The following is a 57,671-nucleotide window of genomic DNA, read 5'->3' on the forward strand; positions in this document are numbered from 1 at the left end:
TGCCGGGGATCACCGTCGACACGCATTTCGGGCGACTGGCCCGGCGGTTCGGGTGGACCACCGACGAGGACCCGGTCAAGGTCGAGAAGGACGTCGCGGCGCTGTTCCCGCGCAAGGATCTGACCCTGCTGTCGCACCGGGTGATCTTCCACGGCCGCCGGGTCTGCCACGCCCGCCGCCCGGCCTGCGGGGCCTGCGCGATCGCGCCGCTGTGTCCCGCGTACGGCGAGGGCGAGACGGACCCGATCAAGGCCGGGAAGCTGCTCAAGTACGAGATGGCGGGACAACCGGGTCAGCGGCTGAACCCGCCGGCCAAGCCGGTGTTGGCCGTGCCGCGGGACGGGGCACACGAGGCGCCGAAGAACCCGGCACACGAGGCGCCGAAGAACGCGGCGCACGACGCCCCGAAGAACACAGCGAACGACGAGGGAGACGCCGGGTGACCCAGACCGGAACCGGGATCCAGACCTGGGCCGAAGCGGATCTGCCGGAATGGCTGCGCCCGGTGGCGCGCGCGGCCGAGTCGATCAGCCCGGAGCAGCTGAGCCGCTTCCTGCCGCCGGCGGAGGGCGGTCGGCGGTCGGCCGTGCTGATGCTGTTCGGCGAGGGCCCCGACGGCCCGGATCTGCTGCTGCTCCAGCGCGCCGCGCGGATGCGCTCGCACGCGGGCCAGCCGGCGTTCCCCGGCGGCTCGGTGGACCCGGACGACGACGGCCCGGAGGGCACCGCGCTGCGCGAGGCGCAGGAGGAGGTCGGGCTCGACCCCTCGGGCGTGCGCGTGTTCGGCCGGCTGCCCGATCTGTACATCCCCGTGAGCGACTTCGTGGTCACGCCCGTGCTCGCGTGGTGGGAGCAGGAGAGCGAGGTCGCGCCCGGCGCGCCCGAGGAGGTCGCGCGCGTGCTGCGCGTGTCGATCGCCGATCTCACGGACCCGGCCAACCGCGCCCGGCTGCGGCACCCCGGCGGCCACCTCGGCCCCGCGTTCCTGGTGCACGATCTGGTGGTGTGGGGCTTCACCGCCGGGCTCATCGACCGCGTGCTGCACCACACGGGCTGGGAGCGGCCGTGGGACACCCGGCGCGAGGTGACGCTGTCCGAGACCGAGCAGCGGCTCGCCGCGCGCGGCTTCGACCGCTTCGAGGAGACCGCGTCCGAACCCCTGGTCGAGGACTGACCGCGCGGACCGAGTGGCCGCACCGACCCCGACGGCCGTCGGCGCGAGCCGCCGTCGGGGCCTGATGATGCGTCAACACCGCTTGTGTACAGGTCTGTCACCGGTATTCGACGAACCGGCACGGCAGCGGACAGCGCGGGTCCGCACGTGAGAACGTGAGCGCGTGAATGTCCTGGACCTGTTGCTGCTCGCCGCCGCGGTGGCCTTCGCCATCTCCGGATACCGGCAAGGCTTCATCGTGGGCGTGCTGTCGTTCCTGGGCTTCATCGGCGGCGGCGTGTTCGGCATGTGGCTCGTGCCGTCGCTGCTCAACCGGTTCGAGCCGGGCCTGGGCCCCTCGATCGCGGCGATCTGCGTCGTGCTCGTGCTCGCGACCGCGATGCAGGCGCTGACCACCGCCGCGGGCAACCGGCTGCGCCGGCAGCTCACGTGGCGGCCCGCGCGGCTCGTGGACGCCGCGGGCGGCTCGATCGTGAGCGTGTGCGCGCTGCTGATCGTGGTGTGGCTGATCGGTTCGTCCGTCGCGGGCTCGTCGGTGCCCACCGTCTCGCGCGAGGTGCGCTCCTCCCAGGTGCTCGGCGGCGTGCAGAAGGTGCTGCCGCAGGGCGCCGACACGTGGTTCTCCTCGTTCGGGAACGTGCTCGACCGCAACGGCTTCCCACAGGTCTTCAGCCCGTTCGTGCGCGAGGACATCCCGCAGGTCCCACCGCCGGACCCCAAGCTGCTGTCGATGCCCGCCGTCCAGGAGACCCGCGACAGCATCGTCAAGATCGTCGGGACGGCGAAGAGTTGCGGCAAGGTCATCGAGGGATCCGGCTTCGTCTACGCCCCGCAGCGCGTGATGACCAACGCCCACGTCGTGGGCGGCGTCAAGAAGCCCACCGTGCAGATCGGCGGCGAGGGCCGCGAATACCAGGCCGAGGTCGTGCTCTACGACTGGAAGCGCGACATCGCGGTACTCAAGGTGCCCGGCCTCAAGGCCACTCCGCTCCAGTTCCAGCCGAAGGTGGAGAGCGGCGCGGACGCGGTCGTGGTGGGCTTCCCGGAGAACGGCGGCTTCCACGTCGAGGCCGCCCGGGTACGGGCCCGGATCCAGGCGGGCGGTCCCGACATCTACAAGCGCGGCACGGTCAGCCGTGACGTCTACTCGCTGTACGCGAAGGTCCGCCAGGGCAACTCCGGCGGGCCGCTGATCTCGCCGGACGGCAGGGTCGCCGGCGTCATCTTCGCGAAGTCGCTCGACGACGACTCCACGGGCTACGCGCTCACCGTCGAGGAGATCCGGGCGGACGCCGAGGCCGGCGTGGTCGGCGACCGGGCCGTGGATACCCAGAGCTGCGCCATGTAGGCATGTTCACCCGATGCTCGGGCAGACGTTCGAGCATCGAACGTGGGCGGCAACGGCGGGGCGGGGTGGGGGAATGCTCGGGCATTCGCACGCGGTGAGTGGGGCGTTGGTCTTCGCGGCCGCGGGGCCGACGGTGCCGCAGCACCTGTGGCACAACCACCTGTCGCCGGCCGAGATCGTGATCGGCACGTTCCTGACGGCGGGGGCGGCGCTGTTGCCCGACCTCGACCACGCCAACGGCACGATCGCGAACTTCTTCGGGCCGGTGTCGCGGTTCGTCTGCAAGGCCGTCGCGAAGGCGTCCGGCGGCCACCGGCACGCGACCCACTCGATCGCCTTCGTGATCCTGGCCGGCCTGCTCACCTTCGTCGGCGTCGAGTTCCTGGGCAGGCCGTTCACCCTTTCGGTGGTTTTCCTGCTGCTCGCGCTCGCCCTGCGGGCGCTGCACATCTGCCCGCCGGGCAAGGGCCTCGCCTCGTGGATCACGATCGTCGCACTCGCGGGCGCCGGCACGGCCGTGGTCAACCACTGGATGCCCGCCGCTCCGGACTGGCTGCCGCTGGTGGTCATCCTGGGCTGCATCGCGCACCTGCTCGGCGACTTCCTCACCAAGCAGGGAGTGCCGCTGCTCTGGCCGATCGGGGCCCGCTTCCAGGTCGCCGTCGTCAGCCGCACCGGCAATCGCATGGAGACGCTCGTCCTGGTGCCCGCGATGATGCTCGGCACGATCGGCCTTTTGTGGTTCACGACATTCGCGTGAAAACGAAAGGAACGATCGACCCGGGACGCGATGGGGCCATGGGGCCATGAGGCGATGAAGTGGGGCGACGACGCGACGCGGCCCGGTCTCGGACCGCGTCGTCGGGTCAGCGCGTGAAGCGCAGCCGCAGGCTCAGCCAACGTGCCCGTCGGCGCAGTATCCCCATCAGTCCGGGGAAATGCTCCCCCCGGTCGGCACCCGCGCCGACCGGCGCCCCTCGCCTGTGGTCGAACCCGTGAGTGCCAGTGGTGTCGATCTCAACCATGAGGGTCTCTGCCGTCTCCGACCGGGTGTCCCCGGCCCCCGCCGCCATGCTCGGAGCGTTGTACGTCCGGCTCATAGGGGGGCGCCTACCCGGGTCACCGACGGCGTAATCGCGCCGGTTCGCCGGGCCGAAAACCACCGCACGACTCACCTGAGGCGACTTGTGCGGAAGTGTCGGATATCCCCGTCAAGATCGCACAAGAAACGCCCGGAACGGCTGTCGGAACTTCAGCGGTCCGGTTCCGGGTCCTTCAGCCAACCCAGAAGTTCCTCGGTGAACATCGCGGGCTGTTCCTCCTGCGGGAAGTGTCCGACGCCCTCCAGGAGCCGCCAGCGGTAGGGCGCCTCCACGTAGCGGCCGGAGCCCGCCGCGGTGCGCGGCAGGATCACCGGGTCGAGGGCGCCGTGCAGGTGCAGGGTCGGCACCTCCACGGGCGCCTTCATCCGGGCCGAGTACTGGATGCCGTCCGGTCGCGGGATCGAGCGGATCAGCCAGCGGTAGTGCTCCGCCGCGCAGTGCGCCGTCCCGGGCACGAGCATCGCCTGGCGGTAGCGCGCGAGCGACTCCTCGTCCGGCCAGCCCGGTGCCGACCACGCGTGCAGCATGTCGCCCACCATGGCCGCGCTGTCGCGGATCAGCTGCCGCTCGGGCACCCACGGCCGCTGGAAGCCGAAGACGTGCGAGCTCGCGGCCATCTGATGACGATCCGTCAAGAGCGCGCCGCGCAACTGCCGGGGATGCGGCATCGACACCGCGACGAGCCGGCGCACCACCTTGGGTCGCAACACCGCGGCCGTCCAGCCCAGGTACGCGCCCAGGTCGTGCCCGACCACGATCGCGTCGGGCTCGCCGAGCGAGCGGATCACCCCGGTCACATCCAGCGCCAGGGTGATCGGGTCGTAGCCGCGCGGCGTGCGGTCGCTGCCGCCGTACCCCCGCAGGTCCATCGCGACCGCGCGATAGCCGGCCCGGGCCAGGGCCTCCATCTGGTGCCGCCAAGTCCACCAGAACTCCGGGAAACCGTGCAGCAACAGCACGACCGGCCCCTCGCCCAGCTCGGCGATGTGGAACCGCGCGCCGTTGGCGGCGATGTCGCGGTGCGTCCAGGGCCCGGCCACGTTGACCACGGTGCTCTCGGGAACCGTCATGTCGAGCAGGGTTGCACACTCCCGATCGCACTCTTGTTTCCGCGGCTGTTTCCCGCGGCCGGATTCCGGCGGTGCGGCGAGCCGCTTCGTCAGGCGATGTTCTTGAGCGTGGTGACGGTGTCCTTCGTCGTGGTGATCGTGCGCTCCGGCGGCCGGACCTTCTTGAAGGACTTGACGCCGTAGAACGCGAGCCCGCCCGTGAGCAGCAGATAGAAGCCGCCCACGATCAGGAAGCTCCAGGCCACGCCGAGACCGAGCGCGTGGATGCCGTACACGACGGCGAAGCTCAGGAAGACGAACGCGAACACGCCGATGAAGGCCGCCGCGCCGAACGCGCCGCCGCCCTTGGCGACATTGACCACGCTGACCTTGACCTCGCTCTTGGCGAGCGCGATCTCGCTGCGCACCAGCGTGGACATGTCGCGGCTGGCGGACGAGAACAGCTCGCCCAGGGATCGCTGCGCGTCGACGGGCACGTCCTGGGCCGGGGACCTGTCGGTGCCTGCCATGGTCACTCCTTGTACCGGTATGGATAATCCGACCCCGATCATGCCCTGAGGTGGTGATCCGTATCCACCGGGGCACGGTCGTACGGGTGTTTCGGATGGGAAAAGAAGCAATCAGGCGTGCCCGAGCTTCTCGTTCCGGAGCCGTTCCGCTTCGCTTTGATACACGTCGGGGATGCCGTCCCCGTCGTCGTCGCGGTTCTCCTCGGCGCACAGCCGGGCGTACGTGTTGTTCCTTATCCGCAGCACGATCGCCGCCGCGAAGGCCGAGACGAGCGAGCCCACCAGGACCGCGGCCTTGGCCCGTTCGGTGAGCGCGTGGTCGTCGGTGAAGGCCAGTTCGCTGATCAGCAACGACACCGTGAACCCGATGCCGGCCAGCATCGACATGCCGAAGACGTCCGACCAGGCGAGGTCGTCGCTGAGTTGGGCCCGGGTGAACCGGGCGACCAGGTACGTGCCGCCGAAGATGCCGACCACCTTGCCCGCGATCAGGCCGATCATGATGCCGAGGGACGGCCGCTGGGTGAAGACGTCGCCGAGCACCGACCCCGAGACCGCGACGCCCGCGGAGAACAGCGCGAAGATCGGCACCGCCAGGCCCGCGGAGACCGGTCGGACCAGGTGCTCGACGTGCTCGGCGGGTGAGGTCTTCTCGTCCTCGTCCGGGACCACCCGCATCAGCAGGCCCATCGCGACGCCCGCGACGGTCGCGTGGATGCCGCTCTCGTGCATCAGCGCCCAGATCACGAGCGCGAGCGGCACGTACCACCACCAGCCCCGTACCCGCAGGCGCTGGAGCAGGTAGAAGAGCGCGAGCAGCGCGAAGGCCGCGGCCATCGCGACGAAGTTCACCGTGTCGGTGAAGAAGATCGCGATGATCAGGATCGCGCCGAGGTCGTCGACGACGGCCAGGGTCAGCAGGAACGAGCGCAGGGCGGAGGGGAGGCTGGTGCCGATCACCGCGAGCACGGCTAGCGCGAACGCGATGTCGGTCGCGGTGGGGATCGCCCACCCGTCGGGCGAGCCGCCGCCCGAGTTGACCGCGAAGTAGAACAGCGCGGGCGTGATCATGCCGCACGCGGCGGCCACCACCGGCAGCGCGGCCTGGGCCGGGTTGCGCAGGTCGCCGACCACCAACTCGCGCTTGAGTTCGACGCCGGCGACGAAGAAGAAGATCGCGAGGAGGCCGTCGGCGGCCCACGTGCCGAGCGACAGGTTCAGATTCAGCGCCTCGGGGCCGAGCTCGAAGTCGCGGAGGTCGTTGTAAGCGTCGCTCCAGGGGGTGTTGGCCCACACGACCGCGATCACCGCCGCGATCAACAGCAGCGCGCCGCCGACGGTCTCGGTGCGCAGCGCCTCCGCGATGAAGTTCCGCTCGGCCAACGTGGACGGACGCCGAAAGAACTTGTTGCGCGGTGCTGACTCGGCACCCACGGGACCTCCAGGTCGGCTGCGGCTCGCAGACGTATACCGCCATGCGAAAACGACAAAACAGCGCCGACCAGACTTCCCGGCATGTCTTCCGCCGAAAGACCCGTGATCCGGGGTGGCGAAAAATGTTCCCCGGACGTGGTCATTGTAACGAGAAAACGCGACAGCCCCGTATCGACGGGGAATCCCGATACGGGGCTGTGCGCGAAATCGGCCGCCGGAGCGGGGCGTTCAGTCCTGCCGGCGCGGCAGCACGGCGTGCTCCTGGCCGGGCAGCGCGCGCCCCGCGGCGGGCGCGTTCGGCGCCTGTCCGGAGCCGCTGACGATCGTGCCCCAGTCGGCCACGTTCTGGCCGACGCCCAGGCCCTGCAACTTGGCGATCACCGCGGGGTCCTGGCCCTCCAGCCAGTCGGTCAGCTGACGGAACGTCACACAACGGACGTCGGACTTCGTGCAGACCGAGGTCACGGTGTCCCGGACGGCGTTCATGTAGATGCCGCCGTTCCAGTCCTCGAAGTGATTACCGATGAACAGCGGCGCGCGGTTCGTCGTGTAGGCGCGCTGGAATCCGTTCAGGTAGAAATCGCGGGCCTCTTTCTCCCACGCGTCCTTCTTGGACGGGTCGTACTTACCGTGGATCGCTTCCTGCTCGAACATGATGTTGTAGTCCATGGACAGCTGCGACTTGGTGCTGCCCGGCCACGGCAGGGACTGGAGCGGAAAGTCCCAGATTCCGGTCTCCTTGCCGCGCTTGGGCCACACCTGGAGTCCGCCCGGGGAGCTCGCGTCGTAGCGGAATCCCATTTCCTTGCCGGCCCGCATCAGGTTGCTCTGGCCTTCGAGGCAGGGCGCCCGGCCGCCGATGAGTTCCTTGCCCGGCGCGTAGTCGAACGGCAGCGGCGGGAGGTCGGCGAATCCGGTGTTGGTCTTCCAGTTCTGGACGAACTTGACGGCCTGCTCGGTCTCGTTCTTCCAGTCGGCCGGGCTCCAATTCTTGCCGCTGGTCGCGCTGTTGCAGAAGTGGCCGTTGAAGTGCGTGCCGACCTCGTTGCCCTTGAGCCAGACATCGCGCATCTGGATGATCGTGTTCCGCACGGTCTCGTCGGTCATGAAGTTGATGTCCGACGCGCCCGGCGCGTGCTTCGGGCCGGTGTACATGGCCTTCTTCGTCTTCGGGAGCACGTAGATGCCGCTCAGGAAGTACGTCATCTGAGCCTTGTTCGCCTCGGAGAGCTTCAGGAACTCCGAGACCAGTTTGTTGCCGTCCTCGGCCGCGCCATCCCACGAGAAAACGACGAACTGCGGCGGCTTCTCACCCGGCTTGAGCTTCTCCACCTTGGGCTGCTTCGGCTGCGGACCGGTGTCGGCTGTCGAGCCGTCGCCGATCAACTTCGCCGGACGGCTCGGCCCGTCCGATTCCTTGCCCGGAGCGCTCGGATTTCCGCCGGGGTTCTTTGCAGAGGAGTTGTCGGAGTTGTTCCCGTCCTTTGCGAAAACCACGAAACCGATAGCGGCCAGGACTGCGACAACGACGAGCACCGCAGCGCCGCGGACAGTTCGCACAGTTCACCTCTTCCCATGGGCATGCCGGACCGGCCCGTATTCCCTATCGATACATACGCACGCCGGCGTCACCCGGTTGCGTGCGTGTCCGGACCGCGTTCCCCGGCGAACCGCAGCCGGGACGCGGCGGATCGCCCGAGGCGCGTGGGCGCGGACACATCACCGTAAGGGGCCCGGGGGGCCCGAAGCGATCGGGCGCGACTCTCGGCGATCCGGCCGAACACCCCCTGCGTACCGGTGCGTACGGGCGCGTGTCAGGGGTCGGCCCGGAACTCCACCTGCCCGCTGTACATGCCCATCGCGCACGTCCACGCGAGCGTGCCGGCCCGGGGCGTGCCCAGGTCGATCCGGGTCTCGCCGGACACCGGCAGGACGCGCTGCACGTCGCGTGCGGGCAGCACGAAGCCGCGTGTGCAGCCGATGGTGTGGTCGGTGCGCAGGACCAGGATCGTGGGCACGCCGGCCCGGGCCAGCGCGCGGCCCGGGTGGTAGCCCTCGTCCTCGACCCGCACGGTCACCCGCTGCACGCCGTCGGGTCCGGTGACCGCCGCCGCGTGGTCGACGGTGCCGACCGCGGCCGGGGTCCACCACCCGCCCAGGCGCAGGCCCGACGCGACCGTCCACGCGGCGACCGCGAGCACGAGCACCCCCAGCGCCGCGGTCAGCCGGCCGCGCAGGATCCGCCCGGACGCGCCGACCAACCAGCCCAGGGCCGCGAACAGGGGGATCGTGCCGAGCACGAAGCCGGTCAGCACGGCGGCACCGCCGAACGCGTTCCCGGATGTCACGGCGACCAGTTCGACGCCCAGGGTCACGCCGCACGGAACGAGCACCGTGGCCGCGCCCAGCAGCAACGGCCCGCGGCCGGCCCCGTGCGCCGAACCGCGCGGCAGCAGTCGGCCGACCCCGGGTACGCCCAGCATCGCGAGCCCGAAGAGCGCCATCAGCGCGCCGGCGCACAGCAGCAGGGCCGCGCGCGTGCTCGGCGCGGGTTGGATCGCGGCGCCGAGCAGACCGAGCAGCGCGCCCAGACCCGCGTGCGCGGCCAGCTTCGCGCCCAGGAACGCGGCGAGGGCGCGGGGGAGCAGGCCGCGCGCGGGCGCCGTGCCGCAATCCGGAGCCTCGTCGCCGCACGGACGAACCGCCCCCACGAGCAGGCCGCCCTGGACCGCCGCACAGGACGCCCCGCCCGCGACGAACCCCGCGCCGAGCCCGGTCGCGAACAGCGTGAGCACCTGCACGGCACCACCCCCACTCCGGGGAGATTACGTGCCATCACACACAGTGCGGAAGGTTCTTGGTGCGAAACACCTGTTTCACCCATGTGGGCGCATATTTTACGTTCCGAAAAGGATAGCCTTACTGTGACGATGTAAACACTTAGAGTTAACTTGGCCTATCCGGTCATTGACTCTCCAACGACCCCGCGCGCCGCCACCCTCGCGGCAGCCATGCCCGCCATGACATGACTGACATGACTGACCCGGAGGACACGGACATGCCCGTTGCCCCTGCCACCACGCCCGGGACGGCGTCCCGCGCCGCCTCGATCCGCGCCGACCTCGGCGCCTCGCTCGTCGTCTTCCTGGTCGCGGTGCCGCTGTCGCTGGGCATCTCGCTCGCGGCCGGCGCCCCGCTCAGCGCGGGCATCATCTCGGCCGTCGTCGGCGGCATCGTGGTCGGCCTGCTCGGTGGTGCGCCGCTCCAGGTGAGCGGCCCCACGGCGGGCCTGACCGTGATCGTCGCCGGCCTCGTGCAGACCTACGGCTGGCGCGTCACGTGCTTCGTCACGGTCGGCGCCGGCCTGCTCCAGATCCTGCTCGGCCTGGCCCGGGTCGCCCGGGCCACGCTCGCGCTGTCGCCGGCCATCGTGCACGGCGTGGTCGCGGGCATCGGCGTGGTGATCGCGCTGGCCCAGCTGCACGTGGTCCTGGGCGGCGCGCCGCAGCGCTCGGCCTGGGAGAACCTGCGCGAACTGCCCACCCAGGTCGACAACCTGCGGGCCCCCGCGGTCGCGGTCGGGGTGATCACCGTGGTGCTGCTGCTCGGTTGGCCCGTGGTCGGCCGACTGCCCGGTCGGTGCGCGGCGCTGCGCAAGGTGCCCGCGCCGCTGATCGCGGTGTCCCTCGCCACCCTCGTCGCGGGCGCGCTGAACCTGGACGTGGCGCGGGTGGACCTGTCCTCGATGGCGTTCGTGACGCCGGTGGTGCCGCCGGGGAGCGTGTGGACCGCCATTGCGGTCGGCATGGTGAGCGTGGCGCTGGTCTCCGGGATGGAGTCGCTGCTCTCGGCCGCCGCCGCCGACCGGTTGCACAACGGGCCGCGGGCCAACCTCGATCGCGAACTGATCGGGCAGGGCGTGGGCAACGTGGTCTCCGGCGCGATCGGCGGCTACCCCGTCACCGGCGTCGCGATCCGTTCGGTCACCAACGTGCGGGCGGGCGCGGTCGGTCGGGCCTCGGCGGTCCTGCACGGCGTGTGGGTGATGCTGTTCGTGGGCCTGCTCGGCACCTGCGTCGAACGCATCCCGCTCGCGGTGCTCGCCGCGCTCGTCATGGTGGTCGGCGTCCAGATGGTCAGCCTCGCGCACATCCGACACGTGCACCGCCACCGCGAGTTCCCCGCGTACGCCGCGACCGTCACCGGGGTGATCCTGGCCGGCGTGCTCCAGGGCGTCCTGCTCGGTGTCGTGGTCGCGGTGCTCACCGCGCTGTACCGGCTCAGCCGCAGCACCGTGCGGGTGTACGAGGGCGAGGGCGTGCTTCACGTCGAGGTGCACGGGTCGCTGACGTTCCTGTCCGTTCCGCGACTGTCGCGCGTGCTCGGCAAGTTGCCGCCCGGCGCGCACGTCGTGGTCGACATGACCGTGGACTACCTCGACCAGGCCGCGTTCGAGGCCGTCCACTCGTGGCGGACCGGCTACATCGCGCGCGGCGGGCAGGTGGACATCGAGGAGATCCACGACGGGTGCTACGAACGGGCCGCCGGCGGCACGCCCGGGCCCCGGCGGTCCCGACTGACCCCGTCGCCGCGTTGGTTCGCCCCGTGGTGGCACTGGCAGCGCGAGTGCCCGCGCGAGGACGGCACCGCGTCGCAGGCCCTGGTGGCCGGCGCGCGCGAGTTCCAGCAGCGCACCGCGCCGCTCGTCCAGCCGTTCCTGGAGCGGCTCGCGCTGGAGGGGCAAAAGCCCGCGCAACTGTTCATCACCTGCGCCGACTCGCGCATCGTGCCGAACCTGATCACCGCGAGCGGTCCCGGCGACCTGTTCACCGTCCGCAACGTCGGCAACCTCGTGCCGCGCGGCGAGGCCGAGGAGGCCGACCCGATCACGGCCGACGCGTCGGTGGGCGCCGCGATCGAGTACGCGGTGGCCGTGCTCGGCGTCCGCAGCATCACGGTCTGCGGGCATTCCGGCTGCGGCGCGATGAGCGCGCTGCTCGACAAGGCGGGCAAGGCGGGAAACGCGGGCCGCGCGGACCAGGCGCCCGACGCCGCGTCGGGGCCCGGGACGACCCCGCACCTGGACCGCTGGCTGCGCAACGGCGACGCGTCGCTCGCGCGCTTCATGGCCGCGCCCGCACCGACCCTGACGGGACATCAGGTCCCGCCGGCCGAGCAGCTGTGCCTGACCAACGTGGTCCAGCAGCTGGACAACCTGCGCGACCACGCGGTGGTGGCGCAGGCCGTCGCCGAGGGCCGACTGCGGTTGTTCGGCCTCTACTTCGACCTCGCGTCGGCGCAGATGTACCTCTACGACGCGGTGCGCGGCGACTTCGGTCCGGTGGACGCCGAGCGGGCCGAATCCGGTGTCGTGGCGACGACGGGCGCCGAAGATCACACTTTTCCGGCACTCAACGCGGGGTAGCCGGGCCGTACGATCGCGCGGTCGGCCACGATGCGACCTGTTCGCACAAGTGGTCTAAACCAATCCCGGTCTTCCTCTTGCCGGCTCGGGCCGGTCCCTGATGAGCTACGGCAAAGGAACCGAAACCGCAGCGGCAGCACGGAGGAGTACGCGTGAGCAACGCAGACCGGATTACGGGGGGCAAGCCCGGCGAGGCCCTGTCGAACCTGCTGCGCGAGGAGCGACGCTTCGCACCCCCGCCGGCGCTCGAGGCCGACGCCAACGTCAAGGCCGACGCGTACGAGCGCGCGTCGGCGGACCGGCTCGGCTTCTGGGCCGAGCAGGCCCGGCGCCTGGACTGGGCACAGGAGCCGCAGGAGACGCTCGACTGGTCGACCCCTCCGTTCGCCAAGTGGTTCGCCGACGGCAAGCTCAACGTTGCGTACAACTGCGTCGACCGGCACATCGAGGCGGGCAACGGCGACCGGGTCGCGATCCACTTCGAGGGCGAGCCGGGCGACACCCGCACCCTGACCTACGCCGACCTGGGGCGCGAGGTGTCCAAGGCGGCCAACGCGCTGACCTCGCTGGGCGTCGAGGCCGGCGACCGGGTCGCGATCTACCTGCCGATGATCCCCGAGGCGGTGATCTCGATGCTCGCGTGCGCGCGCATCGGCGCCCCGCACTCGGTCGTCTTCGGCGGCTTCTCGGCCGACGCGGTGTCCTCGCGGATCAAGGACAACGACGCGAGGATCGTGATCACCGCCGACGGCGGCTACCGGCGCGGCAAGCCGTCCGCGCTCAAGCCCGCGATCGACGAGGCGCTGGAGTCCTGCCCGGACGTGCGCAACGTGCTGGTCGTGCGCCGCACCGGCGGCGACGTCGCGTGGACCGAGGGCCGTGACATCTGGTGGCACGACCTCGTCGACGCGCAGTCGGAGCGGCACGAGCCGCAGGCGTTCGACGCCGAGCACCCGCTGTTCATCCTGTACACGTCGGGCACCACGGGTAAGCCCAAGGGCATCCTGCACACGTCCGGCGGCTACCTGACCCAGGCGAGCTACACCCACAACGCGGTGTTCGACCTCAAGCCCGAGACCGACGTGTACTGGTGCACGGCCGACATCGGCTGGGTCACCGGGCACTCGTACATCGTCTACGGCCCGCTCGCCAACGGCGCCACGCAGGTCATGTACGAGGGCACGCCGGACTCGCCGCACCAGGGCCGCTGGTGGGAGATCGTGCAGAAGTACGGGGTCACCATCCTGTACACCGCGCCGACCGCGATCCGGACCTGCATGAAGTGGGGCGACGACATCCCCGCCCGCTTCGACCTGTCCTCGCTGCGGATCCTGGGCAGCGTCGGCGAGCCGATCAACCCCGAGGCGTGGATCTGGTACCGCGAGCACATCGGCGCGGGGAAGACCCCGATCGTCGACACGTGGTGGCAGACCGAGACCGGCGCGATCATGATCAGCCCGCTGCCGGGCGTCACCGCGACCAAACCGGGTTCCGCGCAGCGCGCGCTGCCGGGCATCTCGGCGAAGGTCGTCGACGACACCGCGACCGAGGTCGGCGACGGCGGGGGCGGCTATCTCGTGCTGGACGAGCCGTGGCCGTCGATGCTGCGCACGATCTGGGGCGACGACCAGCGGTTCGAGGACACCTACTGGTCGCGCTTCGAGGGCCTGTACTTCGCCGGCGACGGTGCGAAGAAGGACGAGGACGGCGACATCTGGCTGCTCGGCCGGGTCGACGACGTGATGCTCGTGTCCGGCCACAACATCTCGACCACCGAGGTCGAGTCGGCCCTGGTGTCGCACCCCAAGGTCGCCGAGTCGGCCGTGGTCGGCGCGACCGACCCGACCACCGGTCAGGCGATCGTCGCGTTCGTGATCCTGCGCGGCACGGCGTCGGTGTCCGACGACCTGGTGGCCGAACTGCGCGAGCACGTCGGCAAGGTGCTCGGTCCGATCGCCAAGCCCAAGCGGATCCTGCCGGTGGCCGAGCTGCCGAAGACCCGCTCCGGCAAGATCATGCGCCGGCTGCTGCGCGACATCGCGGAGGGGCGCGCGCTCGGCGACGTCACGACGCTGACCGACTCGTCGGTGATGGACCTGATCACCTCGCAGCTGCCGTCGGCGGCGGCGGAGGACTGAGCCGCCCCGGTTCGGAAGGGCGGTCCGTCCTCGGGGGGCGGGCCGCCCTTCGGCGTGTGCGGGCCGCGGTTCAGGCCGCGGCGGAGATCGCGTGCGGGCCGAGCACGAAGGCCGAGTCGACCTGCTCGGTGAGGTCGACGCCGATCTTGGCGTTGGCCCAGCCGTGCGCGTTCTTGAGGTGGAACTCGACCATCTGGGCTGTGTATCGCTCCCAGTCGCGGTGCTCGTACGTCGCGTCGGCGGCGCGCACGAGCTCTTCGAGCGCCGCCCGGTTGGCCGGCTCCAGGGTCTCGAAACCGGGGGAGCGGCCCTTCTCGCAGGCGCGCACGAAGTCGGACTGCACGGTCCACGTCAGCAGGTCGGCGCCGACGTGCTCGCGCAGGAACTCGATGTCGTCGCCCCCCTGCACCTTGTTGCCGACGACGGCGAGCGAGACGCCCCAGTCGCGTGCGTAGTCGCGGTATTGCCGGTAGACGCCGACGCCCTTGCGGGTCGGCTCGGCGACCAGGAAGGTCATGTCGAAGCGGGTGAAGAGCCCGGACGCGAACGAGTCGGAGCCCGCGGTCATGTCCACGACCAGGTATTCGCCGGCGCCGTCGACGAGGTGGTTCAGGTACATCTCCACCGCGCCGACCTTCGAGTGGTAGCACGCGACTCCCAGGTCGGACTCCTCGAACGGCCCCGTCGCCATCAGCCTCAGGCCGGGCAGGCCGGGCACCTCGCGCGCGCACGCCGCGTGGATCGGGTTCTCGTCGGTGAGCCCGATCAGGCGCGAACCACGCCCGGGCGGTGTGGTCTTGACCATCTCGGCCGCCGACCCGATCCGCGGGTTGTCGCCGCGCAGCCAGTCCTTGATCGCGGGCAGCTGCGCGCCCATCGCCGGCAGCGCCGCGGCCGCCCGGTCGTCGAGGCCGAGGGCGGTGCCGAGGTGCTGGTTGATGTCCGCGTCCACGGCGACGACGGGGCGGCCGGTCTGCGCGAGGTGCCGGATGAACAGGGAGGACAGGGTGGTCTTGCCGCTGCCGCCCTTGCCGACGAAGGCGATCTTCACGTGCGGGGCCCTTCGATAGCGGGTTTGACAATCGTTTTCGAATAGGATCATCCGTCGCTCACCGTGTCCACGTCAAGTCGGACAGTAATCACGGGGTGGGCCTCGAACCGGTGCGGCCGGTCGGGCCGGGGCGGTGTCGCGCATCGTTTCCCGCGCGGCGTAGGGTCGCCCGCGTGAGCACCGCAACCGATCCCCTCGCCGCCCTCGCGGCCCTGCCCGGCGTGCCGGAGTCCGTCGAGGACACCCGCAAGGCCGTCGACCGGCTGCTCGGCCACCGCACGATGCGCCGTCGCAGCATGGACATCAGCGCCGAGTCCGCGCTGCGCGGAGCGCGCGCGAGCGCCGCCCTCGAAGGCGCCGACTGGTCGCTGGAGGAGATCCGCCGCCGCACCGACTACTCGTCCTCGATCGAGGACGGCGGCGCGGTGGTCGCGGGCGCCCTGCGGCTGTCCGCCGAGATCGGCTCGCTGCTCGGCACCTGGGGGCACAGCCCGTTGCAGGTGCTCGCGCGCCTGCACGTGGTCGCCGCCGCCGACGCGGTGCCCGCGGAGGCGCTCGGTCGGCCGCGCCGGGACGGCGAGCTGCCCGGACCGCTGCCGTCGGCCGAGGAGGTCGCGGCCCGGCTCGACGGCCTGTCCCGACTGCTGCTGGCGCCCTCCGCGGCGCCCGCGATCGTGGTCGCGGCCGTCACGCACGCGGAGATTCTCAGCCTGCGGCCGTTCGTCTGGGGCAACGGCCTGATCGCGCGGGCCGCGCAGCGCATCGTGCTCGTCACCCGCGGCCTGGACCCCAAGGGCGCCGCCGTGCCGGAGGTCGGGCACCTGGAGTTGGGCCGCGAGGCGTACGACGAGGCGCTGCGCGGGTACGAGAGCGGCACGTCGGAGGGCGTGGCGACGTGGATCCGACACTGCGCGGAGGCGATGACGCTGGGCGCTCGCGAGAGCGTCGCGGTCTGCGAAGCGGTGATGCGCGGAATCTGACCGGACACATGACCCAGGTCGGTTCCGGGCCCGGACACACGAGACGGCGACGCCCCTGAGGGCGCCGCCGTTTTGTCACTCCCACCGGGGTACCAAGCGTGTACCTGTATGACGTATCGGCCCGAGGATGCGCATCCACGGGGGGACGAACATCCTGGTCATCCGATGCGTTCGGCCCCTACGAGGGTCGGTCGCACGTGGGTTCCCGGCAGTCGTGCTCGGTCCGCGCGAACCGTCCGCGTGAGCGGGGGCCGTACGGGCCGTTGGTCCCTTTTCTAGTGGCTTGCCGGGAGGAGGGGAACCCCTGGCCCAAGATCTTTACCTTTGGCCTTTGTCGGTTTTGCTCCGGGACGGGGTGCTCCGGGGCGGGGTCCTGTTCGAGGTTCGGCCTCAGCGGCGCTTCCTGGCGAGGTACCAGACGAAGCCCGCCGCGGTGACGCCCGCGCCGATCGCGGTGGCGGCGAGGACGGGGCGCGACGGCACCGAGAGCGTGGGTACACGCTGGCGCAACGCGACGGGGCGGCTGAAGACCAGCACGGGCCAGCCGCGACCGGTCGCCTCCCGGCGCAGGCCGCGGTCGGGGTTGACCGCGTACGGGTGGCCGACCTCCAAAAGCATGGGCAGGTCGGTGATCGAGTCGCTGTACGCGTAGCAGGACGTGAGGTCGTAGCCCTCGGTACGGGCCAGTTCCTTGACCGCGGCGGCCTTGTTGGGCCCATACGCGTAGAAGTCGATCTCGCCGGAGTAGCGGCCGTCCTCGACCACCATGCGGGTGGCCACGACCCGGTCCGCGCCGAGCATGTCCCCGATCGGCTCGACCACTTCGGCCCCCGAGGAGCTGACGATCACCACGTCGCGGCCCGCGGCGTGGTGCTCCTCGATGAGCGACGCGGCCTCGTCGTAGATGATCGGGTCGATCATGTCGTGCAGGGTCTCGGCGACGATCTCGCGCACCTGCTGGACGTCCCAGCCGCGGCACAGCGCCGAGAGGTATTCGCGCATGCGCTCCATCTGATCGTGATCCGCGCCGCCGACGAGGAACACGAACTGCGCGTAGGCACTCTTGAGGACGGAGCGGCGATTGATGAGACCGCCGTGGTAGAAGGATCTGCTGAACGCCAGCGCACTGGACCTGGCGATGATGGTCTTGTCGAGGTCGAAGAAGGCTGCTGTCCGCTTCGGCGCCTGGGTTTCCACAGTTCACGAGGATAAGGGCAGCCATTCGGCGTAAACTCCACGCCGTGGGTTTGCTAGAGAACCCTCTCGGGTACATCCTGGAAGTCACGGATCGTTCGCGACCGTGCTAACCCGGTCCGACTCCTCCCCCCCCCCGAGTCGGCCGCGGAGACGACCCCCGCTCTCCCCCCCGGCGGGGGTCGTCGCTTGTCCGGGGGGCTTTTTTGCGCCCATACGAGTGCGCACGTCGTCCTTTGTCCGACTAACGGGCGGGACGTTCGTTTCCCGCCATCTTCCCGCGCACGGCCGGTTTCGGTCGCCCGTCGGTCGATCTGCGGGCCGCCGCGCATTGATTCCGGAAATCTACGCGGGTCGGCTGTTCGGCGCCGTCGTCGCGTTTTCCCGGAGGGCCGCCGGGGATTCCCGCGGACCGTGCGGTTTTTCGTGTCCGCGGCGCTTCCTCGATGTTCCCGGATGTTGTCGGATGTTCCCCGGTGTTCCCGGTCGTTCCCTGCTGTTCTCGGCGTTCCTTGGTGTTCCTTGCTGTTCCGGACGGTTTTCCGCCGGTTTTCCGTCGTTCTACGCGCGCCCGGGTTCGGATCGGGCCGAAAACGGGCCGGCCGTCACTCCCAGGAGTGAATCCGCAATCCACAACCGCGAACTTGTCCACAGGCACGAACCACCCGCTCGGCCGAGCGCGCACCGGCGGCGACGGTGGGGTCAGTTCCCGGGAGGACCGGTTCGGACGGACCTCCCCGACCCCTGGAGGTTCCGTGGCAGCGCTCTCCCCGCCTCGGCCGGCCCGCCCGCTCCTGGTGACCGGTGATCCGGCCCTGCTCGACGAACTCCTGCGCCTGTGCGCCGTGGCCGGGATCGAGCCGGAGGTACAGCCCGACGCGGGCGCCGCGCGGGGCGCGTGGCCGGGGGCGCCGCTCGTGATCGTCGGCGACGACGTGACGCGTGACTCGGCCCGGTGCGGGATACCGCGTCGGGAGGACGTGATCCTGATCGGCGACGACCTGGACGACGGCGACGTGTGGCGCCGGGCCGTCGAAGTCGGCGCGGATCACGTGGTGTTCCTGCCGGACGCGGAGGCGTGGATCGTCGACCGGCTCGGCGACGTCGCGGAGGGCACCGGGCCGGACGCGCACACCATCGCGGTGATCGGCGGGTGCGGCGGGAGCGGTGCGAGCACGCTGGCGTGCGCGCTCGCGGTGACGGCGGTGCGCACGGGCCTGGTCACCGCGCTCGTGGACGGCGACCCGCTGGGCGGCGGGCTGGACGTGCTGCTCGGCGGCGAGGACGAGAGCGGCCTGCGCTGGCCGGACCTGGCCGGCGCGCGCGGGCGGATCGACGGCGGCGCGCTGTCGGAGGCGCTCCCGCACCTGCACGGGCTGACCGTGCTGTCGTGGGATCGCGAGCGGCCGCCGGGGATTCCGCCGGACACGATGCGCTCGGTCGTGCGGGCGGTGCGCAGACGGCACGACTTCGCGGTGCTCGACGTGCCGCGCCACACCGATCCGGTCGGCGACGAGGCGCTGCGGCAGTGCGACACCGGGTTGCTCGTGGTGCCCGCGGAGGTGCGCGCGCTCGCCGCGGCGGCACAGGCGCTGGAGCGCGTTCGGCCGGCGCTGCGCGATGTGCGCGCGGTGGTGCGGCAGCCGAGTCCGTCCGGGCTGAGCTCGGCGGCGGTCGCGCGCGGCCTGGGGGTGCCGCTCGCGGGCGAGTTGCGTCCGGAGGCCGGGCTGTCGGCGGCCGCCGAGCGCGGCGATCCGCCGGGACTGCGCACGCGTGGTCCGTTGGCCCGGTTCTGCCGCGACTACATCGCGGGCAACCCGGCCGGCCTGGTCCGCGGGGAGGCCGCATGAGCGCGCACGAGGTGCCGCCGATGCCGCCGTTCCCGCCGCCGACCCCGCTGCCGCGGGAGGCGCCGGCGCGAGCCCCGCAGCCGCCGCCGTGGCCCGTGCCGGGGCCGGCGGACGGGGGCACCGGGGTCTTCTCCGCGCCGCAGCCGCGACCGGCGCCCGTCCTCGCGCCGACCGCGCCGGTGCCGGTGCCGCCGGATCCGGACCTGGTCGAGGCGGTGCGGTCGCGGTTGGCCGCCGGCGGGCACGAGCCGACCCCCGCCGCGGTGGCCGCGGCGCTTCGGGCGCAGGGACGGGTGCTCGGCGAGGCGGCGCTGCCGGATCTGGTCCGGGCGTTGCGGTCGGAGATCGCCGGGGCCGGGCCGCTGGACGCGTTGTTGCGCGATCCCGACGTCACCGACGTGCTGGTGAACGCGCCCGACGAGGTGTGGATCGACCGGGGCGCGGGGCCGCAGCGCACGGCGGTGACGTTCGCCGACGACGCCGCGGTGCGCCGGCTCGCGCAGCGGCTCGCGAGTGGTGCCGGGCGGCGGCTGGACGACGCCTCGCCGTACGTGGACGCGACGTTGCCGGACGGGATCCGGCTGCACGCGGTGTTGCGCCCGGTGGCGGTGCGCGGGACGTGTCTGTCGCTGCGGGTGCCGCGGCGGACCTCGATGGGGCTGGCCGAACTGGTGCGGGCCGGGTCGCTGTCGCCGGCCGCGGCCGAACTGCTGCGCTCGGTGGTCTCGGCGCGGGCCGCGTTCCTCGTCTCGGGCGGGACGGGTTCGGGCAAGACGACGTTGCTCGGCGCGCTGCTCGGGTGTGCGCATCCGGCCGAACGGCTGCTGCTGGCCGAGGACTCGGCCGAGCTGACGCCGCGGCACCCGCACGTCGTGCGGCTGGAGTCGCGACCGGCCAACGTCGAGGGTGCGGGCGCGGTCACGCTGCGGGACCTGGTCCGCCAGGCGCTGCGGATGCGGCCGGACCGGCTGGTGGTGGGGGAGGTGCGCGGCGCCGAGGTCGTGGAACTGCTCGCGGCGCTCAACACGGGACACGAGGGCGGCTGCGGGACGGTGCACGCGAACTCCGCGGGCGACGTGCCGGCCCGTCTGGAGGCGTTGGGGGCGCTCGCGGGGTTGGGGCGGGGTGCGCTGCACAGCCAGCTGGCCGCCGCGCTCGACCTGGTCGTGCACATGGTGCGCGAGCGGGACGGGCTGCGCCGGGTCGCCGAGATCCATGTGCTCGAACGCGATCAGGCGGGCTGGGTGCGCCCGGTGTCGGCGGTGGCGTTCGAACGCGGGGGGATCATGCGGCCCGGGCCCGGGCACCATCGGTTGGTCGCGCTGCTCGCGGGGTGGTGGCGCGGGTGAGGGTGGCGGCGGCGGGGCCGCTCGTGGCGGTGGTCGCGGTGGGGGTGTGGCTGTCGGTGGCGCGGGTCGGGCAGGCCCGGGCGCGCAGGGTGCTCGGTGCGCGCGGTGTGGCGCGGGTGGGGTGGGTGCCGCGGGGCGCGCTCGCGCGGCGCCATCGGGTGCCGCTCGCGGTGCTCGGGGGCGGGAGTGTCGCGAGCCTCGTGCTGGGTTCGCCGGTGCCGGTGGTGTTGGCCCTGCCCGGGGCGTGGGTGCTGCGTCGGCGGCGGGAGCGGGCCGTCGCCGAAGGGGTCGCCGGCGCGGTGCGGTGCGGGGTCGTGGGGCTGTGCGCGGCGCTCGCGGGGGAGCTGCGGGCCGGGCGGGCGCCGGAGGAGGCGTTGGCCGCGGCGGCGCGGGCGGTGGGCGGGCCGGTCCAGGCGGTGATCGGCGAGGCGGTCGGATCGGCCCGGGTGGGCGGCGACGTGCCGGACGCGCTGGAGCGGGCGGCGGGCCGGCCGGGGGCGGCCGGGTTGCGCCGGATCGCGGCCTGCTGGCGGATCGCGACCGGCCGGGGTGGCGGGTTCGCGCCCGCGCTCGAACGGATCGCGGCGACGCTGCGCGCGGAGGAGGACGCCCGCGAGGAGGTGGCGGCCGAGCTCGCGGGTGCGCGCTCGACCGCGCACGTGTTGGCCGGGCTGCCGGTCTTCGGGCTGTTCCTGGGCAGTGGTCTGGGGGCTCGGCCCGTCGATGTCCTGCTGCGCACGCCGGCCGGGATCGGGTGCCTGTGCGGGGGCCTGGCCCTGGTGCTGGTCGGCTTGGAGTGGACGGATCGGCTGGTGGCCCGGGCCGTGCCGACGGTTCCGGCGTGAGCGGCCTCGCGGCGGTGATCGCGGTGGTCGCCGCGGCCGGGGGCGCGGCCGGCACCGTGCGCGGGAGTGGGCGCGGCGGCGTCGGGTGGTCGGCCGGGGCGGGATCCCGCGCTCGGGCGGCGGCTCGCGGCGGTGCTCGGCGGGGCGGCCGTGTTCGCGGTGTTCGGCGGCTGGATGGGTGGGGGTGCCGGGGTCGCGACGGCGGTGCTGCTCGATCGGCGGCTCGCCCGGTTGGAGGCGCGGTCGGTGCGGGCGCTGCGGGATCGGTTGCGGGCCGATCTGCCGCCCGGCCGCGGACCTGTTCGCGGCCTGCCTGCTCGCCGGGAGTTCGCCGGTCGAGGCCGCCGAGGCCGTGGCGCACGCGGTCGGTGGGCCGCTCGCGGCGCGGCTGCGGCCGATCGTGGCGTCGTTGCGGCTCGGCGGTGATCCGAGCCGGTGCTGGCTCGGGCTGGCCGACGATCCCGTGCTCGCGCCGCTGGGCCGCACGCTGGCCCGGGCCGCGACGGGCGGTGCGCCGGCGGCGGGGGCGGTGGCTCGGATGGCCGACGAACAACGGGCCGAACGGCGCCGCGCCGCGACCTCGGCCGCCCGCCGGGTGGGGGTGCGCGCGACCGTGCCACTGGGCCTGTGCTTTCTGCCGGCCTTCCTGCTCGTCGGTGTCGTTCCGATCGTGATCGGCCTGACCACGACGCTCCTGCGGCCGTTTTGATTCATCCGGATATGTATCGATGAGGGGGAGTCTCATGCGAATTCTTGTTCCGACCGTGCGTCGGCTGCGGCTGCGGGTGCGGCTGGGTGACGACAGTGGCATGACCACGGCCGAGTACGCCGTGGGCACCGTGGCCGCGGTGGCCTTCGGGGCGGTGCTGTTCAAGATCGTGACCAGTCCCGGCGTCGCGGCGTCGCTCACGGGCGTGATCACCAAGGCGCTCGATGTCTCGTTCTGAGTCTCGTTCCGAGTCTCGTTCCGAGTCTCGTTCCGGGTTTCGTTCCGTGCCTTGTTCCGAGTCTCGTTCGAACGGCTTCGTGACCGCGGAGACCGCCGTCGTGCTGCCGGTCCTGGTCCTGCTGACCGCCGTGCTGATTCTCGGCATCGGTGCCGCCGCGGCGCAGATCCGGTGTGTGGACGCGGCGCAGGCGGGGGCGCGGGCGCTGGCCCGCGGGGAGCCGGTGGCGGTCGCCCGGGCCCGGGCGCTGGCCGCGGGACCTGTGGGCGCGCGGATCGACGTGGTCACCCGCGACGGGCTGATCCGGTTCCGGGTGGCCGCCGAGGTCGCTCCGCCGGGGGCGTTGTGGGCCGGTGTCGGGTTCCACGTGGAACATTCGGCGGTCGCGGCCGCCGAGGACGAGGTGCCGCCGTGATCGGGCGCGGCCGTGCCGACGAGGGCTCGGCGACTATCTGGGTGGTCGGGCTCGCGCTCGTGCCGGTGTGCGTGAGCGCGTTCGTGTTCGCGTTCGCCGGTGCGGTCGCGGCCCGGCACCGCGCGGGCGCCGCCGCCGACCTGGCCGCGCTCGCGGCGGCGGGCCGGGCCGCGTCCGGGGCCGAGGACGCGTGCGCGCTGGCCCGCCGGGTCGCCGAGGCCCAGCGGACCAGGGTGACCCGCTGTCAGGTCGCCGGCGGGTTCGCCGTGGTCGAGGCGGAGGCATCCTCAGCCGCGGGGTCGGCCCGGGTCTCGGCCCGCGCGGGGCCGGTCGAGGAGACGGATGCGAGCAGCACGCCGAGCAGCGCGACCGCGCCCGCCTTGTCGAGCGGCTGGTTGCCGTTGCCGCACTTGGGCGACTGCACGCAGCTCGGGCAGCCGTGCTCGCACTCGCACGACGCGATCGCCGCGCGGGTGGCGGTCAGCCACGCGGCCGCCGTCACGTACGCGCGCTCGGCGAACCCGGCACCGCCCGGGTGGCCGTCGTAGACGAACACCGTCGGCAGCCGGGTGTCCGGGTGCAGCGCGGTGGACACCCCGCCGATGTCCCAGCGGTCGCAGGTGGCGAACAACGGCAGCAGGCCGATCGAGGCGTGCTCGGCCGCGTGCGCGGCGCCCGGCAGATCGGTGGCCTCGATGCCGGCCGCGGCGACCTGTTCGGGCGTGACCGTCCACCACACGGCCCGCGTGCGCAGGCTGCGCTGCGGCAGATCGAGCTTGTGCTCGCCGAGCACCTCGCCGGTGGCGATCCGCTTGCGTTGGAAGGAGACGACCCGGCTGGTGACCTCGACCGACCCGAAGTGCAGCCGCGCGGCGCCCCATTCCTGGGTACGCACGCTCTCCAGGACCCGGATCTCGGTGACCTCGCGCGCGCTGGTGGTCCAGTCCGGATTCGCCGCCCGTACCAGCGCGACGCCCTCGCCGAGGTCGAGTTCGCGGACCACGAAGGTGTCGCCCTGATGCAGGTGCACCGCGCCCGGGTGCACCGCGGCGTGCGCCGCCGGGGCGTCGACCGTGCCGAGCAGCCGGCCGGTGTCCTGCTCGACCACGCGCACCGCCGGCCCGCCCGCGCCGCGGATGTCGGTGAGGTCGGTGGCCCGTTCCCGACTGGTCCAATACCAGCCGGAGGTCCGCCGACGCAGCAGCCCGCGCCGCTCCAGGCCCGGCAGCAGCTCGGCCGCGACCGGCCCGAAGAGCTCCAGGTCCTCCTCCGTGAGGGCGAACTCGGCCGCCGCCGCGCACAGGTGCGGGGCCAGCACGTACGGGTTGTCCGGATCGAGCACGGTCGCCTCGACCGGCCGGTCGAACAGCGCCTCGGGGTGGTGCACGAGGAAGGTGTCCAGCGGGTCGTCGCGCGCGATCAGGATCGCCAGCGCCTCCTGCCCGGCCCGGCCCGCGCGCCCGGCCTGCTGCCACAGCGACGCCCGTGTGCCGGGGTAGCCCGCGATCAGCACCGCGTCCAGGCCGGAGATGTCCACGCCCAGCTCGAGCGCGGTGGTCGCGGCCACCCCGAGCAGGGTGCCGTCGTGCAGTGCGCGCTCGATCGCCCGGCGCTCCTGGGGCAGGTAGCCCGCGCGGTAGGTCGCCACCCGGTCGGCCAGCTTCTCGTCGACCCGCGCGAGGTGGTCGCGCGCGATCACCCGGACCACCTCGGCGCCGCGCCGCGAGCGGACGAAGGCGACCGTCCGGACGCCGTCCAGGACCAGGTCCGTCAGCAACTCGGCGGTCTCGGCGGTCGCGGTACGCCGTACGGGTGCACCGTGTTCACCCTCGTGGCCGGTCAGCGGCGGCTCCCACAGTGCGAACACCAGTTCGCCGTGCGGCGAGCCGTCCTCGGTCACCTCGACCACGGTGTCGCCGATCAGCCGCTCGGCGGCGGCGGCCGGATCGGACACCGTGGCCGACGCGAGGATGAACACCGGATCCGATCCGTACCTGCGACACACCCGACGCAGTCGCCGGATCAACTGGGCCACGTGCGAGCCGAACACCCCGCGATACGTGTGGCATTCGTCGATCACGACATAGCGCAGCGAGCGCAGGAACGGCCCCCACGAACGGTGTCCGGGCAGCAACGCACGGTGCAACATGTCCGGATTCGTCAGGACGTACGACGCGTGCGCGCGGATCCACCGACGCGCTTCGACCGGGGTGTCACCGTCGTACGTGGCGGTCCGTACACACCCCAATGCGGGGCTCGCCGCCCGCAATTCCTCGATGGCGCGCGCCTGATCCGCGGCCAGCGCTTTCGTCGGGGAGAGGTAGAGTGCGGTCGCACCGCGCCCACTGGGCGCGTCCGCGCCCTCGACCAGGGTCGTGAGAACCGGCAACAGATAGGCGAGGGACTTGCCCGAGGCTGTGCCGGTGGCGATCACGACCGAGCGGCCCTGTGCGGCAGCAGAGGCGGCGCGGGCCTGATGCTCCCACGGCAGTTCGATACCCGCCGCGCGAAACGCGTCGCCGACTTCCGGCCGAACCCAATCGGGCCAGGCCGCGGTAACCCCTTCGCGAGCGGGTATGCGCCGGACGTGCGTCACTCGATCGGGTCGATCCCGACCCGCCATAAGGCGGCCGAGAAGACCTTCCGGGGGGCGTGTACTGGGCTGCATCGGGCACCAGTGTTACATCCAATGTCGCGGGATTCATCGTCCCCTAGTGCCCATAAGTGGTTGAATGCCTTGGCGGCTGCCGATCCATGGGGGGGCGACCGCTCAAGAGCAAGGTGCTGGAGGATCCGTGGACTTGTCCCTGTCGACCCGAACCGAGGGCGGTCGTACGATCGTCGAGGTGGGCGGCGAGATCGATGTATACACCGCACCCAAGCTGCGCGAGCAACTGGTGGAACTCGTCAACGAAGGCCAGTTCCACCTGATCGTCGACATGGAAGCAGTCGACTTCCTGGACTCGACCGGGCTCGGCGTGCTGGTGGGTGGCCTGAAGCGAGTGCGTGCCCATGAGGGCTCGCTGCAGCTGGTGTGCACTCAGGAGCGCATCCTGAAGATCTTCCGCATCACCGGCCTGACCAAGGTCTTCCCGATTCATCCGTCGGTGGCCGTGGCCATCGCCTCGTCCGACTGACCGACGTGCGTCCTGACCGGACGCACACCGCACCCGCGCCACCCGGGCGGGTGCACGCACGGCTGGGGGAACCATGGCCATCGTCGAGCTGCGCTTCAGCGCGCTGCCCGAACACGTCCGCACGGCGCGGCTCGTCGCCGCCGCCGTCGCGCGGCGCGCGGGGGTTGCTGAGACGGTGCTCGACGAGGTGCGCCTCGCCGTCGGCGAGGCGTGTTCCCGCGCCGTCGGGATGCACCTGGACCGGGCGGACGACGACCGCCCGGTCACGGTCACCCTGGACGACGGCAACGGCCGCTTCTGCATCGAGGTCAACGACGGCGTTCCACAGCCGGCGTTGACCGAGGCGGGCCTCGCGGAGGGCGCCGGGCTGGTGCCCGACCTGTCCTCGAACGGCGCCGGTCTCGATGTCATCGAGAACGAGATGGGCCTCGCCGTGATCCTCGGCCTGGTCGACGACCTCGACGTACGGGCCGGCTCCGAGGGCGGCGTGATCCGCATGTCGTGGCCCTCCGGCGCCAAGTCCGCCGAGACCGTCGGCTAGCCGGGACCCGCCACCCGCCCGGCCGCGATCGCGCGGCCGTCATCCGTCGCACCGCCATCGCCCCCGGCCGCCCGGGGGCGATTTCGGCGTTCCCGTGTATCCCGATTTCCGGGTCGTAAAACCTGCTTCCGGACCCGTGTGTCATTTTTGGGAATCGCGCCCGGATTTCGTCGGTAATTTGATCTGATCATGGCGATTCCCATGGTCTGATCTTGATCATTTGCATACACTCCTTTCGCATTGAGAAGTCCCGATCTGAAAGTGCTCCTAGCCAAGGAGGACGAATGTCCGGGATCCACCCCTCCGAACTCACCATGGCCGCAGACGTCTCCGTCTCCGGCAGCAACCTCACCTACGTCGTCATCGTCGCGGTGATCGCCCTCGGCGCCCTGGGTGTCGCCGCGGGGCTCGTGCGTCAAGTGCTCGCCGCCGACGAAGGCACCGAGTCCATGAGACGGATCGCCGGTGCGATCCAAGAGGGCGCCGCCGCCTATCTCACCCGTCAGTTCCGCACCCTCGCGGTGTTCGCGGCGGGTGTCTTCTTCCTGCTCATGCTGTTGCCGGCGGACGACTGGAACGAGCGGATCGGCCGCTCGATCTTCTTCCTGGTGGGCGCGGTCTTCTCCGCCGTCACCGGGTACGTCGGCATGTGGCTCGCCGTCCGCAGCAACGTGCGCGTCGCCGCGGCGGCCCGCACCGGGGCCGGTGGTCGCGACGCGGCGATGCGGATCGCGTTCCGCACCGGCGGCGTCGCCGGCATGTTCACCGTCGGCCTCGGCCTGTTCGGGGCGGCACTCGTGGTGATCCTGTACCGCGAGGACGCCCCCAAGGTGCTCGAGGGCTTCGGCTTCGGCGCCGCGCTGCTGGCGATGTTCATGCGCGTGGGCGGCGGCATCTTCACCAAGGCCGCCGACGTCGGCGCCGACCTGGTCGGCAAGGTCGAACAGGGCATCCCCGAGGACGACCCGCGCAACGCCGCCACGATCGCCGACAACGTCGGGGACAACGTCGGCGACTGCGCGGGCATGGCCGCGGACCTGTTCGAGTCCTACGCGGTCACGCTGGTGGCCGCGCTGATCCTGGGCAAGGCCGCGTTCGGCGACGCGGGGCTCGTCTTCCCGCTGATCGTCCCCGCCATCGGGGTGCTCACCGCGGTGGTGGGCATCTACACGGTCGCGCCCCGCCCGGGCGACCGCAGCGGGATGAGCGCGATCAACCGGGGCTTCTTCGTCTCGGCGGTCATCTCGCTGATCCTGGTCGCGGGCGCCGCGTTCCTGTACCTGCCGAGCAAGTTCTCGGACCTGGACGGGCTGGCGGACCAGGAGATCCTCGCGCACGACGCCGACCCGCGCGTGTTCGCGCTGGTGGCGGTGTTGATCGGGATCGTCCTCGCGGCGGTCATCCAGCAGCTCACCGGCTACTTCACCGAGACCAGCCGGCGCCCGGTACGCGACGTCACCAAGACCTCGCTGACCGGTCCGGCGACGGTGATCCTGTCCGGCATCGCGCTGGGCCTGGAGTCCGCCGTGTACGCGGCGGTGCTGATCTCGGTGGCGGTGCTCGGCGCGTACCTGCTCGGCGCGGGGATCATCATGCTCGCGCTGTTCGCGGTCGCGCTCGCGGGCACCGGGTTGTTGACCACGGTCGGGGTGATCGTGGCCATGGACACGTTCGGTCCGGTCGCCGACAACGCGCAGGGCATCGCGGAGATGTCCGGCGACGTCGAGGGCGAGGGCGCGCAGGTGCTCACCGAACTCGACGCCGTGGGCAACACGACCAAGGCGATCACCAAGGGCATCGCGATCGCCACCGCCGTGCTCGCGGCGACCGCGCTGTACGGGTCCTACCGCGACGCCGTGAACACGGCCGTCAACGAGGCCGGTGGCCTCAAGGACGTCTCCAAGCTCACCTCGCTCTCCTTCACCACCGACATCACCCAACCGAACAACCTGGTCGGCCTGATCCTGGGCGCGGCCGTGGTGTTCCTGTTCAGCGGCCTCGCGATCAACGCGGTGTCGCGGGCCGCGGGCGCGGTGGTGTTCGAGGTGCGCAACCAGTTCCGGACCCGACCCGGGATCATGGACGGCACCGAGCTGCCCGAGTACGGCCGGGTGGTGGACATCTGCACGCGCGACTCGCTGCGTGAGCTGGCCACCCCGGGGCTGCTCGCGGTGATGGCCCCGATCGCGGTCGGGTTCACCCTCGGGATCGGCCCGCTCGCGGCGTTCCTCGCGGGGGCGATCGGCACCGGCACGCTGATGGCGGTCTTCCTGGCCAACTCCGGCGGCGCGTGGGACAACGCCAAGAAGATGGTCGAGGACGGCAGTTACGGCGGCAAGGGCTCAGCAGCCCACGAGGCCACCATCATCGGGGACACGGTCGGCGACCCGTTCAAGGACACCGCGGGACCGGCGATCAACCCGCTGCTCAAGGTGATGAACCTGGTGTCGCTGCTGATCGCGCCGGCGGTGATCAAACTGACCATCGGCGAGGACAAGAACAACGCGCTGCGCGCGCTCGCGGCGGCCTTCTCGGTGATCGTGATCGTGGGCGCGGTCTGGTACAGCAAGCGCAAGTCGGTCGTCGTCGGCGAGGACGACGGCGACCACGAGGAGCAGCCGACCAAGGCGGCCGCCTGATCCGAGCCGAGCCGGATCACACCGGATCGGGAGCGAGCGAACACCACGAGCGCCGGCACGAACACGGGCGCGGGACCGGGATTCCGGCCCCGCGTCCGTGCCGTGTGGGTCCCTCGTTTGGCCGAACACCTTTGCGCTGTGCGAGTCTGCGTCCGGCTCCGAGCGAAGGTGGAAAGCGTGTCGAGGAAGTTCCTGGTGGTCTCCGCGCTGGTCCTGGCATCGGCCTTGACCGCGTGTGGCGGCGACGACGGCAAGAACGACAAGAAGAAGCAGGCCGAACTGCGGGCGTGGGCCGCGAAGGTGTGCGCGGTGGACGTCACGGCCCGGATCGACGACGCGCGCACGGCGCTCGCGGACGTCGGCAAGGTCATCCCGAACGAACAGCCCGCGACGCTGCGCACCCGGCTCGCCGGTGACATCGCCAAGCTCGCGGACGCGGACAACGCGCTCGCCGAGGCGATCGACAAGGCCGGCGTCCCGGCGGTGTCGGACGGCGCCGCACTGCGCACCACGGTGGTCGAGGAACTGCGCGCCGCGGCCAGGGGCTGGGGCGCGATCCAGGCCAAGGTCGAGGGCCTGGCGACCGACCGACAGAACGTGTTCGCCGACGGATTGCGCACGCTGGAACCGGAGATAAACACGCTGCGGGCGTCCTCGCACACCGCGCTGGGCAAGCTGCACCAGGGCGACGCCGGCAAGGCGCTCGCGTCGGTGCCGGGCTGTGCGGCGGGCAAGCCGGACTCGATCCCCACGACGCCGGGCACGGGCGCGCCGACTACGGGCGCGCCGTCGACGAGCCCCTCCCCGAGCGCCTCGGCGGGCGGCACGCCGACCTCCTCCGCGGCGCCGAGCACCGCGCCCGGAACCGGGTCGCCCGGGCCCTCCACGGCCGCCCCGGACGGCACCCGGGAGCCGCTCCCGACGACGACCCCGAACACGCCCCCGCCCCCGACCTGATCGGCGGCCGCGCGCCCACGAGGCAGGATGGTGCGCGTGACCATGAACGACTCCTCCCAGGTGGCCCGACTCCGCGAGGCCCTGATCACGGCCGGCTACACCGTCGACGGCTGCCTCGACGCCCTCGGCCCGCAGGCGTACGCGGCGCTGTCGCGCGGTGAGACCGTGCCCGCGCTGCGTGCCCTGCGGTCCGACGCGGCGAGCCCGCTCGCGGTGCTCATCCGGCTCTTCCTGCTGCAGTCGTCGGCGCCCGAGGCGCACGTGCGGCGCGCGCTCCCGCTCGAGGAGGCGCTCGCGGGCGGCCTCCTGGAGCGGGACGGCGACGCCGTGCGCCCACTCGTGGACATCCGCCCCTACGGCGAGGCCGACACCGACTGGTGGGTGGTGTCCGACCTCGGCTCGGGCATCGGCGGCGTCAACGGGCCGGTGCGCGCCGACCACGTGCTCGGGATCGGCGGCGCGTCCACGACGCTCGCCGGGATCACCGTGCGCGAGCCCGTGGGCCGCGCGCTCGACCTGGGCACCGGCTGCGGCGTCCAGGCCCTGCACGCGTCGCGACACGCCGAATCGGTGCTCGCGACCGACGTCAACCACCGGGCGCTCGACCTCACCCGGCTGACCATGGCGCTGTCCGGGGTGGGCAATGTCGGCCTCGCCGAGGGCAGCCTGTTCGAGCCGGTCGAGGGTGAGCGGTTCGACCTGATCGTCTCCAACCCGCCGTTCGTGATCACTCCGGTGGGCGAGCGGTACACCTACCGCGACGCGGGCCTGCCCGGCGACGAGGTCTGCCGGCTCCTGGTGGCCCAGGCGCCGCGCTTCCTGGCCGACGGCGGCTACTGCCAGCTGCTGGCCAACTGGCAGCACCTGCGCGGCCAGGACTGGCAGGACCGGCTCGCGGCGTGGCTGGAGCCCACCGGGTGCGACGCCTGGGTGGTCCAGCGCGACGTCCAGGACCCGGCGCAGTACGCCGAGCTGTGGCTGCGCGATTCCGGCGACCACCACGGAAGCGCCTACGCCGAACGCTACGACGCGTGGCTGGACGCGTTCGAGCGGGACGGCGTCGAGGGGATCGGATTCGGCTGGATCACGCTGCGCGCGTCCGGGGCCGACACGCCGAAGGTGCACATCGAGGACTGGCCGCACGCGATCGAACAACCACTCGGTTCCGAGGTGCATGCCTGGTTCGGCCGGCAGGACCGACTGGCCCGGACGAACGACGACGGCCTGCTCGACGTCGCCTTCCGGCTCGCCGACCACGTGGTCCAGGAGCAGACCGGCGCCCCCGGCGCAGAGGACCCCGAGGCGGTCGTGCTGCGCCAGCGGCGCGGCATGTGCCGCGCGGACCGGGTGGACACCGTCGGCGCGGCGCTCGCCGGCGCCAGCGACGGGCGGCTTCCGGCCGGCGTCATCGTGGACGCGATCGCCCAGCTCATCGACGAGGACGCGGCCGATCTGCGCGACGCCGTACCCGGCGAACTGCGCGGATTGGTGGCCGACGGATTCCTGCTGTTCCCGCCGGTCGAGGACGCCGCCGCGGGGGTGTCCGACCCGGTCGACTGAGCGCGGCTTGGTCCGGTGCACCGTGATCGGGGGCGTGGCGCCTGTACAGTCGCTTGTGTTGTCCCAACCGGATACTCCTTGCCGTCGCCAAGAAAATGTGTTGTATGGAGGCGGCGGCTTCCCGCTCGACCGCGAACCCACGGGGTCGGGAGGCGGGAACCGCGATGCGCGCGTTACCGTTCGAGTGGCGTGGGTACCGACCGTCGCAGCGATCGTCGGACCCGGCGGACGATACGGACGGACCGGCGCACCGGGGCGACTCCGTGAGGCAAGCCGAGCAGAACCGGTTTGACACAGGGGGCCGACCCCCGGTCACACTCCGCCACACGGCGACCGCAATGTGAATACGAACCCCGAGTACGACCTTGCCCCGTGGCCAGGTCGTTGCCGACGACGATGGAGAGAGAAGCGAAGGTGTCCCCGAGCAGCGAGACCGCGCGCGACGGCCTGAGACTCGTCATTGTCGAGTCCCCGGCCAAGGCGAAAACGATCAAGGGCTATCTCGGCCCCGGTTACGTGGTCGAGGCGAGCGTGGGACACATCCGCGACCTGCCCAACGGCGCCGCCGAGGTGCCCGCCGAGTACGCGGGCAAGCCGTGGGCCCGCCTGGGCGTGGACGTGGACGCCGACTTCGAGCCGATCTACGTCGTCAACGCCGACAAGAAGGCCCAGGTCGCCAAGCTCAAGAAGCTCCTCAAGGACGCCGACGAGCTCTTCCTCGCAACCGACGAGGACCGCGAGGGCGAGGCCATCGCGTGGCACCTCCTCGAGGTGCTCAAGCCCAAGGTGCCCGTGCACCGCATGGTGTTCCACGAGATCACCAAGGACGCGATCCGCAACGCGGTGAACAACCCGCGTGAGCTCAACCAGCGCCTGGTCGACGCGCAGGAGACCCGCCGCATCCTCGACCGCCTCTACGGCTACGAGGTCTCGCCGGTCCTGTGGAAGAAGGTCGGCCCGCGCCTTTCGGCGGGCCGCGTCCAGTCGGTGGCCACCCGTCTGGTGGTCGAGCGCGAGCGGGAGCGCCGCGCGTTCACGTCGGCGTCCTACTGGGACGTGCTCGGCGTGTTCGGCACCGGCCGGGTCGGCGACCCGAGCGACCCGAGCACGATGAACGCGCGCCTGGTCTCGCTGGACGGCAAGCGCGTCGCCTCCGGTCGCGACTTCGGCTCCGACGGCAGGCTCAAGAACGCCGGCGTGCTCCAGTTGGAGGAGGCCGGCGCCCGCGCGCTGACCGCCGCGCTCGAATCCGCGTCGTTCTCGGTGCGCGCCGTCGAGCGCAAGCCCTACCGTCGCTCCCCGTACGCCCCGTTCCGCACGACGACCCTCCAGCAGGAGGCCTCGCGCAAGCTCGGCTACGGCGCGAAGCGCACGATGCAGATCGCGCAGAAGCTGTACGAGAACGGCTTCATCACCTACATGCGTACCGACTCCACCACGCTGTCCGAGACGGCCGTCACGGCCGCCCGGGCGCAGGTGCGGGAGCTGTACGGCGCCGAGTACGTGCCGGACGCGCCGCGGGTGTACACCGGCAAGGTCAAGAACGCTCAGGAGGCGCACGAGGCGATCCGCCCGTCGGGGGAGAGCTTCCGCACGCCCGCCGAGACCGGCCTCGCGGGTGACGAGTTCCGACTGTACGAACTGATCTGGATGCGTACCGTCGCGTCGCAGATGAAGGACGCGGTCGGCCAGTCGGTCACCGTCCGCATCGGGGCCACGGCCCAGGGCGCGGACCTGCCCGGGCGCGACGCGGAATTCACCGCGAGCGGCAAGATCATCACCTTCCACGGCTTCCTCAAGGCCTACGTCGAGGGCTCGGACGACCCGGACGCGGAGCTGGACGACCGCGAGCGCCGGCTGCCGATGGTCACCGAGGGCGACGCGCTCACCGCCGACCAGCTCACCCCGGAGGGCCACGCGACCAAGCCGCCGGCCCGCTACACCGAGGCGTCGCTGATCAAGGAGCTGGAGGACCGCGAGATCGGCCGCCCCTCGACGTTCGCGTCGATCGTCGGCACGATCCTGGACCGCGGCTACACGTTCAAGAAGGGCACGGCCCTGGTGCCGTCCTTCCTGGCGTTCGCGGTGGTCGGCCTGCTCGAAGGCCACTTCGCCACGCTCGTCGACTACGACTTCACCGCCAAGATGGAGGACGACCTCGACCGCATCGCGCGCGGCGAGACCGAGTCCGTGCCGTGGCTGCGCAAGTTCTACTTCGGCGACGAGGCCCAGCCGAACGAGGATCACCTCGGCGGGCTCAAGGCGCTGGTCACCGACCTCAGCGCGATCGACGCCCGCGAGGTCAACTCGTTCCCGGTGGGCGAGGGCATCGTGCTGCGGGTGGGCCGGTACGGGCCGTACGTCGAGCGCGGCGACCAGCGCGCGGACGTCCCCGACGACCTGCCGCCGGACGAGCTGACCGTGGCCAAGGCCGAGGAACTGCTCGACAAGCCCAGCGGCGACCACGAACTGGGCGTTGACCCGATCAGCGGGCACATGATCGTGGCCAAGGACGGGCGCTACGGCCCGTACGTGACCGAGGTCCTGCCCGAGCCGCCGGCTCCCGCCACCCCGGCGGCCACGCCTGCCGACGGCGCGAAGCCCGCCAAGAAGACCGCGAAGAAGGCCGCCGCGAAGAACGGCCCCAAGCCGCGCACCGCGTCCCTCTTCAAGTCGATGGCGCTCGACACGGTCACCCTGGAGGACGCGCTCAAGCTCTTCACGCTGCCGCGCGTGGTGGGCAAGCACCCGGAGACGGGTACCGAGATCACCGCGCAGAACGGCCGCTACGGCCCGTACCTCAAGATGGACACCGACTCGCGCTCCCTGGAGACCGAGGACCAGCTGTTCACGGTGACCCTCGACGAGGCGCTGGCCATCTACGCCCAGCCGAAGGCGCGTGGTCGGGCCGCGGCCAAGCCGCCGCTGAAGGAACTGGGCACCGACCCGGTCAGCGGCAAGGCGGTCACGGTCAAGGACGGCCGATTCGGTCCGTACGTGACCGACGGCGAGACCAACGCGACGCTGCGCGCGGACGACTCGGTCGAGACGATCACGCCCGAGCGCGGCTACGAGCTGCTCGCGGACAAGCGGGCCAAGGGCCCGGCGAAGAAGACCACCAAGAAGGCCGCCGCGAAGAAGGCGCCCGCGAAGAAGGCGACGGCGACGAAGACCGCCGCCAAGAAGACGGCCGCCAAGAAGACCGCGGCCGACGGCAAGACCACGAAGGCCGCCGCCGCCAAGGCGACGGCGAACGCCGGCGCGAAGAGTGCGACCGACAAGGCGTGAGGCGACAATGCCGAGGTAGGGATATCTCGGTACGTATCGATCAGGGCGGCGCCGGCGGGATCCGGCGCCGCCTCGGTCGGTTCCGGCGACGACATCGGGCCCTGTGCTACGGTCCGCCGCCGGAGCACGGGGGATGCGGTTGAGGTTGCCGTTTCCCGTCTGGTGACGACGTTAGGGTTCTCCGTATGACGCACGCGGAGCAGCAAGCGCCGGATTCGGCGATACCGCCCCGTCAGGTCGAGCCGACAGAGGGCATCGGGGGTGTGCTGAGCATCCGCCCGTTCCGTCGCTTCTGGTTCGCGGTCGCGGCGTCCGCGCTCGGTGACTGGCTCGCCCTGCTGGCACTCACCTCGGCCGCGCTGTGGACCGTCGACGGGGACTATCGCAAACACGCGACGGCCGTCGCCGTCGTGTTCGCGCTGCGGTTGTTGCCGGCGGCCGTGATGGCCTCGGTGGCCGGTCCGATCGTGGACCACCTCGACCGGCGCTGGACGCTGGTGACGTGCGACGTGATCCGGGCCGCGGTGCTCGTGTCCGTGCCGTTCGTGGACAAGATGTGGTGGATCTGGGGCGCGACGGCGGCGGTCGGCGTGGTCGGCGCGCTCGCCGGACCCGCCCGCGACGCCACCGTGCCCAACCTGGTGCCCCGGCAACGGATGGGCACCGCCAACCAGTTCAACCTCGTGACGTCCTACGGCGCGGCCCCGGCGGCGGCGCTGCTGTTCGTGTTCACCGCGCTCGTCGGCACGGCCTTCTCGCACGACGTGTCGATGTTCGTCGACCACCCCTCGAACCTGGCCTTCTACACCGCGGCCGCCGTGTTCGCGCTGGCCGCGGTGTTCGCGTCGATGATCCGGATGCCCACGCGCGGGCGCTCGGTCAGCACGCGACGCCCGAACCCGTTCAAGGTGCTCGCCGACGTCCGCCGGGTGTTCGGCCACGGCCGGACCGCGCGCGGCCTGATCGTCGGCATGATCGCGCTGTTCCTGGCGGGCGGTGCACTCGTGTCGACCGCGCCGCTGCTCGTGGTCGGGCTGCACGCCGGAAACGCCGCGTACGGCACGGTGTTCCTGATGCTCATCGCCGGTGTCAGCGCGGGCATGCTGTGGGGTCCGCGTGTGGTCCCGGCGTTCAGCCGGCGGCGCCTGTACGGCATGGCCGTGATGTGCGCGGGGCTCACGCTGCTGATCCTGGCCGCGGTCGCCAACGTCGTGATGGCCGCGGTACTCGCCGCCCTGCTCGGGGTGTTCGCGGGCGTCGCCTGGGTCACCGGCTACACGATGTACGGCCTGGACTTCGGTGAGGACCTGCGGAGCCGGGCGTTCGCCTTCGCGCAACTGATCGTGCGGATCGTGCTGTTCGTCGCGCTCGTCGCCGGACCGATCGGCGCGGGATACGCCGGAGCCCGCTCGTGGGTGATCGCCGACCGGTTCACGTTCGACTACAGCGGGGCCGCGCTGGTGCTGGCCGGCACCGGCCTGTTCGTGATCATCCTCGGCTGGATCGCGCTGCTGAGCGTCGACGACCGGCGCGGCGTGCCGATCCTGCGCGACCTCGCCGCGGCGACCCGCAACGAGGACCACGTCACCGGGCGGCCGGCCGGGACCACCGGCTTCTTCATCGCCCTGGAGGGCGGCGAGGGCGCGGGCAAGTCGACCCAGGCCGACGCGATCGCGGCGTGGATACGGGCCAAGGGGCACGAGGTCGTGGTCACCCGCGAGCCGGGCGCGACCGCGGTCGGCAAGCGGCTGCGCGCGATGCTGCTCGACCTGGACGGCGATCCGGTCGACGCGCGCACCGAGGCGCTGCTGTACGCGGCGGACCGGGCCGAGCACGTGCAGACCGTGATCCTGCCCGCCCTGCGGCGCGGCGCGATCGTGATCAGCGACCGCTACATCGACTCCTCGATCGCCTACCAGGGCGCCGGACGCGGCCTGGGCGCGCGCGAGATCGGCCGGGTCTCGCGCTGGGCGACCGACGGGCTGCTGCCCGACCTGACCATCCTGCTCGACCTCGACCCCACGGTGGGACACGGCCGCTTCACCGAGGCGCCCGACCGCCTGGAGTCCGAGCCGCGTGACTTCCACCTGCGGATCCGGCACGCGTTTCTGGACCTGGCCGCGCACGACCCCGACCGCTACCTCGTGGTGGACGCCGACCAGGAGCCGGACGCGGTCACCACGCCGATCCGGCACCGGCTCGACCGCGAACTGCCGCTGTCCGAGCAGGAGAAGCGACAGGCCCTGGAACTGGCCAAGCGGATGCGCGAGGAGGACGCCCGGCGCAAGGCCGAGCAGGCCGCACGCGACGCCGAGAAGGCCGCGTTGATCGCGCGCCTTCGGGCCGAGAGCGAGGAGCGCCAGCGCCAGGCCGAACACGCCCGGCTCGCCGAGGAGTCCGCGCGGCTGGCCGAGGAGGAGCAGCGCTACGCCGAGGAGGAGGCGCGCCGGATCTCCGCCGAGGCCGACCAGCGGGCCCGCACCGCGGCGGAGGCCGCCGAGGAGGCCCGGCTGCACGCCGAGTCGGAGCGCCGCCGGCTCGCGGCCGAGGCCGAGCGCCGCGCCGAGGAGCAGCAGCGGGTCGCCGAGGACGCCAAGGCCAGGGCCGAAGAGGCCCGGGTGCGCGCCGCGGAGGAGGCCGAGCGCCGCGACGAGCAGCGCCGTCGGCTCGAGGAGGCGTCCGCGTTGCAGGCCGAGCAGGCCCGGGCCGCGGCCGAGGAGGACCGCGAGGCCGAGTTGGCGCGGCAGCGCGCCGCCGAGGAGGAGCGCGACCGGTTGCAGGCCGAGGCGGCGCGCGACGTCGAGCGGATGCGCGCCGAGGAGGCCGCCCGGGTCGCGGACGAGCGCCGACTGGCCGAGGAGCGCCGCCGGGCCGAGGACGCCCTGCGCCGCGCCGAGTCCGAGCGCCGCCGTGCCGAGCGGGAGGCGTCCCGCGCGTCCGAGGCCGCCGCGACCGCGCGGGCACGCGCCGCGCAGGAGGCCGCCGCGCTCGCGGCGGAGGCGGGCCCGTCCGAGGACCCGAGCACGCTCGAGACGCCGGTACACGGGATGCGTCGGCCCGATCCGGACATGGCGGACACGCCCGTGCACGGTGTGCCGCGGCCGCAGCCCGAGGCGCCGGACAACGCCGACACCACCGAGTTGCAGCAGCTGCGACTGCGCGAGGCGGCCGAGGACACCCGGGAGATCCCGCAGCTGAACCTGGACGAGACGCGCGCGCTGTCGACGGTCGCGCCGCCCGCGGGCGACGCCGACCACACGCTGGCCGACGACCTGCTCGGGCCGTGGACGGGCGAGCCGGAGCCGGACGAGGCCGAGCCGGAGCCGGACGACGCGGAGGAAGGGTCGGCGGACCAGGGCCGCAAGCGCCGTTGGCGCCGCAACAAGTCCTGACGCGCGGCCCGGGTGTCCGGATGCCTCGGGGCATCGTGCCGCCGGGGTGACGTGGACTCGAATGTCACGTCACCCCGGTACGGTCGTACCGGGACCACACCGGAACGAGGAGACAAGAGCGCGTGACCGTCTGGGACGACCTCGTCGGGCAGGATCGCGTCGCCGAGCAGCTGCGCACCGCGGCCGGCGCCGCCCGGGCGGTCCTCGCGGGCGAGGGCGTCGGCGGGATGACCCACGCGTGGCTGTTCACCGGCCCGCCCGGGGTCGGCACCGCGACCGCCGCCCGCGCGTTCGCCGCGGCACTGCAGTGCGTGAGCCCCGATCTGGCGCTGGGCGCCGAGCCGGGCTGCGGGCACTGCGACGGCTGCCACACCGCGCTGACCGGGACGCACGCCGACGTCGACGTGGTCGCCACCGAGCTGTTGTCGATCGGCGTCAAGGAGACCCGCGACCTGGTCCGCCGCGCGGCCATGACGCCGGCCGGCGGGCGCTGGCAGGTGATCATCCTGGAGGACGCGGGCCGGCTCACCGAGGGCGCGGGCAACGTCCTGCTCAAGGCGATCGAGGAACCCGCCGACCGGACCGTGTGGCTGCTGTGCGCGCCGTCCCTGGAGGACGCGCTGCCCACGATCCGCTCGCGCTGCCGCAACGTCGCGCTGCGCACGCCGCCCGCCGGCGCGGTGGCCGACCTGCTGATGCGCCGGGACGGGATCGATCCGGCGATGGCCGCGTTCGCCGCCGCCGCGTCGAGCGGCGACATCAAGAGCGCGCGCCGGCTCGCGCTGGACGAGCAGGCCCGCGGGCGCCGGGCCGACGTGCTGCGGATCCCGATGGTGGTCGGCGACATCGGCCGGGCGATGGCCGCCGCGCAGCGCCTGGTGGACGCGGCCGCCGAGGACGCGAAGCAGGTCGCGGCCGATCTGGACGGCCGCGAGACCGAGGAACTGCGGGCCGCGCTCGGCGCGGTCGGCGGCGGTCGGATGCCCAGCGGCACGGCCGGCGTGATGAAGGAACTGGAGAACAAGCAGAAGAAGCGGGCCACCCGCACGCAACGGGACTGCCTGGACCGCGCGTTGGTGGACCTGACCACGTTCTACCGGGACGTGCTGGCGCTACAGCTGCGCGCGGCGGTCCCGCTGGCCAACGACGTGCTGCGCGCCGATCTGGACACGGTGGCCCGGTCGTCCGTGCCGGAGGCGACGCTGCGGCGGATCGAGGCGATCCTGGCCTGCCGTCGCGCGATCGACGCGAACGTCGCGCCGTTGCTCGCGGTCGAGGCGATGGTGCTGACCCTGCGGACCGGCTGAGCGCTCGTCGTTCGCTCCCGCCGCGGGTCGGTTCACTCCTTGGAGCGGCAGTGCTCGTCGGGCGGAACCCGCGACCCCCACTTGTACGTCATCGTGGGAGAGTTCGCGGGAACATTGTGGCTGGTGAGGTCGGAAGGACGGTGCGGGGTTGCGTTCCGTGACCAGGACGCTCAAAGGTCTGCTGATCGCGGTGACCCTCGGGGCAGTCGTCGTTCTCGTGTGGAGAGCACGGGCATCGCGGGCCGCCGCGGCCGGGACAGCCGAGGCCGGGCCCGGGCCCGAGCCCACCGCGCCGCCGTCGCCGGCCCGCCGCGGCGGCCGTGCCACACGTGTCGACCCGGGAGCGGGCGATGGCGCCGGAGCGGGACGCCGCGCCGGAACCGGCCACCGTACGAGCCGAGTTGCCGCTGCCGTTCGCGCCGGTGGAGCTGACCTCGTCGGCGCCGGCGGCGTTGGCCCGGCACGAACCGCTGCACGCGGCTCCGGGCCCCTGGAAGCCGATCGGGCCCCGGCCCGGCGCAGGCGCGGGCTGCGCTCGCCGCTCGGCGTCGGCCTGCTCGCGCTGGCCGTGATCGCCGCCGGGGTCGGCGGCACCTTCGCGTACAAGGGCATCGCCGACGACGACGCGCAGAACGTCGCCGCGACCACGCCCGACCAGCCGGCCGGCTCGCCCGCACCGACCTCCTCGGGGCCCGCGGTCGCGCCGCAGCGGTTCACCAAGGTGGCGGCCAAGTCCGGCGGCACGCTCAACAAGGCGACCGTCGAGGGCCGCCGGTCCGGCGTCACCGCCGACGTGTGGGTCTGGCTCCCCCCGGGGTACGACGCCCCCGCCAACCGCGGCCGTACCTACCCCGTACTCGTGACCCAGTCGTCGCTGCCGGGCGTCGAGTCGAACAGCTTCGTCGACGACTCGGTGTCCTTCCTGCCCAAGCTCGCGGCGGCGATCGAGACCGGCACGGTCCCGCCGTACATCGTGGTCGCGCCCGAGTTGATGCCCTACCCGAAGCAGGACGTGGACGCGGGTCTGACCGCGGCCAAGGACACCGAGTGCAGCGATGTCCCGAACAAGCCGAAGATGGCCACCTTCCACAACGAGGACGTCCGCGAGGCGGTCGCGGCGACCTATCGCACCGCCGTCGACCGGGCCTCGTGGGCACTGATCGGGGACGGCTCGGGCGGCCTGTGCGCGGTCAAGTACGCGTTGCAGTACCCGCAGTACTACGCCGCCGCGGTCAGCCTGTCGGGCCGGACCGCGCTCAAGTCCCCGCTGTGGAACGCCGATCCGCAGGCGAAGGCCGCGAACGACCCGGTCAGGCTCCTCGACGGTCGTCCCGACGTACGGATCCTGCTGTCCGGCCACACCGGCACGACGGGCTCCGAATTCGCCGCCAAGGCCAAGGCCCCGACGCAGGTGAAGACCGTCGCCGGAGCCGGCGGAGCGTCGAGCGACATAACGCGTCAGCTGTCCGAGGCGCTCACCTTCCTGGGCCGCAACACCAAGAATCCGGCGGCCTGACCCGCGTGGGCGGGGTCCGGCTCGGCGGCTCGCGGGCGGGGTCCCGCCGACCGCGATTCGTGCACGAGCATGCGTTCGATGGTAGGCAGTACGCGTGAAACGAATATCCCGAGTGGGACTCATCGGTCGTGCGATCCCGGTCGTGCTCGCCGTCGCGGTGGTCGCGAGTTGTACCGTCGCGTCCGATCTCGGTGACGCCGTGGACGGGAACGGCCGGAGCACGGCGGCTCCCGGCGGCTCCGGCGCGAAGGCGCCGGCCACGCCCGGTGACCCCAACCCCGGGCTGACCCGTTTCTACACGCAGCGGCCGGCCTGGAAGCCCTGCGAGAGCGACGACGAGGACCAGCGGACCCAGGCCACGACGTTCCGCTGCGCGACGTTCACCGTCCCGCTCGACTACGCCCGGCCGGCCGGGAAGACGATCGACATCGCGGTCACCCGCAAGACCGCGGCCAAGCCCGGGCAGCGGATCGGCTCGCTGCTGCTGAACCCCGGCGGCCCGGGCGGCTCCGGGGTCGAGGCGGCCTGGTGGATGGCCTCCGACACGATCGGCAAGCCGCTCCTGGACGCCTACGACATCGTCGGCTTCGACCCGCGCGGGGTCGACCGCAGCGCGCCGGTGAAGTGCATGACCGACCGCGAGCGCGACGCCTACGTGGCCGAGGACCTGCCCGACGACCCGGCACAGGCCGAGGTCCGGGCCAAGCAGCGGGAGAAGAACTACGCGGCGGAGTGCCAGAGCAGGTCCGGCGAGCTGCTGCCCTTCGTCGGCACCGACAACGCCGCGCGCGACATGGACATCCTGCGCGCGGCCCTGGGCGACGAGAAGCTCAACTACATCGGCTTCTCGTACGGCACCTACCTCGGCGCCACGTACGCCGAACGTTTCCCGGGCCGCACCGGCCGGCTGGTCCTGGACGGCGCGGTGGACCCGGCCGCGGACGGGCTGAGCTCGTCGGTCGACCAGCAGGTCGGCTTCGACCGGTCGCTGCGCCGGTTCGCCGAGGACTGCGCGAAGCGCCCGGGCTGCGCGCTCGGCACGGATCCCGCCACCGCCCCGACGAAGGTCGCGGACTTCCTGGACGGCCTCCAGGACAAGCCGTTGCGCAGCCGCTCCGGCCGCCAACTGACCTCCAGCCTGGGCTGGATCGGCGCGGTCAGCCTGCTGTACGGCGACAAGGACACCGCGTGGAAGTACCTTCGCGACGCGCTCTCCGACGCGATGGTGCGCAATTCGCCCGACGCACTGCTGTTCTACGCCGACAACTACAACGGCCGTGACGAGGAGGGGCACTACGACAACAGCGCGGACGCGTTCATCGCGATCGGGTGCGCGGACGGCTCCGGGGACGCGCCGACGCCGGAGCAGGTGCAGGCCGCGCTGGCCCGGCTCAAGCGCGAGGCGCCGCTGCTGTCGCGGGACGTGGCCGCCGACGACCTGGCCGGGGAGAGCTGCGAGGCATGGCCGTTCAAGTCGCCGGCCAAGCCGCACGCGATCCGCGCGCAGGGCAGCGCGCCGATCCTCGTGGTCGGCACGACGGGTGACCCGGCGACGCCGTACGCCTCCGCCGAGAAGCTCGCGGCCCAGCTCGCGGACGCGACGCTGTTGACCTTCGAGGGCGAAGGGCACACGGCGTACGGCGGCAACAGCACGTGCGTCGACGAGGCGATCGAGGGGTTCCTGCTCAAGGGGACGATGCCGGCGAAGGGCAAGCGGTGCAGCTGAGGGGCGGGGCGCCCGACGCGTCTATGGGGACTATCGGGCGGCCTCGTGGTTACCCTCCCCAGAAGGTGCACGGCCGTGCATCGGGCAGGGCTACGGGAGGAACGGGTCGCATGATGCGGGGTTCGTGCGCGAAGGTCGCCGCCGCGGCGCTGGGCCTGCTCCTGGTGGCGGGTTGCAGTGGGTCGGACTCGTCGTCGAAGCCGCCGCCCGGCAAGGACGACGGCGCCCCGAGCAGCCGGTCCGGCGCGACGAACCCGCCGACGCCGGCGCTGGATCCGATCGTGTGGACCGACTGCTCCGGCGGCCTCAAGTGCGGCACGCTCCAGGTGCCGCTCGACCACGCCAAGCCGGACGGCCCGAGGATCAAGCTCGCGGTGACGAAGAAGCCGGCCACGGGATCGAAGCGGATCGGCTCGCTCGTGCTCAACCCGGGCGGACCGGGCGGCTCGGGCGTGGACTACGCGCGGTACGCGGCGACGAGCTATCCGGCCGAGCTGCGCAGGGCGTTCGACATCGTCGGCTTCGACCCGCGCGGCGTCGGTCGCAGTACGGCGGTGACCTGCCTGACCGACAACGGGATGGACACGTTCACGCAGCTCGACGCGACGCCGGACACGCCCGACGAGGAGAAGGCGTGGGTCGACGGCACGCGCGCCTACGGCAAGGCGTGTGCCGACAAGTCGGGTGACCTGCTCGGCCACGTGAGCACCGTCGACGCGGCGCGCGACATGGACCTGCTGCGGGCCTCGCTCGGCGACGACAAGCTCTACTACGTGGGCGCGTCCTACGGCACGTTCCTGGGCGCGACGTACGCCGAGTTGTACCCGGACCGGGTCGGGCGGCTCGTCCTCGACGGCGCGATGGACCCCAGCCAGCCGGTGTCGGTGGCCAACCGGGTGCAGGGCGGCGGCTTCGAGACCGCGCTGGCGGCCTTCCTCGACGACTGCGTCGGCGGCGGCTCGTGCTCGCTCGGCTCGACCCGCGCGGCCGGACTCGCCCGGATCCGCGGCCTCCTGGACCAGCTCGACGCGCGCCCGCTGCCGGGCGACGCGACCCGCAAGGTCACCGAGTCGATCGCGACCACGGGCATCCTGTCGCCGCTGTACGCGAAGGAGCAGTGGCCGAGGCTCCGCCAGGCGCTGGAGGCCGCGCAGCGCGGCGACGGCGGACCGCTGCTCGAACTCAACGACCAGTACTACGAGCGCGGCCCGGACGGCAAGTACAGCAACCTGATGTACGCGAACCTGGCCGTGAACTGCCTCGACGGCCCGCCCGCGGCCGGCTCGCGCGCGGACGTCGAGCGCGACCTGCCGGCCTATCTGGCCGACTCGCCGACCTTCGGCCGCAACCTCGCCTGGGCCGGCCTGTCCTGCACGGCCTGGCCGGTCGCGCCGACCGGGACACCGCACCCGATCAAGGCCGAGGGCGCGGCCCCGATCCTGGTGGTGGGCACCACCCGGGACCCGGCCACCCCCTACGTGTGGGCGCAGGCCCTGGCCGGTCAACTCGCCTCCGGAACCCTGCTGACCTACGACGGCGACGGCCACACCGCGTTCGGCCGCGGCAGCGACTGCGTCGACCGCGCGGTCGTCGACTACCTGACCCAGGGCACCGTCCCCAACGACGGCAAGACCTGCCGCTGACCACCCGACAATCGCGCGTGTGGAGCACCCCGGCGGGTGTGTACACTCGTTCCCTGTCGCCACCTTCGCGTGGCCGACAAGCCGCCTTAGCTCAGTCGGCTAGAGCGACGCACTCGTAATGCGTAGGTCAAGGGTTCGACTCCCTTAGGCGGCTCCACGAAGGCCCAGGTCAGTAACACTCTGACCTGGGCCTTTTGTAGTTCCAAGCATCCGCGACAGGTAGTCGCATGCCGTCGAGCGTGGCGACGGATTCGGCTCGGGGCTGTGACGCCCCCGGCGCTGGTCCGGGCGGACCGAGTCCCGGTCAAGGCGGTCGACCCTGAGGATCGCCGCGGGCAGGATGACGTGCGCGGCGCATCGGAAATGGTAGTTGACGGGGCGGTGATCCGCTGGCCCTGGTCATCCAGTGACGTGACCCGAAACCCCGCGCACGTGGCAGAGACTCGGATCGCCGGTCCGCTCGCGATGAGACAGCGACTCGATGCTGTGTGAAGCACCCTGACCTCGACACGGAAAATATTATTCCGCAAGGCCCGCGCACGCGTGAAAGTTCCTCCAAGAATCAGCGATGGTCAATAGCTGAATGGGACGCCGTGCATTAATTCAAGCAGGTCCTCGAGGCCGTTTGATGAGGTACGGATCTTCATGTTCGACTACTGTTCGGTAGCCTTTCGGGCGGTAGAATTCGACGGCTGACCAGTGATATGGTCACCATCACGAGCGAGGCATCGCCTCCGATGCGCATCAGCATCTCTTCGGCGTGCTTCAACGGCGATCTTTTCTTTCTTGAAGGAGAGATTGATTTCGAGGGGGATTCGCGCATGCCGGGAAATGTCGAGGACGGTCCTAGCACAACCATGGATGGCGCCGATCGCGGCCACAGACGAATTGATGGCCCTGCGGCTGCTGTGGTTATCACGATCGTTGCGGCGGCAGTGGTCCTCGCGTTGAATGGTATTTCGACCGAGGACGTCACGAAGCGACTCGGTACGGCCCTCGCGCTGGGCGCGGGCTTCCTGCTCTTCCTCTATGTCGCGCCGGGCATCGGGCGGATTCGGCTGATGATTTTCAGGAAGTGACCCGTGGCGAGGTCCGAAAAACCCATACCAGGACATCGGCCGTCGCTTGTTGCGTTGGCGCAATGGCTGAGGGCCGCACGGAACTCCACGGGGATGACATACACGCAGATGGCAACGGCCGTCGAGTATTCGGCGAGCACGTTGTCCCGGGCAGCGACTGGATGTGTGGTGCCGTCGGACGCTGTGGTCGAAGCTTACGCCCGCGCCTGCGGGGCTGATGTCGAAGAGGGGCTTTCCCTGCTTGCGGTGGTCCGTGCTGAGGACGACCTTGACGGGGAGACTGCGGGAGCGTCACTGATTCAACTGTCGGAGATCTCGAATTTCGCCATGTTGTGTCGTGCGATGACCGAGCTTTTCGGACAGATTGAGGGAGGCTCTCTGCGCTCGATCGAAAAGGTTGCCGCAGTTTCCGGAACTCTACCGCGGAGCACTTTGAGTCGAGTTCTCAGGGGAGCGGCTCGGCCTCGACTGGATCTGCTGATTACATTTGTTGGAGCCTGTGGAGTGTCGGCCTGTGAACAGCGCGAGTGGTGTGAGGCGTGGCATCGCGCCGATACTGACGCGAGAATGGAGCGAGTAAAAGAGCAGATGGGACTTCATTAACTAGGATCTCTGGATCATAAATCGACCGCGCCCGTCACGACGCATCAAAAATTGGGACCCCTCTGAACGAAGAGTCATACCTGTTTGTGCGACGGTTCCTTGGCGATGCCCATTTATTCCCCCGTGGAGCTGGCGTCGTGTGGGGTAGGGGCCCGGTAGGCGGATTCCGAGCTGGGCATGAAAGGGGAAAGACGTGAAGATCACGCCGTCCGCACGCATCCTGCGGATGCTGGGCGAGATTGAGTTCGATGAGTGGCAGTGTATCGCCGAGTTGGTTGATAACGCATTCGATGATTTCTCGGAGATCATGCGCACCGGCGTGCCGTGGGACGATATATGCCAGGTGAGCATCACCCTGCCCAGTGCATCCGTCAAATCGACCGAGGCTCAGGTAATCATCGCGGATACCGGGCGAGGCATGACCTACGAAATGCTGGAACATGCTGTTCGGGCCGGTTGGTCGAGCAACGACAGGTTCGACAAACTCGGCCTGTTCGGCATGGGATTCAACGTGAGTACCGCACGACTGGGACGACGGACCAGGGTTTTGACGACACGGTCCGGCGATCCCGAGTGGATCGGTGTCGAAATCGACTTGGATCGAATCGGCGACGATTTCGAGGCCGATGACATCACCGAACCGAAGAGAGACCCGGCCGATCACGGGACTCGTATCGAGATCAGCCGCCTCGCCCACGATCGTGCGGAGTGGCTTCGCCGGAACGCCGCAAATCTCCGCAACATCCTCGGCCGAACCTACTCTTGGATCCTGGACAACCGCCCAGTGCAATTGTGGGTTCAAGGCATCAAGGTGCTTCCTCGCCGGCACTGTCGATGGAGTGCGGAGCGCTACGTGACGCACGGCAACGGCACGAATGCGGAGAAGATTCCGGCCTACATAGAGATTGACGAAAAATTCGCGGACGCGGAAGCCTGTCATGACTGTGGGAATTGGCAGGAGCCGGACCTGGGACGATGCGGCCAGTGCGGAGGCGACCGGCTCGCGCTGCGCGAGCGACGTATTCACGGCTGGGTCGGCATTCAGAGATATTTGGACAAACGGGAATTCGGTATCGATTTTCTTCGAAACGGGCGAAAGATTCTGCAGTGGGACAAGCGGATATTCGAATGGAAGAATCCAAATAATCCACTGGCGAATATCGAGATCGAATACCCAGTTGATCTGGTAAATCAGGGCGGTAGGTTGATCGGCGAGATTCACCTGGACCATGTTCCGGTGACTTACCAGAAAAACGCTTTCGAGTACAGCGACAGAAGCTGGCGTGGCGCAGTCCAATTCCTCCGCGGTGAAGGGCCCCTGCAACCACAAAAAGCCAAGGCGGCCGGGTACTCAGAGAATGAATCTCCGTTGGGGTTGCTTTTCAAAGGGTATCGGAGAAATGCTGCGGGCTCCCGCTGTCTTATTCCTGGGGATGGAAAAGGCCCCATCCATGATGACACCCGTCGCTGGGCTCAATTGTTCCATGCGAGCACGCCGGGATATGAGACGGATGAGAAATGGTGGGATGCGGTTCAGAATCACGAATATTTGATCAGACAAGCTCGACTCGATAACGCCCAGGACGGAGTTTCAAAACACGTCGACGTTGATGCCGTGCTCGAGGCGTTGGGCGTGGCGTCGTCGAGCGCAGTTTCCCAGCGCGATTCACACAGAGGTCCCGGCGTGCCGAAGCGCGGGAATGCCGAGGAGACGACCCAAGAGCGAATTGCTCGCTATACGGTCGGATCCGTGGAAATATCTGAATTGAGTCGTGATTTCGGTGATCCGCGCCTGGGATTTATCAGTGTGACAACTCGGAGATTGGAAAGTGCACGCCTGAAGGACGATAGAGATCGTTTTACTCCTGTGCTCCTGGTGATGGAACAAGGCGCGACCGCGACGGCTTTTGTCGACCTCCAGCATGAGATTTTTACGACGTTCGGTGTGGAGGTCTCCGAACCCCTGCTGGCCGAGATCGCGGCCGTCCTCAAGGTGCGCGCGGACAGCGACCTCAATCATGCCCAGCTCGTGTCGTTGCTCCGCACCGAATGCCTTCGACATACCGCACAGCGTGCGGACACGGTCATCGGTGAAGCCAATGAACTCATGGCGGAGATTCGAAGCCGGATGGCCGCCAGCATTGCGCAGAGTCCGGCGAGAGCCTTTGAGCTCCTGTCGACGGACGAACTGACGGTGATTGAGAACGCCATGATCGCGGAGAGTTCGCTGGCGCGCACGGACAGACTTGGCGAGAACGTCGACTTTCTTCAGTATGCACCACCCTTCTATCTCGCGCGGTTGTTGGAGAGCTGGCCGGAGCCCTTCATGGACGGAGCGGTGTTCAAGGGTCAGTATGCGAGGACTTCTTCGCTGTCCGCCCGACGCCTCGGACTGGCGCGAACCGTCGGGTACGTCAACGACATCGCGGTCCTCGTGAGTTACAGCAACGGCAGTCCACTGCAGGTTCAACGCACGCGCCTGAGCGTCAGGTTGCTCGCTGCGGAACTTTCGGAGACTACGTGAGCTCTGGAGGGTTTCTCTCGGCCACCGAACTGCTCGCAGGTGGGCCGCGTGGGTTGCCGCACGCCACCGAGAGAACACTCTGGCATCTGGGCTTCTCCGATGTACGTGTCGTCGACGGGCCGAACGACGGTGGAGCCGATTTGCTGGCGGTGCGTGATCGTGAGCAATGGGTGCTGCAATGCAAGTGGTCGAGTCGAGGTCTCGTGGATCAAGGAGGCATCGACGATCTGGAACGCGCGAGAACGCGCTATGGAGCCGATAAAGCCGTCTTGGTCACGAACACCGGGTTGAATCGCACGGCAGAAAAACGGCGCCAGGCTCTGGCCGATGTCGGGATCAAGATCACCGTGTGGGACAGTCCGACGCTTATCGGCATCTGGAACCACATGCCGTCCAGGGTGCCCGGACCATTCGCTCTCAGGCCGTACCAGAAGGCGGCCGTGGAGGCGGTGGAGGCACATCTGACCTCTGATGAGTCCGCGCTTTTGGTGCTTGCGACCGGCCTGGGAAAAACGGTCGTGGGTGGCGAGGTAGTCGGACGTTACCTGGCGCGGAACCCGGGAAAACCGGTTCTCGTGGTGGCTCACATGAAGGTTCTCGTCGAACAGCTGGAACGTGCCCTGTGGCGGCATTTGGACAAGGAAACCACCACTCGACTATTGACGGGTGACGCGAAGCCTGGTTCGTATGAGGGAGTGCTCGTCGGCACAATCGAGTCGGTGCTGGCTGCGGTTCGCGCCGGATGGCGCCCTGGTTTCGTGATGATCGACGAGACGCATCACGTCGGAGAAGACGGGCAATTCGCCGAATTGCTGAATCTGTGTACAGATGCCCTACGGCTCGGTGTGACGGCGACACCGTGGCGCGGCGATAAATTCGATATCACTTCACGATTTGGTCCAGTCAGTTTTTCGATGGGAATCGCCGAAGGTATGCGGGACGGCTATCTTGCATCCGTCGACTACCGACTCTTCGTCGATAATATCAACTGGGAGATGGTAAGGGCTGAAAGCGAGCATGGATACTCTATTAAGGATCTCAACCGCTCGCTGTTTCTGCCTCAGCGCGACGAGGAGATCATTGAGCGTTTCCGCGCGGCATGGCGAGAGACCCGTGAGCCGCGGGCGATTGTCTTTTGCCAGACCATCGAGCACGCGGAGCGGATGGCAGCCACCCTGGCGGTGTCCGATCAGGCCTGGTCCAAGGCGTCGTATATGCACAGCGGAATGTCTCGGCAGCGTCGGCAAGTACTACTCAACGAGTTCAGACTTGGCCGGGTACCGGTCATCACGTGCGTTGATGTTTTCAACGAAGGCGTCGATGTCCCGGATGTGAACCTCATTGCTTTTCTCAGGGTAACGCACAGTCGGCGAATTTTCGTGCAGCAATTGGGTCGCGGGCTCAGGTTGAATCCGGGCAAAACTGCCCTCAAGGTCCTGGATTTTGTGACGGATATCAGACGGGTCGCGGCGACACTCGATTTGCGGCGCGCCATCGAAGCCGAGCATCCGGAGCATCTCCGTCTTCGGACGCCGCACTCTCGGATCATGTTCAGTGACGAGACCGTGGGCACTCTGTTGGATCACTGGATCCAAGACGCGGCGAGCCTGGAAACCGCTGCGGATGAAGTCAAGCTGCATTTCCCGGCTCAAGGAGGTATTTACTGACCATGGCTATTTCATCAGAAATCGAAATGAGCATCGTAGGGTCTTTGTACGTCGAAGCGGAGCGTTTGGGGTGGACGTATTTGCCTGATGGAGAGCGTACGGCGGCATATGATCGATGGGTCGCGGATCCAGAAATCGGTGGCCGGTTGACGCTTTTTCTCAAGACACCGGAAAAGGTACGCGTATGGCTGAAGGACGGTCCCATGAAGGAACGTGCTCGCGCTGTATACGGTCATGGAAAGTATGCGAGCCTCGTCCCTAATCCGGCGAAGGCGGTCAACAACTTGGTCATCCAGGCCTTGGACGCCGATTGGGTGCCCGATCTCGAGACGGTTCGGATCAAGCCCATGCGTCTGATCGCACGCAAGGGTGACGACGAGATTCGATTCACATGGGGCCCCGCTAGGGATTTGAAGCATCTGGTTTGGGCGGCCCTTAACGCGAAAGCATCCGGGGATGCCATCCCCTGGGTGTTGTGCGTGGTGGGCTCCTTCGTCAAACCGACTCCGGACGAGGAGAGGAATCATCACGTGCGCATCGCCGAATGCGCCGGGCTGAGGCTCGCTCACGTTGTAGGTGATTGACATGACGGAGCCGGCCCCCGAGACGTCTCCGACGTCGTGGATCGATGCGATCTGGTTCGGTACCTGGGATCCGCGGGCCCAGGACATGCTGCGGAGAAGGTTTGAAGGACAGACCTTCGACGCCGTTGGCACGGCCCACGGAGTCACCCGCGAACGGGCTCGCCAGCTACTGGGCCAAGCGGAGAAGCGACTCCTGGAAGCAGCCGACCTCATGGTGCCGACATGGCGTGACTCGGTGCGGAGTCGAGTCTCCGAGACCGGGGTTGCCTCGGATGAGGAACTTTCCGTCGTTTTGATCGATCAGAAAGGAGTCATCCGATACGCATTGCTTCGTGCGATCGGCCTTCGTCACCCACGCACGTGGGCAGGGGATATCAAGAGACTCTGGGCCAACGACCCCCGAGCGCTTCAGGGCCCGATGAAGGAACTCGTGGAGTCGGCGCCCTACCGCCCGCTCGAACTGCGGGAGAAGGCTTCAGCGCTTGGCATCTCCGAGATTGTGCCCATAGAAGAGATCGCCGCAGACCACAGGAGCCCTCTCACGCGTGGGCATGACGGCTCCTGGCTGCGACGTAGAGCGCGCGGCCGGGATGCGGCCTACCTGTGGCTGTCCGCCGAGGGTCGACCGCGGCGGGCAGACGCCATCGATCGGGCCACGCGAGGTAGCGGCGTCAAAGCGACCAACGAAGCGCTTCGTCGGGACGAACGGTTTCGACTGATCCGGCCCGAAGGGACCTGGGCGCTTGCCGAGTGGACCATGCCGGGCATCGGTGTCCACACCAACACCTTGGACGTCATGCTGGAAGTACTCGGCGAGTCAGGGCCGTTGAGCAAGAACGACCTCTTCGCGAAGGTCACTCGGCTGTATCCGGTGAGCACCGCACGACTGCAGCAGTGTCTGATCAGTGATCGTCTCGGGCTCACCGACGTCGGTCTGATCGATCTCGTCGAGCACGGTGCGCGCCCCATTGAGGAACTGGAGCCCCGTCGGCCTCCCCACATAGTGCTTGGTGAGGGCGGCGCGTTGCTCGGCATCCGGTTGCCGGTGGACAAGGACTTGCTCCGCGGGAGTGGGATCGTCGTCCACAACTGGCTTACTTGGCACCTGGGATTGCGGTTGGCGCCCATGTCCCGAACGTTCTCGATGGACGACGGAGGCGGAGACGTGACGATTCGTCGAGGTACCGGCGGAGCCCAGATCTCGAGCCTCAGAAGGCACGCACGGCGGCTGGGCATGTCGGAGGGGTGCGAGTTGGTGTTGCTGCTGCGTTCCGACACCGGACACGCGTCGCTTCTGCACGTTTGCCGGCCGGGGTCGTGCAGCACTTCGTCTTGAGGCCGACCGACTTCGCCGCGTGGTGATCAGTCGCTGGTGTCAGGGTGTCGCCACGGAACGTCCGGGTAGCGTGTCAGCTGTTTGTCGATGTGCTCCTCGACCATGGTGGCGAGATCCCTGGGATCGTGGGCCACGCCACCGTCGGTGCGCTCCCTTCCCTGATGAAACGTGTCCCATTTGCTCCGTTTGCTTTGACGAGTCGTGGCCCCCTGTTCATGGCTGCCGAAGCCGGTCAGGATGGCGTTCCAGACCGGCTGATACAGCCGTCGCAGACCGTCCTCGCCCAGGTTGGCGTGCACGTGGGGCATCAGGAGCACGCGAAACGCGAAGTCGGCGGTAGGCAGCCCCCCGCCTTCGATCGACTTGCGATGGGCCTTCAAGCGCAGGTAGACCGGCCTCGGCGACTCCGCGTTCTTCCCTGTGGCGCTGTTGTGGGAAGCGCCCTGACCGGCGTACACCGGAATCTCGGTGTCGACGAGCCGCGTGTACGTGGCGACCGACGAGCCCCGGTAGTAGATGGCGTAGAGACCGGAGCCGTCGAACTTCGGGACCTCGACCGCCATCGAGGTGAGCGGCTGCCGTTCGAACATCTCGCAGATGATCCGGGTGAGTCGAGCCGTGGAGAGCGGATCGAAGTACGAGGGTTGGAAGACATCACCGGAGTCGGTCATGCTGGTGCGCTCCTCGTCGGATGTCTCGCCGCGATGGGTGCCGAGATACGAACACGGGACGACGGACGCCAAGTGTCGGCGCGTCGTGACTCGAACCATATTCGGCCGTCGGTCCGACTGGGTACCCTGTCACGATGACGACCACTTGGGTAGTCCAGTCCGCGGTATGCTTTCATGATGTCTGAACTGCGAGAAGTGTCGAAGAGAGATCGCACGGGAGTCGAGCTTTTCGCGGGAGCCGGCGGCTTGGCGACGGCCGTCCACGGAGCCGGTTTTCGGCCCTTGTTGTTCAACGAATTCAACAAGAGGGCTTGCCAGACGCTGGAGGCGGCCGGCGCGAAGCGCTTCGATGGAGCCCCGACGGTCCCGCGAGTCGGCGATGCTCCGCCGCTGTTCGAAGGCGACGTACGAGAACTGGATTTCGGCTACCTGCACGGGAAGGTCGATGTACTCGCCGGTGGCCCTCCTTGTCAGCCGTTCAGTCTCGGTGGCATCGCCAAGGGCGATGAGGATAAACGGAACATGTTTCCGCAAATGTTCAGGGCGATGCGGGAGATTCAACCCAAAGTCGTCATTTGCGAAAATGTGAAGGGCTTGCTCAGGTCATCCTTCAAGCCGTACATGGACTACATCCTCCGGGAAATGGCGATGCCCTTCGAGGAGCGGGATCCGGCCACGACCTGGCAGCGGCATGACGAGCGGCTCAGGGAGATCGGTGAACCGGCGGGGACGGATCTGAGTACGCGCTACCGCGTCGTGCCGACTGTGGTCAACGCTGCGGACTACGGTGTGCCGCAGATTCGAAATCGCATCATCATTGTTGCGTTTCGGGCCGACCTGGGCGTTGATGTGGACCAGTTCAAGCTGGACACGGCGCGGACACACTCGGAACATTCTCTGTTCCGATCCATGTGGGACAACTCGTACTGGAAGAGGCATCCCGGCGTGCCTGGGCACGTACGAGATCTGGTCATGGCCAGAATTCCCGTGGAAGCTCAGCTGGAGGAGGATCAACTGCGGCCCTGGCGGACCTTCCGTGACGCGCTGGCCGGGATCGATGGCGCGCCGTCGTTGCCGGAGGTTCCATGGGACGAGCTGGACCGAGTGGATCGCCGTCGGAAGGGTTTCACTCATCACGTCGGCTGGCCCGATGCCCGAATCTACAAGGGGCATACGCCCAATGAACTGGACCGGCCGGCGAAAACGGTCAAGGCCGGTGTCCACGGTGTTCCGGGTGGCGAGTCCGTCATGCTCACGGACGACCGGGAGGAGGATCCCGCGTCGCCGACGGGCTACAGGTACCGACACCGATATATGACTGTGCGTGAGACAGCCCGTGTGATGACCTTTCCGGACGAGCAGCGACTCGAAGGCCCCCGAGGCGAACAGATGCGTCAACTGGGCAACGCGGTGCCGGTTGCGCTCGGCGCGGTGTTCGCTCGTGCGGTGGCCAAGGCTCTGGACGAGGCAGAGGGGCGGTCGTGAGTGTGGCGGGAAACCCGGTCCAGAATCGCTGGAATGACAAGGTTCCCGCTGACCGGGCGTGGAAGGGGCGCCAAGGTAGAAGCCGCGCCGCCGTGACGTCCGAGCAGGACCGTGCCGCCGGAGGTCGCTATCGCAGGTCGGTCGATCTTGGGGACGGCCGTTTCGCGTGCGCCTCGGTCGTGCTGCGGTTGCTGCCCAATACACGTCGGGTGCGGGCGTATCTGCGATGGGGGGACGGCAGAAGGTCTCCCGAGCGCTACTTGGGCGAAGTCGACCACGGCACTCGGGCCGCCAACCTCGCCGAAGGTTGGCATCGCGCTGCGGCCAAAGGTCTTTTGTCGGAGGAGCCCTTGCCCGAGGGCTCGAAAGCCTCATCGATGGCGGTTCGTGACTCGATGCGTGGCAACCGCGGCAAGGACACAAAGCCGGAGAAGCGCCTGCGTTCCTTGCTTCACAAGCATGGTCTTCGGTACCGGGTCGACGCGGCGCCGTTGATCGGCTTGCGACGTAGAGCGGATGTCGTCTTTACGAGGGCGAAGGTCGCGGTCTTCATGGACGGGTGTTTTTGGCACGCATGTCCGGAGCACTATCGGCCATCGACCAAGAACGCCGAACGGTGGAAGCAAAAAATTGAGGGAAACCGATTGCGGGACACCGAGACGGTCTGTCTTCTCGAGGCGGCCGGATGGACGGTGATCCGGGCGTGGGAGCACGAAGATCCGGCGCGGGTTGCTCGCCGCGTCATAGTTGCCGTGCGAGGGCCGCAGGACGACGAAGTCGGCGGTTGAACTCGTACGCTCGAACGGCGACGGCGCATCGGTGCGGTGGCCGAGGCGTGATCCCTCCCGTCGGTACGGGCGTCCGCCCGGCCCTTCGATCGACTAGGCGCGGTGAGCGCCGATGCCCCGCGCCCGTCCTGGCGAACGCGACGAGCGTGATGGCGCCTGATCAGCCGTTTCGGGCCACGTCCGGGGTCTCCCCCAGCGAGCGTCGGAGCAGCTTGATCGATGTTCTCCAGTCCTCGTGCTTCTCGGTCTCGGCCCATAGCGCGTCCAGCTCCGAGTCGCCGGCGACAACTCGTTCCAGTGAGTGAAGAGCCAAGGACGCCAAGTCTGCGGCGGCGAACTCTCCGGCTTCATCGATCAGCGGGCCGGGATCGAATTCCGGATCGAGTGGCGCGCCGCCCGGCATGTAGGCGGCGATGATGGCGGCGGCGGCGATGGCGACGACCGCCTCGTCCTGGTCCAGGAAACCTTCGCTCGGTTCTGCGGATGCCCTCAAGACACGCTTGATCATGTCGAGGCGACCCGCCTCGGGCGTGTTGTCGAGATCTCGTACGAAGTCCGCCGCCGAGTCGTTCTCGAACGGACCAACGCCCCATGTACCCATGCCTTTACTGCCTCTCTCACCGGTCGATGTCGGCGCCGATAGCCAATGCCGCTGGGGTCAGCTTGGCAGTGAACCCCTTGTCGTGGCCGACCACCCCGCTTGTCGGTGACGTGTTCGGCCGCATCCCTCCCAGGCACGAGGACCTCGGGCGCGTCGGACTTTGACTCGGTCGACTGGAAGGCAGCTGAAAATCTTGTTGGAGGGCTGTCCGGCGGTAGGCCGGGCGGCCCTTCGCGCTATGTGGGGGCGAGGTGCTAGGTGCCGTCGGTGTGGGTGAGTCCGAGGTTGATCAGTCGGCGGAGGCTGAAGGGCTGCTGCGCGGTGATGGAGCCAAGCGCTGTTGGCGATCACGCCGCAGTACGGACCCGGCGGTTGCCTCGGGCGACGAGCCAGGCAATGGCTCGAGTCATGACAATCGATGACTTGCTGAGTGACCCCAGGGCAGCCCAAGGGGAGCGCGGACGCCTTTGGACGGGATGCCACAAGGCGCCAGGGTTTTCGGGTTGGCATGTGTTCTGATCAGCAGAGATGACACTGGGTAGCACCAGGCGACCCCAGATAACACAATCCCCACGGAACTCGTAGTGAGGGTTCGACTCCCTTAGGCGGCTCCACAAAGGCCCAGGTCACATATCTCGTGACCTGGGCCTTTTGCTGTGCTTCGGGGGGTGTTTGCCGGGCCGGGGTCGAGGGGGCGTGGCGGCCTCGGCGGGCGGTTCGGTCAGGCCGTGGGGGGCGGTTCTCGGACGGGGTCGGCCGTGGTTGTGATGCCTGTGTCGGGGTCGGAGGTCAGCTCGCCGCCGCGGTGATCGGGTTGGTGCGGAGGGCGTTCCAGGTCGGGATCAGGGTGGCGGCGAAGGTGAGGGTCGCGGTGATGCCGACCACGCCCGCGTAGATGCCGATCGGGCCGGTCGGCAGCCACGAGTCGGTTGCGGACAGGCTGAAGGGGATCGTCGCGGCGGCCGCGGCCGCGGTGCCCAGGATGACGCCGATGAGCGTGGTGAGCGCGGCCTCGACCGCCGACATGTGCATGATCTGGGCCCGCGTCGCGCCGTTGAGACGTTGCAGCGCGAACTCGCGGCGGCGGTTGTGGGTGGCCAGGATCAACGAGTTGACCACGGACAGCGCGGTGTACAGGGCCAGCATGCCGACGATCAGGTAGTTGACCCACGCCTGCGTCTTGGACTCCTCGGCGTGCGCCTCCAGGAGCGCATCGCGGGACGCCGCCCGGATGCCCGGGTGCGACCCGGCCCACGCGCCGAGCGACGCGACCAGCCGGTCGGGGCCGGTGCCCTCGGCCGCGCTCACCAGGATCTGCGCGGGCAGCCCGTTCGTGGTGTGCGGGGCGAGCAGGGACACCGGCAGCAGCAGCGAGTCGTAGCCGGGGCGGGCCTTGAAGAGCGCGACCACGCGTAGGTCCGCGGCCGTGCCGTCGCCGAGCCGCAGCCGGATCGTGTCGCCGATCCCGCGGTGCACCGAGCGGGCCAGGCCCCGGGGCATCGCGACGGTGTTGCCGCGGAGGTCGGCCAGCGATCCGGAGGTGACCGTGACGGCGCTGGTCCGCACGCCCGAATCGGCGTCCATACCCTGGAGCGGAAGGCCGTTGTCCCGGTCCGGCTCGGTCCGCGGCTCCTCGATGAAGCCGGCGCTGGTGGTGTACGCGCTCGCCCCCGCGACCCCGGGGATCCGGCGCACCTCGGCGAGCAGCGCCGGGTCGAGGCCGCCGCCGGCGGCGGTCAACACCGCGTCGGCGCGCAGGCTTTCGGTGTAGACCCGCTCGGCCTGCGCGGTCGTT

44 protein-coding genes, 1 tRNA gene and 1 pseudogene (2 of these 46 cut by a window edge) are annotated in these 57,671 nt (G+C 70.1%); 35 read left to right on the forward strand and 11 right to left on the reverse strand.

Features of this window, described 5'->3' with window-relative positions; all coding sequences use genetic code 11:
* The 4 genes from nth to OG928_RS18595 form a co-directional block, all read left to right on the forward strand.
* A protein-coding gene (gene nth, locus OG928_RS18580) for an endonuclease III (RefSeq protein WP_406291065.1) crosses the window boundary here: on the forward strand, positions 1-443 show its end. It extends 460 nt beyond the left edge of the window; only the last 443 of its 903 coding nucleotides appear in the window; the start codon falls outside the window, past its left edge; it ends in the stop codon at positions 441-443.
* Positions 440-1,174 carry an NUDIX hydrolase gene (locus OG928_RS18585; RefSeq protein ID WP_406285069.1) on the forward strand — a complete coding sequence of 245 codons (735 nt, stop codon included), beginning with the start codon at positions 440-442 and terminating at the stop codon, positions 1,172-1,174. The genes nth and OG928_RS18585 overlap by 4 nt, the downstream gene beginning before the upstream one ends.
* A 163-nt stretch (positions 1,175-1,337) precedes the next feature.
* Positions 1,338-2,522, forward strand: coding sequence for a MarP family serine protease (locus OG928_RS18590; protein ID WP_406285072.1), 1,185 nt, complete (start codon positions 1,338-1,340; stop codon positions 2,520-2,522).
* Positions 2,523-2,595: 73 nt separating this feature from the next.
* Positions 2,596-3,282 carry a metal-dependent hydrolase gene (locus OG928_RS18595; protein ID WP_406285074.1) on the forward strand — a complete coding sequence of 229 codons (687 nt, stop codon included), beginning with the start codon at positions 2,596-2,598 and terminating at the stop codon, positions 3,280-3,282.
* Positions 3,283-3,774: 492 nt separating this feature from the next.
* Here the strand turns inward: OG928_RS18595 and OG928_RS18600 are convergent, their stop codons facing one another.
* From OG928_RS18600 to OG928_RS18620, 5 genes are all read right to left on the reverse strand, one after another.
* Positions 3,775-4,695 (reverse strand): alpha/beta fold hydrolase, encoded by a 921-nt coding sequence (locus tag OG928_RS18600; RefSeq protein ID WP_406285076.1) that lies wholly within the window; start codon positions 4,693-4,695, stop codon positions 3,775-3,777.
* Between the two features lie 89 nt (positions 4,696-4,784).
* The gene (locus tag OG928_RS18605; protein ID WP_406285079.1) at positions 4,785-5,204 is read right to left on the reverse strand and encodes a phage holin family protein; all 420 of its coding nucleotides are present in this window, start codon (positions 5,202-5,204) and stop codon (positions 4,785-4,787) included.
* A gap of 111 nt (positions 5,205-5,315) precedes the next feature.
* Positions 5,316-6,638, reverse strand: a complete 1,323-nt coding sequence (gene nhaA, locus OG928_RS18610; RefSeq protein WP_406285081.1) for a Na+/H+ antiporter NhaA — start codon at positions 6,636-6,638, stop codon at positions 5,316-5,318.
* Positions 6,639-6,866: 228 nt separating this feature from the next.
* A complete protein-coding gene (locus tag OG928_RS18615; RefSeq protein WP_406285083.1) occupies positions 6,867-8,135 on the reverse strand; it encodes a hypothetical protein in 1,269 nt (422 codons plus the stop codon).
* A 317-nt stretch (positions 8,136-8,452) separates the two neighbouring features.
* Positions 8,453-9,439, reverse strand: a complete 987-nt coding sequence (locus OG928_RS18620) for a sulfite exporter TauE/SafE family protein (protein WP_406285085.1) — start codon at positions 9,437-9,439, stop codon at positions 8,453-8,455.
* A gap of 257 nt (positions 9,440-9,696) precedes the next feature.
* Between OG928_RS18620 and OG928_RS18625 the strand changes: the two genes are divergently transcribed.
* Together OG928_RS18625 and acs are read left to right on the forward strand one after the other, a co-directional pair.
* On the forward strand, positions 9,697-12,063 hold the full coding sequence (locus OG928_RS18625) for a SulP family inorganic anion transporter (RefSeq protein WP_406285088.1): 2,367 nt from the start codon (positions 9,697-9,699) through the stop codon (positions 12,061-12,063).
* A gap of 152 nt (positions 12,064-12,215) precedes the next feature.
* Positions 12,216-14,201, forward strand: a complete 1,986-nt coding sequence (gene acs / locus OG928_RS18630) for an acetate--CoA ligase (protein ID WP_406285090.1) — start codon at positions 12,216-12,218, stop codon at positions 14,199-14,201.
* Positions 14,202-14,271: 70 nt separating this feature from the next.
* Here the strand turns inward: acs and OG928_RS18635 are convergent, their stop codons facing one another.
* Positions 14,272-15,252: an ATP-binding protein gene (locus OG928_RS18635; protein WP_406285093.1), complete on the reverse strand. Its 981-nt coding sequence runs from the start codon at positions 15,250-15,252 to the stop codon at positions 14,272-14,274.
* Positions 15,253-15,425: 173 nt separating this feature from the next.
* Here OG928_RS18635 and OG928_RS18640 point away from each other — a divergent pair, with 173 nt between their 5' ends.
* Positions 15,426-16,232, forward strand: a complete 807-nt coding sequence (locus OG928_RS18640; protein WP_406285095.1) for a Fic family protein — start codon at positions 15,426-15,428, stop codon at positions 16,230-16,232.
* Positions 16,233-16,622: 390 nt separating this feature from the next.
* Here OG928_RS18640 and OG928_RS18645 read toward each other — a convergent pair whose 3' ends face one another.
* Positions 16,623-17,429: an HAD family hydrolase gene (locus OG928_RS18645; RefSeq protein WP_406285099.1), complete on the reverse strand. Its 807-nt coding sequence runs from the start codon at positions 17,427-17,429 to the stop codon at positions 16,623-16,625.
* A gap of 752 nt (positions 17,430-18,181) precedes the next feature.
* On the opposite strand from OG928_RS18645, the gene ssd reads away from it, so the two are divergent.
* The 7 genes and pseudogenes from ssd to OG928_RS18680 all read left to right on the forward strand — a co-directional run.
* Positions 18,182-19,276, forward strand: coding sequence for a septum site-determining protein Ssd (gene ssd / locus OG928_RS18650; protein WP_406285102.1), 1,095 nt, complete (start codon positions 18,182-18,184; stop codon positions 19,274-19,276).
* Positions 19,273-20,625: a TadA family conjugal transfer-associated ATPase gene (locus OG928_RS18655; RefSeq protein ID WP_406285105.1), complete on the forward strand. Its 1,353-nt coding sequence runs from the start codon at positions 19,273-19,275 to the stop codon at positions 20,623-20,625. Before ssd ends, OG928_RS18655 begins: the two co-directional genes overlap by 4 nt.
* Positions 20,622-21,470 carry a type II secretion system F family protein gene (locus tag OG928_RS18660; RefSeq protein WP_406285107.1) on the forward strand — a complete coding sequence of 283 codons (849 nt, stop codon included), beginning with the start codon at positions 20,622-20,624 and terminating at the stop codon, positions 21,468-21,470. Before OG928_RS18655 ends, OG928_RS18660 begins: the two co-directional genes overlap by 4 nt.
* Before the next feature lie 184 nt (positions 21,471-21,654).
* Entirely contained in the window at positions 21,655-22,179 is a 525-nt protein-coding gene (locus OG928_RS18665; RefSeq protein WP_406285110.1) for a type II secretion system F family protein, read from the forward strand.
* A 34-nt stretch (positions 22,180-22,213) separates the two neighbouring features.
* Positions 22,214-22,417 carry a DUF4244 domain-containing protein gene (locus OG928_RS18670; protein WP_406285112.1) on the forward strand — a complete coding sequence of 68 codons (204 nt, stop codon included), beginning with the start codon at positions 22,214-22,216 and terminating at the stop codon, positions 22,415-22,417.
* Between the two features lie 79 nt (positions 22,418-22,496).
* Positions 22,497-22,832, forward strand: a complete 336-nt coding sequence (locus OG928_RS18675) for a TadE family type IV pilus minor pilin (protein ID WP_406285115.1) — start codon at positions 22,497-22,499, stop codon at positions 22,830-22,832.
* Between the two features lie 71 nt (positions 22,833-22,903).
* A pseudogene (locus OG928_RS18680) lies at positions 22,904-23,101 on the forward strand (Rv3654c family TadE-like protein); the annotation flags it as partial.
* On the opposite strand, the gene OG928_RS18685 reads toward OG928_RS18680, so the two are convergent.
* The gene (locus OG928_RS18685; RefSeq protein ID WP_406285117.1) at positions 23,077-25,500 is read right to left on the reverse strand and encodes a DEAD/DEAH box helicase; all 2,424 of its coding nucleotides are present in this window, start codon (positions 25,498-25,500) and stop codon (positions 23,077-23,079) included. The pseudogene OG928_RS18680 and the gene OG928_RS18685 overlap by 25 nt on opposite strands.
* Positions 25,501-25,627: 127 nt before the next feature.
* Here OG928_RS18685 and OG928_RS18690 point away from each other — a divergent pair, with 127 nt between their 5' ends.
* The 19 genes from OG928_RS18690 (at position 25,628) to OG928_RS18780 (ending at position 52,331) form a co-directional block, all read left to right on the forward strand.
* Positions 25,628-25,969 carry an STAS domain-containing protein gene (locus tag OG928_RS18690; protein WP_020549531.1) on the forward strand — a complete coding sequence of 114 codons (342 nt, stop codon included), beginning with the start codon at positions 25,628-25,630 and terminating at the stop codon, positions 25,967-25,969.
* Positions 25,970-26,042: 73 nt separating this feature from the next.
* Positions 26,043-26,510: an ATP-binding protein gene (locus tag OG928_RS18695; RefSeq protein ID WP_406285120.1), complete on the forward strand. Its 468-nt coding sequence runs from the start codon at positions 26,043-26,045 to the stop codon at positions 26,508-26,510.
* A gap of 284 nt (positions 26,511-26,794) precedes the next feature.
* Positions 26,795-29,149, forward strand: coding sequence for a sodium-translocating pyrophosphatase (locus OG928_RS18700; RefSeq protein ID WP_406285122.1), 2,355 nt, complete (start codon positions 26,795-26,797; stop codon positions 29,147-29,149).
* Positions 29,150-29,326: 177 nt separating this feature from the next.
* Positions 29,327-30,106 carry a hypothetical protein gene (locus OG928_RS18705; RefSeq protein WP_406285124.1) on the forward strand — a complete coding sequence of 260 codons (780 nt, stop codon included), beginning with the start codon at positions 29,327-29,329 and terminating at the stop codon, positions 30,104-30,106.
* Positions 30,107-30,133: 27 nt separating this feature from the next.
* Positions 30,134-31,666, forward strand: coding sequence for a methyltransferase (locus OG928_RS18710; protein ID WP_406285125.1), 1,533 nt, complete (start codon positions 30,134-30,136; stop codon positions 31,664-31,666).
* A 414-nt stretch (positions 31,667-32,080) separates the two neighbouring features.
* The gene (gene topA / locus OG928_RS18715; protein ID WP_406285128.1) at positions 32,081-34,954 is read left to right on the forward strand and encodes a type I DNA topoisomerase; all 2,874 of its coding nucleotides are present in this window, start codon (positions 32,081-32,083) and stop codon (positions 34,952-34,954) included.
* 185 nt (positions 34,955-35,139) lie between these two features.
* On the forward strand, positions 35,140-38,346 hold the full coding sequence (gene tmk, locus OG928_RS18720) for a dTMP kinase (RefSeq protein WP_406285131.1): 3,207 nt from the start codon (positions 35,140-35,142) through the stop codon (positions 38,344-38,346).
* Positions 38,347-38,468: 122 nt separating this feature from the next.
* Complete coding sequence (locus OG928_RS18725; RefSeq protein WP_406285133.1) at positions 38,469-39,653, forward strand: DNA polymerase III subunit delta'; 1,185 nt, start codon at positions 38,469-38,471, stop codon at positions 39,651-39,653.
* Positions 39,654-40,003: 350 nt separating this feature from the next.
* Positions 40,004-40,225: a hypothetical protein gene (locus OG928_RS18730; protein ID WP_406285134.1), complete on the forward strand. Its 222-nt coding sequence runs from the start codon at positions 40,004-40,006 to the stop codon at positions 40,223-40,225.
* On the forward strand, positions 40,222-41,169 hold the full coding sequence (locus tag OG928_RS18735; RefSeq protein ID WP_406285136.1) for an alpha/beta hydrolase: 948 nt from the start codon (positions 40,222-40,224) through the stop codon (positions 41,167-41,169). The genes OG928_RS18730 and OG928_RS18735 overlap by 4 nt, the downstream gene beginning before the upstream one ends.
* Before the next feature lie 94 nt (positions 41,170-41,263).
* Positions 41,264-42,895: an alpha/beta hydrolase gene (locus OG928_RS18740; RefSeq protein ID WP_406285139.1), complete on the forward strand. Its 1,632-nt coding sequence runs from the start codon at positions 41,264-41,266 to the stop codon at positions 42,893-42,895.
* A 110-nt stretch (positions 42,896-43,005) separates the two neighbouring features.
* Positions 43,006-44,538, forward strand: a complete 1,533-nt coding sequence (locus tag OG928_RS18745; RefSeq protein WP_406285141.1) for an alpha/beta hydrolase — start codon at positions 43,006-43,008, stop codon at positions 44,536-44,538.
* A gap of 80 nt (positions 44,539-44,618) precedes the next feature.
* Positions 44,619-44,695 (forward strand) — tRNA-Thr (locus tag OG928_RS18750).
* A 580-nt stretch (positions 44,696-45,275) separates the two neighbouring features.
* Complete coding sequence (locus OG928_RS18755; protein ID WP_406285144.1) at positions 45,276-45,617, forward strand: hypothetical protein; 342 nt, start codon at positions 45,276-45,278, stop codon at positions 45,615-45,617.
* A gap of 3 nt (positions 45,618-45,620) precedes the next feature.
* On the forward strand, positions 45,621-46,220 hold the full coding sequence (locus tag OG928_RS18760) for a helix-turn-helix transcriptional regulator (protein WP_406285146.1): 600 nt from the start codon (positions 45,621-45,623) through the stop codon (positions 46,218-46,220).
* A gap of 193 nt (positions 46,221-46,413) precedes the next feature.
* Positions 46,414-48,744 carry an ATP-binding protein gene (locus tag OG928_RS18765; RefSeq protein WP_406285148.1) on the forward strand — a complete coding sequence of 777 codons (2,331 nt, stop codon included), beginning with the start codon at positions 46,414-46,416 and terminating at the stop codon, positions 48,742-48,744.
* Positions 48,741-50,411 carry a DEAD/DEAH box helicase gene (locus OG928_RS18770; protein ID WP_406285150.1) on the forward strand — a complete coding sequence of 557 codons (1,671 nt, stop codon included), beginning with the start codon at positions 48,741-48,743 and terminating at the stop codon, positions 50,409-50,411. Before OG928_RS18765 ends, OG928_RS18770 begins: the two co-directional genes overlap by 4 nt.
* 2 nt (positions 50,412-50,413) lie before the next feature.
* A complete protein-coding gene (locus OG928_RS18775; protein ID WP_406285153.1) occupies positions 50,414-50,995 on the forward strand; it encodes a hypothetical protein in 582 nt (193 codons plus the stop codon).
* 1 nt (position 50,996) lies between these two features.
* Positions 50,997-52,331, forward strand: coding sequence for an RNA polymerase subunit sigma-70 (locus OG928_RS18780; protein ID WP_406285155.1), 1,335 nt, complete (start codon positions 50,997-50,999; stop codon positions 52,329-52,331).
* A 26-nt stretch (positions 52,332-52,357) separates the two neighbouring features.
* Here OG928_RS18780 and OG928_RS18785 read toward each other — a convergent pair whose 3' ends face one another.
* Positions 52,358-53,002, reverse strand: a complete 645-nt coding sequence (locus OG928_RS18785) for an Eco29kI family restriction endonuclease (protein WP_406285157.1) — start codon at positions 53,000-53,002, stop codon at positions 52,358-52,360.
* A 177-nt stretch (positions 53,003-53,179) separates the two neighbouring features.
* On the opposite strand from OG928_RS18785, the gene OG928_RS18790 reads away from it, so the two are divergent.
* Together OG928_RS18790 and OG928_RS18795 are read left to right on the forward strand one after the other, a co-directional pair.
* A complete protein-coding gene (locus tag OG928_RS18790; RefSeq protein ID WP_406285158.1) occupies positions 53,180-54,487 on the forward strand; it encodes a DNA cytosine methyltransferase in 1,308 nt (435 codons plus the stop codon).
* A gap of 92 nt (positions 54,488-54,579) precedes the next feature.
* A complete protein-coding gene (locus tag OG928_RS18795; RefSeq protein WP_406285160.1) occupies positions 54,580-55,275 on the forward strand; it encodes a very short patch repair endonuclease in 696 nt (231 codons plus the stop codon).
* 160 nt (positions 55,276-55,435) lie between these two features.
* Here OG928_RS18795 and OG928_RS18800 read toward each other — a convergent pair whose 3' ends face one another.
* The gene (locus OG928_RS18800) at positions 55,436-55,876 is read right to left on the reverse strand and encodes a DUF4259 domain-containing protein (RefSeq protein ID WP_406285163.1); all 441 of its coding nucleotides are present in this window, start codon (positions 55,874-55,876) and stop codon (positions 55,436-55,438) included.
* A gap of 789 nt (positions 55,877-56,665) precedes the next feature.
* A protein-coding gene (locus OG928_RS18805) for an FtsX-like permease family protein (protein WP_406285165.1) crosses the window boundary here: on the reverse strand, positions 56,666-57,671 show its 3' end. Its footprint extends 1,541 nt past the window's final position; 1,006 of the gene's 2,547 nt are visible here — the last part of the coding sequence; the start codon falls outside the window, past its right edge; its stop codon occupies positions 56,666-56,668.

Origin of the sequence: Embleya sp. NBC_00896 (assembly GCF_045207785.1) — a bacterium.
In the GTDB taxonomy this organism is placed as follows: domain Bacteria; phylum Actinomycetota; class Actinomycetes; order Streptomycetales; family Streptomycetaceae; genus Embleya.

Coding starts and splice junctions, on each gene's coding strand:
- OG928_RS18595 (WP_406285074.1), top strand. CDS start 2,596: ATGCTCGGGCATTCGCACGCGGTGAGTGGGGCGTTGGTCTTCGCGGCC.
- OG928_RS18600 (WP_406285076.1), bottom strand. CDS start 4,695: ATGACGGTTCCCGAGAGCACCGTGGTCAACGTGGCCGGGCCCTGGACG.
- OG928_RS18605 (WP_406285079.1), bottom strand. CDS start 5,204: ATGGCAGGCACCGACAGGTCCCCGGCCCAGGACGTGCCCGTCGACGCG.
- OG928_RS18625 (WP_406285088.1), top strand. CDS start 9,697: ATGCCCGTTGCCCCTGCCACCACGCCCGGGACGGCGTCCCGCGCCGCC.
- OG928_RS18655 (WP_406285105.1), top strand. CDS start 19,273: ATGAGCGCGCACGAGGTGCCGCCGATGCCGCCGTTCCCGCCGCCGACC.
- OG928_RS18670 (WP_406285112.1), top strand. CDS start 22,214: ATGCGAATTCTTGTTCCGACCGTGCGTCGGCTGCGGCTGCGGGTGCGG.
- OG928_RS18685 (WP_406285117.1), bottom strand. CDS start 25,500: ATGCAGCCCAGTACACGCCCCCCGGAAGGTCTTCTCGGCCGCCTTATG.
- OG928_RS18695 (WP_406285120.1), top strand. CDS start 26,043: ATGGCCATCGTCGAGCTGCGCTTCAGCGCGCTGCCCGAACACGTCCGC.
- OG928_RS18700 (WP_406285122.1), top strand. CDS start 26,795: ATGTCCGGGATCCACCCCTCCGAACTCACCATGGCCGCAGACGTCTCC.
- OG928_RS18710 (WP_406285125.1), top strand. CDS start 30,134: ATGGTGCGCGTGACCATGAACGACTCCTCCCAGGTGGCCCGACTCCGC.
- tmk (WP_406285131.1), top strand. CDS start 35,140: ATGACGCACGCGGAGCAGCAAGCGCCGGATTCGGCGATACCGCCCCGT.
- OG928_RS18730 (WP_406285134.1), top strand. CDS start 40,004: ATGGCGCCGGAGCGGGACGCCGCGCCGGAACCGGCCACCGTACGAGCC.
- OG928_RS18745 (WP_406285141.1), top strand. CDS start 43,006: ATGATGCGGGGTTCGTGCGCGAAGGTCGCCGCCGCGGCGCTGGGCCTG.
- OG928_RS18755 (WP_406285144.1), top strand. CDS start 45,276: ATGCGCATCAGCATCTCTTCGGCGTGCTTCAACGGCGATCTTTTCTTT.
- OG928_RS18775 (WP_406285153.1), top strand. CDS start 50,414: ATGGCTATTTCATCAGAAATCGAAATGAGCATCGTAGGGTCTTTGTAC.
- OG928_RS18780 (WP_406285155.1), top strand. CDS start 50,997: ATGACGGAGCCGGCCCCCGAGACGTCTCCGACGTCGTGGATCGATGCG.
- OG928_RS18785 (WP_406285157.1), bottom strand. CDS start 53,002: ATGACCGACTCCGGTGATGTCTTCCAACCCTCGTACTTCGATCCGCTC.
- OG928_RS18790 (WP_406285158.1), top strand. CDS start 53,180: ATGTCTGAACTGCGAGAAGTGTCGAAGAGAGATCGCACGGGAGTCGAG.
- OG928_RS18800 (WP_406285163.1), bottom strand. CDS start 55,876: ATGGGTACATGGGGCGTTGGTCCGTTCGAGAACGACTCGGCGGCGGAC.